This is a genomic window from Ruegeria sp. CG3 (genome assembly GCF_056537205.1).
Genome location: NZ_JBQFRC010000005.1, coordinates 1 through 54,369, shown reverse-complemented (window position 1 = coordinate 54,369; position 54,369 = coordinate 1). Strand labels below are relative to the sequence as shown.

At 61.8% G+C, this 54,369-nt stretch carries 63 protein-coding genes and 1 tRNA gene (1 of these 64 only partly in view); 42 read left to right on the top strand and 22 right to left on the bottom strand.

The window, feature by feature from the left end:
- From ACR0NB_RS17630 to trmD, 8 genes are all read left to right on the top strand, one after another.
- Nucleotides 1–421, top strand: the 3' portion of a protein-coding gene (locus tag ACR0NB_RS17630; RefSeq protein ID WP_480776401.1) for a GNAT family N-acetyltransferase. It extends 131 nt beyond the left edge of the window; the window shows 421 of its 552 coding nt (coding positions 132–552); its start codon lies off the left edge, out of view; its stop codon occupies nt 419–421.
- Entirely contained in the window at nt 418–714 is a 297-nt protein-coding gene (locus tag ACR0NB_RS17625; protein ID WP_005981236.1) for a chorismate mutase, read from the top strand. The genes ACR0NB_RS17630 and ACR0NB_RS17625 overlap by 4 nt, the downstream gene beginning before the upstream one ends.
- Nucleotides 715–784: 70 nt before the next feature.
- Nucleotides 785–1,180: a 30S ribosomal protein S16 gene (gene rpsP / locus ACR0NB_RS17620; protein WP_093965193.1), complete on the top strand. Its 396-nt coding sequence runs from the start codon at nt 785–787 to the stop codon at nt 1,178–1,180.
- 12 nt (nt 1,181–1,192) lie between these two features.
- Nucleotides 1,193–1,828: a 5,6-dimethylbenzimidazole synthase gene (gene bluB, locus ACR0NB_RS17615; RefSeq protein ID WP_480755078.1), complete on the top strand. Its 636-nt coding sequence runs from the start codon at nt 1,193–1,195 to the stop codon at nt 1,826–1,828.
- A gap of 6 nt (nt 1,829–1,834) precedes the next feature.
- On the top strand, nt 1,835–1,984 hold the full coding sequence (locus ACR0NB_RS17610) for a hypothetical protein (protein WP_170366219.1): 150 nt from the start codon (nt 1,835–1,837) through the stop codon (nt 1,982–1,984).
- A complete protein-coding gene (rimM, locus tag ACR0NB_RS17605) occupies nt 1,977–2,480 on the top strand; it encodes a ribosome maturation factor RimM (protein WP_480776400.1) in 504 nt (167 codons plus the stop codon). Before ACR0NB_RS17610 ends, rimM begins: the two co-directional genes overlap by 8 nt.
- Entirely contained in the window at nt 2,477–3,295 is an 819-nt protein-coding gene (locus ACR0NB_RS17600; protein WP_170542077.1) for a hypothetical protein, read from the top strand. The genes rimM and ACR0NB_RS17600 overlap by 4 nt, the downstream gene beginning before the upstream one ends.
- Nucleotides 3,292–4,101 carry a tRNA (guanosine(37)-N1)-methyltransferase TrmD gene (trmD, locus tag ACR0NB_RS17595; RefSeq protein ID WP_480776399.1) on the top strand — a complete coding sequence of 270 codons (810 nt, stop codon included), beginning with the start codon at nt 3,292–3,294 and terminating at the stop codon, nt 4,099–4,101. Before ACR0NB_RS17600 ends, trmD begins: the two co-directional genes overlap by 4 nt.
- Here trmD and ACR0NB_RS17590 read toward each other — a convergent pair.
- The gene (locus ACR0NB_RS17590; RefSeq protein WP_170343377.1) at nt 4,098–4,901 is read right to left on the bottom strand and encodes a glycoside hydrolase family 25 protein; all 804 of its coding nucleotides are present in this window, start codon (nt 4,899–4,901) and stop codon (nt 4,098–4,100) included. The two genes, trmD and ACR0NB_RS17590, sit on opposite strands and share 4 nt — an antisense overlap.
- A gap of 395 nt (nt 4,902–5,296) precedes the next feature.
- Here ACR0NB_RS17590 and rplS point away from each other — a divergent pair, with 395 nt between their 5' ends.
- Complete coding sequence (rplS, locus tag ACR0NB_RS17585; RefSeq protein WP_039541573.1) at nt 5,297–5,680, top strand: 50S ribosomal protein L19; 384 nt, start codon at nt 5,297–5,299, stop codon at nt 5,678–5,680.
- A gap of 11 nt (nt 5,681–5,691) precedes the next feature.
- The gene (rpmE, locus tag ACR0NB_RS17580; protein WP_093965180.1) at nt 5,692–5,913 is read left to right on the top strand and encodes a 50S ribosomal protein L31; all 222 of its coding nucleotides are present in this window, start codon (nt 5,692–5,694) and stop codon (nt 5,911–5,913) included.
- 64 nt (nt 5,914–5,977) lie between these two features.
- On the opposite strand, the gene ACR0NB_RS17575 is transcribed toward rpmE, so the two are convergent.
- Both ACR0NB_RS17575 and ACR0NB_RS17570 read right to left on the bottom strand, forming a co-directional pair.
- Nucleotides 5,978–6,298: a Dabb family protein gene (locus ACR0NB_RS17575; protein WP_170407896.1), complete on the bottom strand. Its 321-nt coding sequence runs from the start codon at nt 6,296–6,298 to the stop codon at nt 5,978–5,980.
- A 25-nt stretch (nt 6,299–6,323) separates the two neighbouring features.
- Nucleotides 6,324–7,211, bottom strand: a complete 888-nt coding sequence (locus ACR0NB_RS17570; protein ID WP_480776398.1) for an AEC family transporter — start codon at nt 7,209–7,211, stop codon at nt 6,324–6,326.
- Nucleotides 7,212–7,429: 218 nt separating this feature from the next.
- Between ACR0NB_RS17570 and ACR0NB_RS17565 the strand changes: the two genes are divergently transcribed.
- A complete protein-coding gene (locus ACR0NB_RS17565) occupies nt 7,430–8,239 on the top strand; it encodes a division plane positioning ATPase MipZ (protein ID WP_093965175.1) in 810 nt (269 codons plus the stop codon).
- Here ACR0NB_RS17565 and ACR0NB_RS17560 read toward each other — a convergent pair.
- Nucleotides 8,236–9,468 carry an adenylate/guanylate cyclase domain-containing protein gene (locus tag ACR0NB_RS17560; RefSeq protein ID WP_170366208.1) on the bottom strand — a complete coding sequence of 411 codons (1,233 nt, stop codon included), beginning with the start codon at nt 9,466–9,468 and terminating at the stop codon, nt 8,236–8,238. The two genes, ACR0NB_RS17565 and ACR0NB_RS17560, sit on opposite strands and share 4 nt — an antisense overlap.
- A 59-nt stretch (nt 9,469–9,527) precedes the next feature.
- Nucleotides 9,528–9,980: a MarR family winged helix-turn-helix transcriptional regulator gene (locus ACR0NB_RS17555; RefSeq protein WP_093965172.1), complete on the bottom strand. Its 453-nt coding sequence runs from the start codon at nt 9,978–9,980 to the stop codon at nt 9,528–9,530.
- 56 nt (nt 9,981–10,036) lie between these two features.
- On the opposite strand from ACR0NB_RS17555, the gene hmgA reads away from it, so the two are divergent.
- The 7 genes from hmgA (at nt 10,037) to ACR0NB_RS17520 (ending at nt 16,661) form a co-directional block, all read left to right on the top strand.
- Nucleotides 10,037–11,392: a homogentisate 1,2-dioxygenase gene (gene hmgA / locus ACR0NB_RS17550; RefSeq protein WP_480776397.1), complete on the top strand. Its 1,356-nt coding sequence runs from the start codon at nt 10,037–10,039 to the stop codon at nt 11,390–11,392.
- A 42-nt stretch (nt 11,393–11,434) separates the two neighbouring features.
- Nucleotides 11,435–12,691: a fumarylacetoacetase gene (gene fahA / locus ACR0NB_RS17545; protein ID WP_480776396.1), complete on the top strand. Its 1,257-nt coding sequence runs from the start codon at nt 11,435–11,437 to the stop codon at nt 12,689–12,691.
- A gap of 10 nt (nt 12,692–12,701) precedes the next feature.
- Nucleotides 12,702–13,652, top strand: a complete 951-nt coding sequence (locus ACR0NB_RS17540; protein ID WP_480632491.1) for an MBL fold metallo-hydrolase — start codon at nt 12,702–12,704, stop codon at nt 13,650–13,652.
- A gap of 134 nt (nt 13,653–13,786) precedes the next feature.
- On the top strand, nt 13,787–15,397 hold the full coding sequence (locus ACR0NB_RS17535; protein ID WP_480776395.1) for an FAD-dependent oxidoreductase: 1,611 nt from the start codon (nt 13,787–13,789) through the stop codon (nt 15,395–15,397).
- A 5-nt stretch (nt 15,398–15,402) separates the two neighbouring features.
- On the top strand, nt 15,403–15,594 hold the full coding sequence (locus ACR0NB_RS17530) for a DUF2783 domain-containing protein (protein WP_480776394.1): 192 nt from the start codon (nt 15,403–15,405) through the stop codon (nt 15,592–15,594).
- Nucleotides 15,591–16,229 (top strand): maleylacetoacetate isomerase, encoded by a 639-nt coding sequence (maiA, locus tag ACR0NB_RS17525; RefSeq protein WP_480776393.1) that lies wholly within the window; start codon nt 15,591–15,593, stop codon nt 16,227–16,229. Before ACR0NB_RS17530 ends, maiA begins: the two co-directional genes overlap by 4 nt.
- 90 nt (nt 16,230–16,319) lie before the next feature.
- On the top strand, nt 16,320–16,661 hold the full coding sequence (locus ACR0NB_RS17520) for a DOPA 4,5-dioxygenase family protein (RefSeq protein WP_170343368.1): 342 nt from the start codon (nt 16,320–16,322) through the stop codon (nt 16,659–16,661).
- Here ACR0NB_RS17520 and ACR0NB_RS17515 read toward each other — a convergent pair.
- The gene (locus ACR0NB_RS17515) at nt 16,658–18,286 is read right to left on the bottom strand and encodes an acyl-CoA synthetase (RefSeq protein WP_260064455.1); all 1,629 of its coding nucleotides are present in this window, start codon (nt 18,284–18,286) and stop codon (nt 16,658–16,660) included. The two genes, ACR0NB_RS17520 and ACR0NB_RS17515, sit on opposite strands and share 4 nt — an antisense overlap.
- 222 nt (nt 18,287–18,508) lie before the next feature.
- Here ACR0NB_RS17515 and ACR0NB_RS17510 point away from each other — a divergent pair, with 222 nt between their 5' ends.
- Entirely contained in the window at nt 18,509–19,900 is a 1,392-nt protein-coding gene (locus ACR0NB_RS17510; RefSeq protein WP_480776392.1) for an aminotransferase family protein, read from the top strand.
- A 120-nt stretch (nt 19,901–20,020) separates the two neighbouring features.
- On the opposite strand, the gene ACR0NB_RS17505 is transcribed toward ACR0NB_RS17510, so the two are convergent.
- The 6 genes from ACR0NB_RS17505 to ACR0NB_RS17480 all read right to left on the bottom strand — a co-directional run bounded on the left by ACR0NB_RS17505 (nt 20,021) and on the right by ACR0NB_RS17480 (nt 24,678).
- Nucleotides 20,021–20,824, bottom strand: a complete 804-nt coding sequence (locus ACR0NB_RS17505; RefSeq protein ID WP_480776391.1) for a methyltransferase domain-containing protein — start codon at nt 20,822–20,824, stop codon at nt 20,021–20,023.
- Nucleotides 20,825–21,024: 200 nt separating this feature from the next.
- A complete protein-coding gene (locus ACR0NB_RS17500) occupies nt 21,025–21,750 on the bottom strand; it encodes a LamG domain-containing protein (RefSeq protein ID WP_480776390.1) in 726 nt (241 codons plus the stop codon).
- A gap of 160 nt (nt 21,751–21,910) precedes the next feature.
- The gene (rplT, locus tag ACR0NB_RS17495; RefSeq protein WP_170344760.1) at nt 21,911–22,276 is read right to left on the bottom strand and encodes a 50S ribosomal protein L20; all 366 of its coding nucleotides are present in this window, start codon (nt 22,274–22,276) and stop codon (nt 21,911–21,913) included.
- Between the two features lie 14 nt (nt 22,277–22,290).
- Nucleotides 22,291–22,491, bottom strand: coding sequence for a 50S ribosomal protein L35 (rpmI, locus tag ACR0NB_RS17490; protein WP_039523697.1), 201 nt, complete (start codon nt 22,489–22,491; stop codon nt 22,291–22,293).
- 181 nt (nt 22,492–22,672) lie between these two features.
- On the bottom strand, nt 22,673–24,226 hold the full coding sequence (locus ACR0NB_RS17485) for an alanine/glycine:cation symporter family protein (RefSeq protein ID WP_480776389.1): 1,554 nt from the start codon (nt 24,224–24,226) through the stop codon (nt 22,673–22,675).
- 14 nt (nt 24,227–24,240) lie between these two features.
- Complete coding sequence (locus ACR0NB_RS17480) at nt 24,241–24,678, bottom strand: universal stress protein (RefSeq protein WP_093965150.1); 438 nt, start codon at nt 24,676–24,678, stop codon at nt 24,241–24,243.
- Between the two features lie 189 nt (nt 24,679–24,867).
- On the opposite strand from ACR0NB_RS17480, the gene ACR0NB_RS17475 reads away from it, so the two are divergent.
- Nucleotides 24,868–25,353 (top strand): Lrp/AsnC family transcriptional regulator, encoded by a 486-nt coding sequence (locus ACR0NB_RS17475; RefSeq protein ID WP_093965149.1) that lies wholly within the window; start codon nt 24,868–24,870, stop codon nt 25,351–25,353.
- Between the two features lie 2 nt (nt 25,354–25,355).
- Here ACR0NB_RS17475 and pyk read toward each other — a convergent pair whose 3' ends face one another.
- Complete coding sequence (gene pyk, locus ACR0NB_RS17470; protein WP_170361425.1) at nt 25,356–26,801, bottom strand: pyruvate kinase; 1,446 nt, start codon at nt 26,799–26,801, stop codon at nt 25,356–25,358.
- Between the two features lie 117 nt (nt 26,802–26,918).
- Between pyk and ACR0NB_RS17465 the strand changes: the two genes are divergently transcribed.
- From ACR0NB_RS17465 to ACR0NB_RS17455, 3 genes are all read left to right on the top strand, one after another.
- Nucleotides 26,919–27,656 carry an N-formylglutamate amidohydrolase gene (locus ACR0NB_RS17465; protein WP_170367851.1) on the top strand — a complete coding sequence of 246 codons (738 nt, stop codon included), beginning with the start codon at nt 26,919–26,921 and terminating at the stop codon, nt 27,654–27,656.
- 86 nt (nt 27,657–27,742) lie between these two features.
- A complete protein-coding gene (locus ACR0NB_RS17460; protein WP_005981131.1) occupies nt 27,743–27,982 on the top strand; it encodes a DUF6868 family protein in 240 nt (79 codons plus the stop codon).
- A 72-nt stretch (nt 27,983–28,054) separates the two neighbouring features.
- Complete coding sequence (locus tag ACR0NB_RS17455) at nt 28,055–28,369, top strand: DUF1244 domain-containing protein (protein WP_170452998.1); 315 nt, start codon at nt 28,055–28,057, stop codon at nt 28,367–28,369.
- A 42-nt stretch (nt 28,370–28,411) separates the two neighbouring features.
- Here the strand turns inward: ACR0NB_RS17455 and ACR0NB_RS17450 are convergent, their stop codons facing one another.
- The 3 genes from ACR0NB_RS17450 to dgcN all read right to left on the bottom strand — a co-directional run bounded on the left by ACR0NB_RS17450 (nt 28,412) and on the right by dgcN (nt 31,361).
- Nucleotides 28,412–29,272, bottom strand: coding sequence for a D-amino-acid transaminase (locus ACR0NB_RS17450; RefSeq protein WP_480776388.1), 861 nt, complete (start codon nt 29,270–29,272; stop codon nt 28,412–28,414).
- A 49-nt stretch (nt 29,273–29,321) separates the two neighbouring features.
- Nucleotides 29,322–30,287 carry an N-acetyl-D-Glu racemase DgcA gene (gene dgcA / locus ACR0NB_RS17445; RefSeq protein ID WP_480776387.1) on the bottom strand — a complete coding sequence of 322 codons (966 nt, stop codon included), beginning with the start codon at nt 30,285–30,287 and terminating at the stop codon, nt 29,322–29,324.
- A 72-nt stretch (nt 30,288–30,359) separates the two neighbouring features.
- Complete coding sequence (gene dgcN, locus ACR0NB_RS17440; RefSeq protein WP_170366173.1) at nt 30,360–31,361, bottom strand: N-acetyltransferase DgcN; 1,002 nt, start codon at nt 31,359–31,361, stop codon at nt 30,360–30,362.
- A gap of 293 nt (nt 31,362–31,654) precedes the next feature.
- On the opposite strand from dgcN, the gene ACR0NB_RS17435 reads away from it, so the two are divergent.
- Nucleotides 31,655–32,617, top strand: a complete 963-nt coding sequence (locus ACR0NB_RS17435; RefSeq protein WP_480776386.1) for an L-malyl-CoA/beta-methylmalyl-CoA lyase — start codon at nt 31,655–31,657, stop codon at nt 32,615–32,617.
- Between the two features lie 58 nt (nt 32,618–32,675).
- On the opposite strand, the gene ACR0NB_RS17430 is transcribed toward ACR0NB_RS17435, so the two are convergent.
- Both ACR0NB_RS17430 and ACR0NB_RS17425 read right to left on the bottom strand, forming a co-directional pair.
- Nucleotides 32,676–33,251: a PA14 domain-containing protein gene (locus tag ACR0NB_RS17430; protein ID WP_260064412.1), complete on the bottom strand. Its 576-nt coding sequence runs from the start codon at nt 33,249–33,251 to the stop codon at nt 32,676–32,678.
- Nucleotides 33,252–33,370: 119 nt separating this feature from the next.
- Entirely contained in the window at nt 33,371–33,823 is a 453-nt protein-coding gene (locus tag ACR0NB_RS17425) for an Lrp/AsnC family transcriptional regulator (protein ID WP_480776385.1), read from the bottom strand.
- 72 nt (nt 33,824–33,895) lie between these two features.
- Here ACR0NB_RS17425 and ACR0NB_RS17420 point away from each other — a divergent pair, with 72 nt between their 5' ends.
- Together ACR0NB_RS17420 and ACR0NB_RS17415 are read left to right on the top strand one after the other, a co-directional pair.
- Nucleotides 33,896–34,492, top strand: a complete 597-nt coding sequence (locus tag ACR0NB_RS17420) for a LysE family translocator (RefSeq protein WP_170372617.1) — start codon at nt 33,896–33,898, stop codon at nt 34,490–34,492.
- A 121-nt stretch (nt 34,493–34,613) separates the two neighbouring features.
- Nucleotides 34,614–35,576 (top strand): acetyl-CoA carboxylase carboxyltransferase subunit alpha, encoded by a 963-nt coding sequence (locus tag ACR0NB_RS17415; protein ID WP_170361406.1) that lies wholly within the window; start codon nt 34,614–34,616, stop codon nt 35,574–35,576.
- Nucleotides 35,577–35,580: 4 nt separating this feature from the next.
- Here ACR0NB_RS17415 and ACR0NB_RS17410 read toward each other — a convergent pair whose 3' ends face one another.
- From ACR0NB_RS17410 to ACR0NB_RS17400, 3 genes are all read right to left on the bottom strand, one after another.
- Complete coding sequence (locus tag ACR0NB_RS17410) at nt 35,581–36,720, bottom strand: lytic murein transglycosylase (protein ID WP_480776384.1); 1,140 nt, start codon at nt 36,718–36,720, stop codon at nt 35,581–35,583.
- A 112-nt stretch (nt 36,721–36,832) separates the two neighbouring features.
- Nucleotides 36,833–37,480: a GntR family transcriptional regulator gene (locus tag ACR0NB_RS17405; RefSeq protein WP_093965127.1), complete on the bottom strand. Its 648-nt coding sequence runs from the start codon at nt 37,478–37,480 to the stop codon at nt 36,833–36,835.
- 30 nt (nt 37,481–37,510) lie between these two features.
- Entirely contained in the window at nt 37,511–38,206 is a 696-nt protein-coding gene (locus ACR0NB_RS17400; RefSeq protein WP_254429025.1) for a M48 family metallopeptidase, read from the bottom strand.
- A 100-nt stretch (nt 38,207–38,306) separates the two neighbouring features.
- On the opposite strand from ACR0NB_RS17400, the gene ACR0NB_RS17395 reads away from it, so the two are divergent.
- Together ACR0NB_RS17395 and ACR0NB_RS17390 are read left to right on the top strand one after the other, a co-directional pair.
- Nucleotides 38,307–38,627 carry a TIGR02300 family protein gene (locus tag ACR0NB_RS17395; RefSeq protein ID WP_170342794.1) on the top strand — a complete coding sequence of 107 codons (321 nt, stop codon included), beginning with the start codon at nt 38,307–38,309 and terminating at the stop codon, nt 38,625–38,627.
- A gap of 144 nt (nt 38,628–38,771) precedes the next feature.
- A tRNA-Ala gene (locus tag ACR0NB_RS17390) sits at nt 38,772–38,847 on the top strand.
- Between the two features lie 35 nt (nt 38,848–38,882).
- Here the strand turns inward: ACR0NB_RS17390 and ACR0NB_RS17385 are convergent.
- A complete protein-coding gene (locus ACR0NB_RS17385) occupies nt 38,883–39,890 on the bottom strand; it encodes an ester cyclase (protein ID WP_480755057.1) in 1,008 nt (335 codons plus the stop codon).
- Between the two features lie 165 nt (nt 39,891–40,055).
- Between ACR0NB_RS17385 and ACR0NB_RS17380 the strand changes: the two genes are divergently transcribed.
- From ACR0NB_RS17380 to ACR0NB_RS17315, 14 genes are all read left to right on the top strand, one after another.
- Complete coding sequence (locus ACR0NB_RS17380; protein WP_170343350.1) at nt 40,056–41,105, top strand: ABC transporter ATP-binding protein; 1,050 nt, start codon at nt 40,056–40,058, stop codon at nt 41,103–41,105.
- Nucleotides 41,106–41,180: 75 nt separating this feature from the next.
- A complete protein-coding gene (locus ACR0NB_RS17375) occupies nt 41,181–42,392 on the top strand; it encodes an ABC transporter substrate-binding protein (RefSeq protein WP_170342797.1) in 1,212 nt (403 codons plus the stop codon).
- Nucleotides 42,393–42,507: 115 nt separating this feature from the next.
- The gene (locus ACR0NB_RS17370; protein WP_244952478.1) at nt 42,508–43,482 is read left to right on the top strand and encodes a carbohydrate ABC transporter permease; all 975 of its coding nucleotides are present in this window, start codon (nt 42,508–42,510) and stop codon (nt 43,480–43,482) included.
- Nucleotide 43,483: 1 nt separating this feature from the next.
- Nucleotides 43,484–44,638, top strand: coding sequence for a carbohydrate ABC transporter permease (locus tag ACR0NB_RS17365; protein WP_170361381.1), 1,155 nt, complete (start codon nt 43,484–43,486; stop codon nt 44,636–44,638).
- A gap of 130 nt (nt 44,639–44,768) precedes the next feature.
- A complete protein-coding gene (locus ACR0NB_RS17360) occupies nt 44,769–45,299 on the top strand; it encodes an ester cyclase (RefSeq protein WP_170343348.1) in 531 nt (176 codons plus the stop codon).
- 11 nt (nt 45,300–45,310) lie between these two features.
- Nucleotides 45,311–46,639 carry a histidinol dehydrogenase gene (hisD, locus tag ACR0NB_RS17355; protein WP_480776383.1) on the top strand — a complete coding sequence of 443 codons (1,329 nt, stop codon included), beginning with the start codon at nt 45,311–45,313 and terminating at the stop codon, nt 46,637–46,639.
- Nucleotides 46,636–47,688: an ester cyclase gene (locus tag ACR0NB_RS17350; RefSeq protein WP_170583192.1), complete on the top strand. Its 1,053-nt coding sequence runs from the start codon at nt 46,636–46,638 to the stop codon at nt 47,686–47,688. Before hisD ends, ACR0NB_RS17350 begins: the two co-directional genes overlap by 4 nt.
- Complete coding sequence (locus ACR0NB_RS17345; RefSeq protein ID WP_170583193.1) at nt 47,688–48,452, top strand: SDR family NAD(P)-dependent oxidoreductase; 765 nt, start codon at nt 47,688–47,690, stop codon at nt 48,450–48,452. The genes ACR0NB_RS17350 and ACR0NB_RS17345 overlap by 1 nt, the downstream gene beginning before the upstream one ends.
- The gene (locus ACR0NB_RS17340) at nt 48,452–49,495 is read left to right on the top strand and encodes a LacI family DNA-binding transcriptional regulator (protein WP_217355743.1); all 1,044 of its coding nucleotides are present in this window, start codon (nt 48,452–48,454) and stop codon (nt 49,493–49,495) included. Before ACR0NB_RS17345 ends, ACR0NB_RS17340 begins: the two co-directional genes overlap by 1 nt.
- Nucleotides 49,492–50,481, top strand: coding sequence for a nuclear transport factor 2 family protein (locus ACR0NB_RS17335; protein WP_260064372.1), 990 nt, complete (start codon nt 49,492–49,494; stop codon nt 50,479–50,481). Before ACR0NB_RS17340 ends, ACR0NB_RS17335 begins: the two co-directional genes overlap by 4 nt.
- A 179-nt stretch (nt 50,482–50,660) precedes the next feature.
- Nucleotides 50,661–51,629 carry a cupin domain-containing protein gene (locus ACR0NB_RS17330; RefSeq protein WP_480776382.1) on the top strand — a complete coding sequence of 323 codons (969 nt, stop codon included), beginning with the start codon at nt 50,661–50,663 and terminating at the stop codon, nt 51,627–51,629.
- Between the two features lie 17 nt (nt 51,630–51,646).
- A complete protein-coding gene (locus tag ACR0NB_RS17325) occupies nt 51,647–52,774 on the top strand; it encodes a cobalamin-independent methionine synthase II family protein (RefSeq protein ID WP_480776381.1) in 1,128 nt (375 codons plus the stop codon).
- On the top strand, nt 52,771–53,466 hold the full coding sequence (locus tag ACR0NB_RS17320) for an alpha/beta fold hydrolase (protein WP_480776380.1): 696 nt from the start codon (nt 52,771–52,773) through the stop codon (nt 53,464–53,466). Before ACR0NB_RS17325 ends, ACR0NB_RS17320 begins: the two co-directional genes overlap by 4 nt.
- Entirely contained in the window at nt 53,463–54,158 is a 696-nt protein-coding gene (locus ACR0NB_RS17315) for an RraA family protein (protein WP_480776379.1), read from the top strand. Before ACR0NB_RS17320 ends, ACR0NB_RS17315 begins: the two co-directional genes overlap by 4 nt.
- Nucleotides 54,159–54,369: the final 211 nt, after the last annotated feature.

Sequence of the window (54,369 nt, the reverse complement as noted above, 5' to 3'; positions counted from 1 at the left end):
TGCGGCGGGCTGCTGGAACGGACTGGCGAACCGGCTTGGCCACTGGGCGCTGCGCGGCTACGGCCTGTGGCACCTGACCGAAAAGGCCAGCGGTGCTTTCGTGGGCTGGACCGGCATGATCTATGTGCCGGGCTGGGACGAACCCGAGCTGGGCTGGGCCCTGATGGAACAGGCCGAGGGCAAGGGCCTGGGCTTCGAGGCCGCGCAGGCCGCCCGCGACCATGCGGCGCGCCATCAGGGGCTGAACGGCGTCATCAGCTACATCGCCCACGCCAATGACCGTTCGCGCGCTCTGGCCCAGCGTCTCGGTGCCACTTACGAGCGCGAGGGCGAAGTGCTGGGCAAGTCCGCACAGATCTGGCGGCACCCGAAACTCGACTCGTCAACGACCGATCTGAACACCGAAAGGACCGGCCAATGAACAATCCTGTGACGCGGGCCGCGGCCTTGCTGAAAGACCACCGCGAAAGCATCGACCGGCTGGATGCGATTCTGGTCTATACGCTGGCCGAGCGGTTCAAGCACACGCAGGCCGTTGGCAAGCTCAAGGCCGAACACGACCTTCCCCCGTCCGATCCCTCGCGCGAGGCCGCGCAGATCGCACGGCTTGAAGACCTGGCGAAAGAGGCGGATCTGGACCCCGATTTTGCCAAGGCTTTCCTGAATTTCATCATTCAGGAAGTCATCCGACACCACAAGAAACACCAGAAGTGAACCCGAGGTTCAACAAACACCAGAAATAGCCGGAGCAATCCGGCCAACGCCATCCAAAGGAGATACCACAATGGCAATGAAAATTCGTCTGGCCCGTGGCGGCTCGAAAAAGCGCCCCTTCTACCGCATCGTTGCAGCTGACAGCCGCATGCCTCGCGATGGCCGTTTCATCGAGAAGCTGGGCACCTACAACCCGCTGCTGCCGAAGGACAGCGAAGAGCGCGTAAAAATGAACATGGAGCGCATCCAGTACTGGCTGGACCAGGGCGCGCAGCCGACCGACCGGATCGCCCGCATGCTGGAAGCCGCCGGCGCCAAGGAGAAAGCCGAGCGTAACAACCCTCAGAAGGGCACCCCGGGCAAGAAAGCCCAGGAGCGCGCCGAAGAGAAAGCCGCCAAGGCTGCTGAAGCCGCAGAGGCTGCTGCCGCTCCGGCCGAAGAAGAAGCTGCTGCTGCAGAAGAGTAAACAGGCGGGCGCGTGCAGGATCAGGCTTTCACCGAAGATTTCCGCACGCAGTTCGATCTGTTGATGCGGCTCCGGCGCGATGTGCGCCGGTTCCGCACCGACGCGGTGGACGAGGCAGTGCTGACGCACTGCCTCGACGCGTTTCAGCTGGCCCCTTCGGTGGGGCTGAGCGAACCGTGGCGCGTGATCCGCGTCGAAAGCCCTGAGGCCCGGACCGCGGCGCTGGAGAACTTCAAGGCGGCCAATGACGCCGCGCTGGCGGGCTACTCCGGTGACCGGGCGCAGTTGTACAGCCAGCTGAAACTGTCGGGCATGCAAGAGGCGCCGGTTCAGCTGGCGGTTTTTTGCGATGACGCCACCGACAAGGGCCGGGGGCTGGGCGCAGGAACCATGCCCGAAATGCGCCGCTATTCGGTGGTCTCGGCCGTCACTTTGTTCTGGCTGGCGCTGCGCGCGCATGGCCTGGGGCTGGGCTGGGTCTCGATCCTCGATCCCGACCGGCTGGCCCGCGACCTGTCGGTGCCCGAGGGCTGGCGGCTGATCGGCTATTTCTGCGTGGGCTGGCCCGAGGAAAGCTCGGACACGCCCGAACTGGAAACCCATGGCTGGGAGTGCCGCCGCGGCAGCCTCCCGGTGGAAACGCGGTAGGGTGGCATGTTTGGATTGATACGCCTTCCCATCCTGCTGCTGATCGCCTTTATTGTGGGCGTGTTCTTTGAACGCAGCAATCAACGCGAAGCCTGTGACGAAATCGGTGTCTGGGAAAGTGGAATATGCGTGACTACGGAAATGCCCAATGACTGATCTGATCTGTGTCGGCAGCATCGCCGGGTCCTTCGGCGTACGCGGCGAGGTCCGCCTGAAAAGCTATTGCGCGGTCCCCGAGGATATCGAGAATTATTCCCCTCTGACTGACGAGAGTGGTGCCCAGCGCTATCCGCTGATCATCACACGCGCGATCAAGAACGGATTTGCCGCGCGTCTGGGCGGGGTCGAAACCAAGGAACAGGCGGACGCCCTGAAGGGGCTGCGCCTTTTTGCCCGGCGCGAGCAGTTGCCATCGCTGCCGGATGACGAATTCTATCACGCCGACCTTTTGGGGCTTGAGGTTTATGACACCGGCGGCACCCTGCTGGGGCGGGTCAAATCGGTGCAGAACCACGGCGCCGACGACCTGTTGGAACTGCACGGGCCGGGGCTGAAATCCACTGTATTCCTGCCATTCACCAAAGCGGCCGTACCCACGGTTGACCTTGAAGCCGGGCGTATCGTTGCCGACCCTCCCGAGGGCCTGCTGTGACGCGGCGCATCCTGCTGCATCTGGGCCTTCACAAAACCGGCACGACCGCTGCGCAATCCTTTCTGTTCGAGAACCGGGCGCTGATCTGGCCACGCCACGCATTGGTTCTGCCCTATGTCACCCGCAAATCCGGGTTATCCGAAGCCGCCACGCGCCATTCGCTGTATGGGACATTCGGTACGCTGTCCGAATTCGGCAATCGCTGGCGCGAACTTCTGGCGACGCTGGATTTCGGGGAAAAGCGCGGGCTGATCCTGAGTGAGGAGAACTTCTCGGGGCTTCGCCCCAGCCGCAATCTGGTTGTGGGATACGCCGAAGCCCCTGATCTGGCCGCCTGCGTGGTCGATACACTGCGCAACCGGCTGGTCGGGTCGGAACTGGACATCACCGTCTATCTCTCGCTGCGACAGCGCGGCAGTTGGATCCGCAGCCTCTGGGCCCATGACCTTCAGCGCACGCGGCTGGTGCAGGATTTCGACACGTTCCGCGAGAGGCTCGAAGAGCTCCCTTCGCTGCAGCAGACTGCGGACGCCGTTCGTGATCGGCTGCCCTCGGTTCGAGTGCAGACCGAATGGCTGGAAGACCTGCGTGAGCGTAGCTTTGGCCCCGGCACACCTTTTGCCGAATTCCTGGACCTGCCGCCCGAGAAGGCCACCCTGCTGGTCAAGCCCACTCGGTCAAACCCGGCATTGCCGCAAGAAGCGCTTTCGGAAATGCTCGAGTTGAACCGATCGGGGCTGGACGAGGCGGCGCTGGTCCGACAGAAAGCCCGCATCGTCGAACGCGCCCAAAACAGCCTGACCACGAACACATGACGGACAAACCTGCAAAGTCATATGGCCGCAAGGCTATTCGCCCCACGCTGAAACCGCGTGAGCTGCTGACGCCCACGCCGGACCTGCATGGCGTGTGGAAGGCCAAGGTGATCACGCTGTTCCCATCTGCCTTTCCCGGCGTCTTGGGCGAAAGCCTGACCGGCAAGGCGCTGCAAGAGGGTCTGTGGCAACTGGAAACGGTCGATCTGCGGCAGTTCGGTGTCGGCAAGCATCGCAATGTCGACGATACGCCCGCGGGCGGCGGTGCCGGCATGGTGTTGCGGCCGGATGTACTGGGGGCCGCCATTGATCACACTATGGATGGGGTACAGGGCAACTGGCCGCTGATCTACCTCAGCCCACGCGGGCGCCGGATGGATCAGCGCATGATGCAGAATTTGGCCCGTTGCGATGGCATGACCCTGTTGTGTGGCCGCTTTGAAGGCGTTGATGAACGGGTTTTGGAGCACTACGGCATCCAGGAAGTCTCGCTGGGCGATTTCGTCATGACCGGAGGCGAGATTGCCGCGCAGGCGCTGATCGACGCCACCGTGCGACTGCTGCCGGGGGTTCTGGGCAATCAGGCCTCGACCGAGGAAGAGAGCTTTTCGTCCGGCTTGCTGGAACACCCGCAATACACTCGGCCAGCCGAGTGGAACGGGCGCGAAATCCCCCCGATCCTGATGTCTGGACATCATGGGCGCATCGCCGAATGGCGTCACCAGATGGCGGAAGAGATTACCCGCACGCGCCGCCCGGACCTGTGGGATGCCTACCTGAAGGCGCGCAGGGAAGCCGACGACTAGGGTGCGCCCGCCTTCCAACGCGCCCAAATATCAGGTGAGCCGTTGAAGGCGTTGATGTCCACTCGCCCCTGCACTCCGGGCACCAAACCGGTACCCGTATACTGCCAGAACCGCCAGACTGCCTTGGGATAGACATTGCGCGGATGCCCCGCGACCGAGCGCAGCCAGAACTCGGTCTTTGGTAGCCGTCCGATACCTGTGTCCTCGTAGAAATCGACCGTGGTGTAGACGATCGGCCGGCGACCGTAGTGTCGCTCCAATATGTCGAGGAACCTTTCCGCCTCGGCCCGCACCGTCTTGCCATCGGGGCGCAGGGTGCAGGTTTTGGAATGAGGGGTCCATTCCATGTCCAGCACATGCGGCAGGTCGGCCCCTCGGGGAACGTTGCGAATGAACCAGCGGGCCTGCTCGGCCGCGGGGCGGCAGAAGTAGTAATAGTGATATGCACCCCACGGAACCCCAGCCGCCCGGGCGCCCTGACTGTGATCCTGGAACATCGGATCGGCCACGTCGCCCCCTTCGGTCGCCTTAATGAACACGAAACTGACCCCCGAGGCCTTGGCCTGACGCCAGTCGATCGGTCCCTGCCAGCGCGAGACGTCGAGCCCATGCACGGGATAGTGCTCGGGCCGCCGCCGCTCCCAGTCATGCGGGTCGGCATCCGCAAAGGCGGGGTACAGAACCGAAGGCCCGGAAAGTCCCGCAACCACCGGTTGGTCTACGATTTGGGGCGCCGGCGCACGACGCCCGCAAGACATCAGTGCCAGCGCAAGAACCACGCAGAAAATCGCTTTGCTCATCCTGTTGCTCTGCCTCTAAACCTGCTCTTGAATTATGATCCAGAATGCCCGATCCCCGGCACAAGGCAACGCCGCGGTACAGGTGACGGCGGATTCCCACCAAATCCACCGCGATTTGGCCTGAAAACCGGCGATTTGGGCTTGATATGCACGTCCGACTTCCCTAAACGGGCGCAATCCGGTGCCGCCTCTGGGGCGACTCCGGTGTTTTGGGTTGATCGCAGGAACGCACCTGCCCTTCTTCGGATCAGGGAAGCTGTGGAATAACCCGGACCAAAAGGAACATTCGACCTGACCTCTGGCGGGCTGCAGATCGCGGGACCCGGAGAAGACCAAGAGCTCTCAGATCGTGCCCAACTTCGTGGACCAACCACGAGCAGATAGGAGTAACTGCGATGGACCTGATCGCACAGCTTGAGGCGGAACAGATTGCCGCCCTGGGGAAAGACATCCCCGATTTCAAAGCCGGTGACACCATCCGTGTCGGCTTTAAAGTGACCGAAGGGTCGCGTACCCGTGTGCAGAACTACGAAGGCGTCTGCATTGCGCGCAAAGGTGGCAGCGGCATCGCCGGTTCGTTCACCGTTCGCAAGATTTCGTTTGGCGAAGGCGTTGAGCGTGTGTTCCCGCTGCATTCGACCAACATCGACAGCATCACCGTTGTCCGTCGTGGCCGCGTCCGTCGCGCCAAACTGTACTATCTGCGTACCCGTCGCGGTAAATCCGCCCGTATCGCAGAAGTCACCAACTACAAGCCCAAGGCTGGCGCCGAGGCGTAAGGAGCGGAAAGATGAAAAAAGACATCCATCCCGACTACCACATGATCGACGTCAAACTGACCGACGGCACCGTGATCCAGATGAAATCGACCTGGGGCGCCGAAGGCGATCAGCTGGCCCTGGAAATCGACCCCTCCTCGCACCCCGCGTGGACCGGTGGCTCGTCGCGCCTGATGGACGCCGGCGGTCGCGTGTCGAAGTTCAAGAAGAAATACGAAGGCCTGGGTTTCTGAACCAGCGCCTTTGCGGAATTTCCAAGGCCGTCCCCGAGGGGGCGGCCTTTTTCGTTGGCCGCTTCTATTGCGCGTCCGGCACGTCGAGGTCAAAGACGATGATCCCGTCAGCACCATTCTGACAAAGATCACACAGCTGACCGCCCAACCGGCGGTGTGTCGGGTGTTCGGCGTAAGCCTGCACGGCGGGTCGATCCACAAAGCGGATCACGAACCCATCGCGATAGTCCTGCGACTTTCCTTCGAAATCGAGATTGGGGCCGCTTTCAAAGGCCAAGGCCCCGTCCAGATCAGCGCATAGCTCGGCCAGGCCGGTCAGAACGGCGCGACGCGCGTCCTGCGGTGCATCTGATCGGAATGTGAAGAACACGCAGTGCAATATCATGATGTCGGTTCCTGGTTGGGCAAAGTTAGATCCAGTAGGCCAAGGCGAGCGGCAGCACGAGGATCGTCGTCAGGGTTGAGACCATGATGTACCCGGCCACTTCCGGACCATATTCCGGAACATGCTGGTCGATGAACAGGTATGTCGCAACCGAAGACGGCATCAGGCAGCACAGGATCAACGCTCCGCGTTCGACCCCGGTAAAGCCGAACAGCCAGATAAGCGTGGTGGCGATCCCGGCTGCCAGAACGAGATGCAGACCTGTCAGAACGACTGCCCGGCCAAGGCTGCCCGTCCGAAGCGTGGCCAGCGTGTGACCAAGTGTCAGCAACATCAGCGGGATCGACAGCCCGCCCAGGATGTCAAAGGATTTGGCGATCGGTTGCGGCAGGGCAGAACCCGTAGCCATCAGCGTCAGCGCGATGACAACCGCATAGATGATCGGAGACGTTGCAAGCTTGCGGGCCGAGAACTCTCCAGCCGGGATCCACATGCCGACCGTGAAAATGCTCACTAACACCACGACGACAAAAGCCATCGTATAGGCCATGCCCGCATCGCCCAGTGCCAGCAGAGTGACTGGCAATCCGATATTGCCCACATTGCCATGCATCAGCGGGGTCAGAAACGCCCGCACCGGCCAGCGCAACAGTCGCAACGCCAGAAACCCGAGCACGCCGAATGCCACAATGGCGAGGGCAGCAGCCGCCATCATGTCCAGAAACGTGGCAATCTGGATCTTGGTGGCGGACAGATGAGAGATGATCAGTGTCGGATATCCCACCTTCGAGACAATCCCGCCGATCACCTTGTTGTCGAACGGTGCGCGCGCGACCGCCAGCCCGTACCCCACACCGGCACAGATCAGCACCGGCAGAACGATGTTCAATACGTTCAGGAATACGTGCTCCAAGCCGGGTCCTTGCGTCCAAGTCAGTTTGCAGACTGTGGCGACGGACGCCCCGTTTGGCAACAACCAAGCGTCAAGCTGCGGGTATCGCGAAAAAATCCAATTTAGACACTGATATTGTACCGCAGACCCTACAGGACCGCTTTTCTTCGCGGATCACACAACATATAGTGGGTTCAAACAACGTGTAGGCAAACACGGCGCGACTTGGGAATACAGGTATGGCACATATCATCGTTGTGGGGAACGAAAAGGGCGGCGCAGGCAAGTCGACGGTTTCCATGCATGTTGCAACCGCGCTTGCGCGTTTGGGCAACAAGGTCAGCACCCTGGATCTGGACCTGCGGCAGCGCAGCCTGGGCCGCTATTTCGAGAACCGCCGCAATTTCCTTTCCACGGAAAAGCTGGAGCTGCCCAGCCCGCGCCACCATGACCTGCCCGAGATCGACGCAAGCAAGCTCAAACCCGGCGAGAACATCTATGACCACCGTCTGTCGGCCGCCGTGGCCGAGTTGGAAAGCGACAGCGATTTCATCCTGATCGACTGCCCCGGCTCGCACACAAGGCTGAGCCAGGTGGCTCATTCGCTGGCCGACACGCTGATCACGCCGCTGAACGACAGTTTCATCGATTTCGACCTGCTGGCCCGGATCGACTCGAAGGGCGAAAAGATCCTCGGGCCCTCGGTCTATTCCGAGATGGTCTGGAACGCGCGGCAATTGCGGGCTCAGGCCGGGCTGAAACCGATCGATTGGGTGGTGGTGCGCAACCGCGTGGGCACCCAGCGCATGGTCAACAAGGAAAAGATGCAGCGCGCCATCGAGATGCTGTCGCAGCGCATCGGCTTCCGCGTCGCCTCGGGCTTTTCCGAGCGTGTGATCTTTCGCGAACTGTTCCCGCGCGGGCTGACGCTGCTGGACCTCAAGGATATCGGGGTGAAACAGCTCAATATTTCGAACATCGCTGCCCGTCAGGAATTGCGCGACATGATGCGTGAACTGAACCTGCCCGGGGTCGAGATCGACTTCTAGGCCGTCGGCGCGTAGATCGTGAACAGCTCTTTGGGTTCGGGCACGCCGCGCAGCATATAGCGCCCGACCGAGATCAGGTCCTGTTCGCAGGGCTGAGCGGCACGGGCCACGTCATCCGAGATCAAGATACGCCGGTCCAGCGAGCGGTGCATGCCTGCGATACGCGCGGCCTGGTTCACCGCCGGTCCGATCACGGTGAAATCCAGCCGGCTTTCAGCACCGATATTGCCATAAAGGATCTCGCCCGAATGCAAGGCAAGTGTGAAATTGGCGACCGGCAGGCCGGCGGCGGCCCGTTCCGCGTTGAGCTCGGCCATACGCGTCTGCAGAACACCAACGGCGGCCAGCGCGGCGCGGGCGTCCTCGTCGATCTCGCCCACGTCGAACATGGCCATCAGCCCGTCGCCCATGAATTTCAGGATATTGCCGCCACAATCCTGAACGACCTCGACCGCCACGGCCAGATAGTCGTTCAGCATGGCGATGATGTCCGACCCGGGAAGGCGTTCGGCCAGGCCGGTAAAGCCCTCGAGGTCGAAGTTCCAGATCACGGCGTCGATCTGCTGCAACGATCCGCGCCGGATTTCCCCCGACAGCACGCGCCGACCCGCATCCCGCCCCAGATAGACGCGCAGCAGATCCTGCGCCATTTTCCGGTTCGAGGCCGATTTCAAGGCCAGCCCCAGATGCGGCAGAGCATATCGGATCAGATCCAGGTGAATGTCGTCGAACCCCTCGGCATGGTCCGTCGTCCACGACATCAGCACCCCCTCGGGCATCTGGTCCAGGGCGATCCGGTTTTCGGGCTCGACCTTCTGCAGAACCAGACCGGATGCAAAGTAGTCTGTGGCACCTTTCTGGTGCAGTTCGTTCAAAAACGGAAATCGGCTGGGTTCGTTCTGGTCTTTCAACCTTTCACGCAGTTCCTTCGCACCGGACTGCAGCATCTCGTAGAGCGGGCTGGAAACCCACTGATCAGGCAATTCCTCGCGGTGCTCGTAATTCTCGACGCTGCCCCCTTCGTCCCGGTACCAGTTGAAACCGGTGCCGCCGTAAGTGGGGTGATAGGCGCTCTGGGCGGCGTGAAACCGCATCAGGGGAACGCCCGCATCCACAAGCCGCAGGCAATAACCTTCGAGTATTTCCGACTGTTCGGCCCCCTCCAGCCCCCGGTCCAGCAACCATCCAATCAGATCATCGGCGCGGGCTTTGGGGTCGGTGGATGACATCTTGGGGCTCCGTCTGGTCTGATCCCCACTTGGGGGCTGCGGGGCCAGATTACCAGAGGTCAGTCCATCCCGGCCAGCCGCCGCAGCATCATCCGCAACAACGCCGCCTCGCCCGTGGTGAACATGCCCGCCAGCCGGGCGTCATAGTCGCGGGCGATGTCGCGCAATTCTCGGTACACCGTCAGACCGGCGGGGGTCAGGGTCAGCCGCTCCATCCGGCGGTCGTTTTCGTCGCGTGTGCGCCGCAGGTATCGGCGCTGTTCCAGCTTGTGCACCGCGCGGCTGATCTTGGTCTTGTGCATCTTGGCACGTTCCCCGATCTGCTTGGCGGTCATCTCTCCGTAATTGCCAAGGTGGAACAACACGCGCCATTCGGTGCGCAGCATCCCATAGCGGTTCTTGTAAACCTTCTGGAAATCCAACGAGCTTTCCTCGGCCGCCTGGTTGAGCAGGAAGGGCAGGAAATTTCGCAGGTCGAAGTCATCTTTTTCGGCGGAATCTGGCTGTGTCATGGTTGTTAGTTACAAAATCAACTATTATCCGACAAGCAGCAAACGGAGGAACCCCGATGAATCGTCCGACTGACCCGCACGCTCTGACCCAAGCCAGCACGCCCGTTGGCACCCATGCAGGCTATATGCCCGGCTTTGGCAATGACTTTGAAACCGAGGCGCTGCCCGGCGCGCTGCCGCAGGGCATGAATAGCCCGCAGAAATGCAACTATGGCCTTTATGGCGAACAGCTCAGCGGTACCGCCTTCACTGCCAACCCGCCCGAGCGCACCTGGTGCTATCGCATCCGGCCGTCGGTCAAGCATTCGCACCGCTATGAAAAGACCGACCTGCCCTATTGGAAAAGCGCCCCGAATGTCGATCCGGACGTGATCAGCCTGGGCCAGTACCGCTGGGACGCGGTGCCCCATTCCGACCAGCCGCTGACCTGGCTGACCGGCATGCGCACCATGACCACCGCCGGGGACGTGAACACCCAGGTCGGCATGGCCAGCCACATCTATCTGGTTACCGAATCGATGGTCGACGACTATTTCTTCTCGGCCGATTCCGAGCTGCTGGTGGTGCCGCAGGAAGGCCGGCTGCGTTTTGCGACCGAGCTGGGCATCATCGATCTGGAACCCAAGGAAATCGCCATCGTCCCGCGCGGGCTGGTCTACCGCGTCGAGGTGCTGGAAGGCCCCTGCCGCGGTTTCGTCTGCGAGAATTACGGCCAGAAATTCGAGCTGCCGGGCCGCGGCCCGATCGGCGCCAACTGCATGGCCAACCCGCGCGACTTCAAGGCGCCGGTGGCCGCGTTCGAGGATCGCGAGGTGCCCTCGACCGTGACGATCAAGTGGTGCGGCCAGTTCCACACCACCAAGATCGGTCACAGCCCGCTGGACGTGGTGGCCTGGCACGGCAACTACGCGCCCTACAAATACGACCTGCGCACCTATTGCCCGGTCGGGGCCATTCTGTTCGACCACCCCGATCCGTCGATCTTTACCGTGCTGACCGCGCCTTCGGGCGTTCCGGGCACGGCCAATATCGACTTCGTCCTGTTCCGCGAACGCTGGATGGTGATGGAGGACACGTTCCGCCCGCCGTGGTACCACAAGAACATCATGTCCGAGCTGATGGGCAATATCTACGGCCAGTATGACGCCAAGCCGCAGGGCTTCGTGCCGGGCGGCATGAGCCTGCACAATATGATGATCCCGCATGGCCCTGACAAGGAAGCCTTTGAAAAGGCGTCCAACGCCAATCTGGGGCCGGACAAGCTGGACAACACCATGTCCTTCATGTTCGAGACCCGCTTCCCGCAGCACCTGACCGCCTTTGCCGCGAACGAGGCGCCGCTGCAGGATGACTACATCGATTGCTGGACGGATCTGGAGAAGAAATTCGACGGCACGCCCGGCAAGAAATGACACCGGTGGCTCCACGGCCACCGCACCGCACAAGGAAACGCAATGCCTTTGATGAAATCCTGGGTGGCCTCGGCCAATGACGCGAACCACCCGTTTCCGCTGAACAACCTGCCCTATGGCGTCTTTTCGACCGAAGGCACCGAGCCGCGCTGCGGCGTGGCCATCGGGGACATGATCCTCGACGTGTCCACTGCCGAGGCCGAAGGGCTGATCACGCTGGGCGACGAGTCGCTGTTCGACCTGCCCTTCTGGAACCCGTTGATGGAACAGGGACCGGCCGTCTGGGCCGCCCTGCGCGAGCGGCTGACCGCCCTGCTGGCGAAAGGGTCGAAAGAACAGGACAAGGTCGAACCGCTGCTGGTTCCGCAGGCCGAGGCCCAGCTGCACATGCCCTTTGCCGTCAGCGAATACACCGATTTCTACGCGGGCAAGCACCATGCCACCAATGTGGGCACCATGTTCCGCGGCCCGGAAAATGCGCTGCCGCCCAACTGGCTGCACATCCCCATCGGCTACAACGGACGGGCCTCGTCGGTGGTGGTTTCGGGCACCGATATCCGCCGCCCGTGGGGGCAGTTGAAATCGCCCGACCATGACCGACCCGCCTTCCTGCCCAGCCGCCGCTTCGACATCGAGCTGGAGATGGGGGCCATCGTCGGCACCCCGTCCGACGGCCCGATCACCGTGCAGGAGGCCGACGACCACATCTTTGGCTATGTCCTGTTGAACGACTGGTCGGCGCGCGACATCCAAGCGTGGGAATACCAGCCGCTGGGCCCGTTCCAAGCCAAGGCCACCGCCACCTCGATTTCGCCCTGGATCGTGACCAAGGCCGCGCTGGACCCGTTCCGCTGCGACACGCCCCCGCGTGAGGTCGAGTTGCTGGACCACCTCAAGGACTGCGGCCCGATGCTCTATGACATCGAGCTCGAGGTGACGATGGCACCCGAGGGCAAACCGGCGTCCACCATCGCCCGCACCAACTACAAGGAAATGTATTATTCCTCGGCGCAGCAACTGGCGCATCACACCACCTCGGGCTGCCCGATGAACGTGGGCGACCTGCTGGGTTCGGGCACGATCTCGGGTCCGACGAAAGCCAGCCGCGGCTCGCTGCTGGAACTCAGCTGGGGCGGCAAGGAACCGATCACGCTGGACACCGGCGAAACCCGCAGCTTCATCGAAGACGGCGACACGCTGACCCTGAAGGGCGCGGCCCGGGGCGACGGCTACACGATCGGTTTCGGCGACTGCATCGGCACGGTGCTGCCCGCCCTTGAAGACCCACACGCACGATAAGGAGCGCCAAATGGCCAAGGCATTCGCGTCCCAGGGGGACATGACCGAAAAGAAGATCTCGTTCACCGAGGTGGGCGAAGGGCTCTATGCCTTCACCGCCGAGGGCGACCCGAACTCGGGCGTGATCATCGGCGATGACAGCGTGATGGTGGTCGAGGCACAGGCCACGCCGCGCCTGGCGCAAAAGGTGATCGACTGCATCCGGTCGGTGACCGACAAGCCGATCACCCATGTGGCGCTGACCCATTACCACGCGGTCCGCGTGCTGGGCGCCAGCGCCTTCGGTGCGCAGCAGATCATCATGTCGGACATGGCCCGCGCCATGGTCGTCGAACGCGGGAAAGAGGACTGGGACAGCGAGTTCCAGCGCTTTCCGCGCCTGTTCGAAGGGCACGAGAGCATCCCCGGCTTGACCTGGCCCACCACTACTTTCAGCGACACGATGACGGTCTATCTGGGCAACCGCCGGGTCGATCTGATGCATCTGGGGCGGGCGCATACGGCCGGCGACATCGTCATCCACGTGCCCGACCAGAACGTGATGTTCACCGGCGACATCGTCGAATATCACTCGGCCTGCTATTGCGGCGACGGGCATTTCAGCGACTGGGGCGACACGCTGGATCAGATCCAATGGTTTGACGTGGACGCCATCGCGCCGGGGCGCGGCGATGCGCTTGTCGGCAAGGAAATGGTGAACGCCGCCATCGAGAACACCCGCGATTTCGTCGAAAGCACCTATCGCCCGGCGGCCAAGGTGGCGGCGCGCGGCGGCAGCTTGAAAGAGGCCTGGGACGCAGTGCGTGCGGAATGCGATCCGAAATTCTCGGACTACGCCATCTACGAACACTGCCTGCCCTTCAACGTGGCCCGCGCCTATGACGAGGCGCGCGGCATCGACACCCCGCGCATCTGGACCGCCCAGCGCGATCTGGAGATGTGGGAAGCCCTGCAGGGCTGAGAAATGGCCCGGCGACTTGATCCAGATCGTGTTGCCGGCCTGAAAACGATGCGACCATGGAGGAGAGCCATCGGCGCCCCGCGCCGGTGGGCAGGGAATGTGCGCCCGGCGCACAGAACTTGGGGAGAGAGCCCATGAACAAGATTTTTGAACAGCCGCTCTATGCCTATGCCCGCAGCCCCGATCAGGATGCCCCCGCCCCGGTGCGGCATCAGGTGATCGTGATCGGCGCGGGGCCGGTCGGTTTGGCCGCCGCCATCGACCTGGCCCAGCAGGGCGCCGAGGTGGTGGTGCTGGACGACAACGACAAGGTCAGTTTCGGCAGCCGCGCCATCTGTTTCGCCCAGCGCACGCTGGAAATCGCCGACCGGCTGGGATGTGCCCGGCCGATGGTGGACAAGGGTGTGCTGTGGAACACCGGCAAGGTGTTTTTTGACGACCGCAAGGTCTATGAATTCAACCTTCAGCCCGATGAGGGCTATGCCCATCCGGCCTTCATCAACCTTCAGCAATACTACTTTGAGCAGTTCATGGTCGAACGGATCCGCGCGTTGCAGGCCCAGGGCGCACCGATCGAAATCCGTGGCAGCAACAAGGTCGAGGCGATCGGCACCCATGACGACCACGTCAAGCTCGAGGTGGAAACGCCCGAGGGGTCGTACACCGTCGAGGCCGACTGGCTGATCGCCTGTGACGGGGCCAATTCGCCCACCCGTCGGATGCTGGGGCTGGATTTCGTGGGCCGCGTGTTCGAGGACAACTTCCTGATCGCCGACGTGATCATGGAGGCCGATTTCCCGTCCGAGCGCTGGTTCTGGTTCGACCCGCCCTTCAACCGCGGCCAGTCCGCCCTGCTGCACAAACAGCCCGACAACGTCTGGCGCATCGACCTGCAACTGGGCTGGGACATCGACAAGGAACGGGAAAAGCGCCCCGAAAACGTGATCCCGCGCCTCAAGGCGATGCTGGGCGAGGATGTCCAGTTCGAGCTGGAATGGGTCAGCATCTATACCTTCCAGTGCCGCCGGATGGAGAAATTCCGCCACGGCCGCGTCCTGTTTGCCGGCGACAGCGCCCATCAGGTCAGCCCCTTCGGCGCGCGCGGGGCCAATTCGGGCCTGCAGGACACCGACAACCTGTGTTGGAAGCTGAAGATGGTCCTGGACGGTACCGCGCCCGACAGCCTGCTGGACAGCTATGACGTCGAGCGCATCCATGGTGCGGACGAGAACATCCTGAACTCGACCCGCTCGACCGATTTCATCACGCCGAAATCGGAAATGTCACGCATCCTGCGTGACGCAGTTCTGGACCTGAGTGAGCACTACGAGTTCGCCCGCCCGCTGGTGAACTCGGGTCGGCTGAGCGTGCCCTGCACCTATGGCGGATCGCCGCTGAATTCGGCGGATGCGCTGGGCGGCCCGGCCGAAACGCGCCCCGGTTCGCCCTGCCCCGATGCGCCGCTGGGGGATGAATTCCTGTTGCCCAAGCTGGCAGGCAAGTTCACCCTGCTGACCATCGACGCCGAAGCCCCGGAAACGATCGAGGAAGAGGGCGTGACGGTCGAGCGACTGGCGCTGTCGGTCAAGGATGACCGCACGCTGGCGCTGAAGCGGCGGTATCTGGGCGACGCGGAAGGTGCGGTCTATCTGATCCGGCCCGACCAGCATGTGGCGGCGCGGCGCGACAGCTATGAAGACAACGCGTTCCGGCATGCGATCCGCCGGGCCATCGGCAAGGAGTAGGCACAATGGATGAACTGATCCTCACCCCGAATATCGACGGCGCGGATGATTTCTATGCCGATCTGCTGGCCGCGCACGACGGTCTGGACAAGGCCGAAAGCGACGCGCTGAATGCTCGGCTGGTGCTGGTGCTGGCCAACCACATCGGCGACCGGACCATCCTTAATCAGGCGATCGACGCGGCCAAAGCCCGATGAGCGACGTCGTCCTGTATGACTATTGGCGATCCTCGGCCAGCTACCGGGTGCGCATCGCGCTGAACCTGGCCGGGATAAGCTATCGCGCGCAAACCGTCGATCTGGTCAAGGGCGAGCAGACCGCGCCCGCGCATCTGGCGCGCAACCCGCAGGGCTTTGTGCCCGTGCTCGAGATCGACGGCGTGCAATTGACCCAGTCGCTGGCCATTCTGGACTATCTCGACCGGACGCGGGGTCTGAACCTGCTGCCGGAAGAGCCGGTTGCGCGGGCCAGGGCGCAGGCGCTGGCCCATGCCATCGCGGTGGATCTGCACCCGGTCTGCAACCTGAAGGTCGCCCGCCACGCCACGCAGTTGAGCGGCGGAAAGGGCGACATGCCCGGCGACTGGATGCGCCATTTCATCCGCCCCGGTCTGCTGGCCTTCGAGGCAATGCTGGAAGGGTTCGAGCAAGCCCCGTATTGCACGGGATCGGCGCCCGGTTTGGCCGATCTGTGCCTGATCCCGCAGATGTACAACGCCCGGCGCTGGCAGGTCGATCTGTCGGACATGCCGCGCATTCTGGCGGTCGAGGCGGCCTGCGCCGACCACCCTGCCTTTGCAGCGGCCCACCCGGACGCCCACGCGCCGGGCTGAGCCGCGCACAGGGTCTGTGTGCCGATGCGGCTGTGCACCGGCGCCGATCGGGCCTAGCCTTGTGCCGGAAATCACCGCACGAGGCCCCCGATGCCACAGATCACCGGCTATCACGCCCATGTCTATTTCGACGCCGAAACGCAGGAGACCGCCCGCCGTGTCTGCGAAGAGGCTGCACGCCTGTTCCCCGTCGAGATGGGCCACATGCACAGCCGCAATGTCGGCCCCCACCCGCGCTGGAGTTGCCAGTTGAGTTTTGCCGCAGATGCCTTCGACAAGGTGATTCCATGGCTGATGCTCAACCGGCAGGGGCTGACCGTGTTCACCCATCCTGAAACCGGCCAGCACCTGCCCGACCACCGCGACCGGGCGATCTGGATGGGCGAGATGCTGGACTTGGACCTGTCGATCTTTGACCGGCTGGGCGCCTAGCCCAATGCCCGCGCCTGTTCCCTGAGCTTGAATTTCTGGATCTTGCCCGTCGATGTCTTGGGCAGCGGCCCGAACACCACCGTCTTGGGCGCCTTGAAGTGAGCCATGTGGTCGCGGCAGAACGCGATCAGATCGGACTTGGTCGCTTCGGCGCCCGGCTTCAGCTCGACAAAGGCGCAGGGCGTCTCGCCCCATTTCTCGTCCGGTTTGGCGACCACGGCGGCCTCCATCACGGCGGGGTGCTTGTAGAGGATATCCTCGACCTCGACCGACGAGATGTTCTCGCCCCCCGAGATGATGATGTCCTTTGACCGATCCTTCAGCGCGACATAGCCGTCGGGATGCATCACCCCCAGATCGCCCGAGGCGAACCAGCCGCCGCGGAACGCTTTCTGCGTGGCCTCGGGGTTCTTGAGATACCCTTTCATCACGATGTTGCCCTGCATGAAGATCTCGCCCATGGTCTCGCCATCGGCCGGCACCGGCTCGAGCGTTTCGGGATCAGCCACCATCAGCCCCGACAGGGCAACGTATTTCACCCCCTGCCGCACTTTGAGCGCGGCGCGCTCCTCGGCGGGCTTGTCGTTCCAATCCTCCTTCCAGGCGCACACGACCGACGGCCCGTAGGTCTCGGTCAGGCCATAGACATGGGTGACCTCGATCCCCATCCCCTCCATCGCGGCGATCACCGCGGCAGGCGGCGGGGCGCCTGCGGTCATCACCTTGATTTCATGGCCGAAATCCTTGAGGTGATCGGGTGCGTTGGCCAGCATGTTCAGAACGATGGGCGCGCCGCAGAAATGGGTCACGCGCTCGTCGCGGAAGGCGCGGTAGATTGGCTCGTCCCGCACCGCACGCAGGCATACGGACGTGCCCGCGTTCGCGGCCATGGTCCACGGAAAACACCAGCCATTGCAGTGGAACATCGGCAGCGTCCACAGATAGACCGAATGTTGCGGCATGCCCCAGGTCAGGATGTTCGAGGTGGCGTTCAGCGCCGCGCCACGGTGGTGATAGACGACACCCTTGGGGTTGCCCGTGGTGCCCGAGGTATAGTTCAGCGTGATCGCGTCCCATTCATCGGCAGGCAGAGACCAAGAAAATTCCGGGTCGCCCTCGGCCAGCAGGTCGTCATAGGTCAGCGCGCCCAGCTTCTCGCCACCGTCGAAACTCGGGTCCTCGATGTCGATCACCAGAATGTCGTGATCCACCTGCTCCAGCGCCTGATTCACCACGCCCGAGAATTCGGGATCGACCAGCAGCACCTTGGATTCGGCGTGGTTCAGGATGAAGGCGATGATCGGGGCATCGAGCCTTGTGTTGATGGTGTTCAACACCGCGCCGGCCATGGGTACGCCGAAATGCGCCTCGTACATTTCGGGGATGTTGGCGGCAATGATCGACACCGTATCGCCCTTGCCCACCCCACGCGCAGCCAACGCGCTGGCCAACCGGCGGCAGCGCGCATAGGTCTGCGCCCAGCTATAGCGTCGGTCGCCATAGACCACGGCCGGATAGTCCGGGTAAACGGCCGCCGTCCGCTCGATATAACTAAGCGGGGACAGGGCCGTGAAATTGGCCGGGCCTTTGTCCAGATCGCGCTGATAAATGCTGTGGGTCGCCATCCGCCTCTCCTCCCCAATTCGTCGGATTTTTCGTATTGAGCACAAAGGTTGCCGCAAAACAAACCCGTAAAAATACGCGAGGCGAATATACTGGAGCTACGCGATCGGGTAATCTGGCCCTACTGCGTACCGGGCTTTCGGGCTGATCTGCGGTATCTGGTTCATCCGCGCCCGCCGGGCATTGTGATTCCCGCGCGTCGCGTCTTACTGAAAGGACATGTCATGGACGGCACGTTCAACGAAAACGATCTTTCCCGCGTGGTCGAGGCCGACCGCGCCCATATCTGGCACCATCTGATCCAGCACAAGCCGTTCGAGACGAACGATCCGCGCATCATCGTCGAAGGCAAGGGAATGCGCGTCTGGGATCAGAAAGGCAAGGAACACCTGGATGCCGTCTCGGGCGGCGTCTGGACGGTGAACGTGGGCTATGGCCGCGAATCCATCTGCAAGGCGGTCTACGACCAGCTGATGAAGCTGTGCTATTTTGCGAACTCGGCGGGCTCGATCCCCGGGGCGCTTTTCGCCGAAAAGCTGATCGAGAAGATGCCAGGCATGAGCCGGGTCTACTACACCAACTCGGGGAGCGAGGCGAACGAGAAGGCGTTCAAGATGGTCCGCCAGATCGCCCACAAGAAGTACGGCGGCAAGAAGACCAAGATCCTGTATCGCGACCGCGATTATCACGGCTCGACCCTGGCGGCGATGTCGGCGGGCGGTCAGGATGAGCGCAACGCGCAATACGGCCCCTTTGCGCCGGATTTCGTGCGCGTTCCGCACTCCATGGAATACCGCAAGCACGAACTGGACGGCGCACCCGAAGAGAACTTTGGCGAATGGGCCGCCGATCAGATCGAAGCGGTGATCCTGCGCGAAGGTCCCGACACCGTAGGCGCGCTGTGCCTTGAGCCGGTGACCGCCGGCGGCGGCGTGATCGAAGCGCCTGAAGGCTACTGGCAGCGCGTGCAGGAGATCTGCAAAAAGTACGACATCCTGCTACATATCGACGAGGTCGTCTGCGGCGTTGGCCGCACGGGTACCTGGTTCGGGTACCAGCAATACGGCGTGAAACCCGATTTCGTGACCATGGCCAAAGGCGTGGCCTCGGGGTATGCCGCGATTGCCTGCATGGTGACCACCGAGGAAGTCTTTGACATGTTCAAAGACGATGCCGCGGACCCGATGAACTATTTCCGCGACATCTCGACCTTTGGCGGCTGCACCGCCGGGCCGGCGGCGGCGATCGAGAACATGCGCATCATCGAAGACGAGAACCTGCTGGGCAATTGCGCAGCGATGGGGGATCGCATGATGGGCAACCTGCAGGCACTGATGGACAAGCACAAGGTCATCGGCGACGTGCGCGGCAAGGGCCTGTTCCTGGGTGCCGAACTGGTCGCGGATCGGGCGTCCAAAGAACCGGTGGATGAAAAGCTGGCCCAAGCGGTCGTGGCCGATTGCATGGCGCAAGGGGTAATCATCGGTGTCACCAACCGCTCGGTCCCCGGCCGCAACAACACGCTATGCTTCTCTCCGGCTTTGATCGCCACGGCGGACGACATCGACCAAATCACCGATGCGGTTGATGGCGCACTGGGGCGTGTGTTCGGGTAAACCCAGCGCGGGATAAAAGACCAAGTGAAGCCGGCGTTCTTCGCGCCGGTTTCTTTTTTTAGCTCCATTTGCTCAGGCAATAGCCTTTGTTTGAGTCAATCAGCGCATCCAGACCAAAGTCTAGGATTTGCGCCCGCTGATGACAAAATGAGTTAGCGAAAAGAAAAACCGGCCCCTCGCGGCCAAGGATCTCTGCTCATCCGCCCATTCCTTGGCTTCCTGATCCGGAACGAGCTTGTTGGACTCGGCAAACCTTTTCATCAGGGTGATCATCATATTGGCCAGCCCATCTGGCCGGAGTTCGTTATCGCAAATCGTGATCGGCGTGATGCTTTCCACAGTGAAACCCGCGTCTCTCAATATCGGTGGCAGTCGTGCGGGCACGTCTCTCCCGACAAAGTGCTCGTCCCAGGCTTTTATCATCTGATCCATTCTTGCCGGATCATCACTGTACCAAACCAGACTGTCGAAATGGATGTCGCCCACGACAAGCAGACCAGCCGTCCTGAGACAGCGATGGGCCTCCGCCACCGCGGCGGCAATGTCGTCTAAATACTCGTAAACCTGAACCGATACCGCCTTGTCGAGTGACGCATCCTCGACCGGAAGTTGGCCTGCCTCACCCTCCATGATCTGGACCCAGTCATATTCATGGCAGCGGTTTTTGGCGGAACTCCGCATCGCCTCACTTGGATCGATCCCCAAAACACGCCCGGTCGGACCAACCGCCCGCGCGAGCTCTGCTGTCAAAAGACCGTTGCCGCATCCAACGTCCGCAATGGTATCACCCGGGGCTGGTCGCAACGCGTCAAAAGACCCTCGCCGCCGCCGGGTGACATCGGCACCTTGATACACGCTATCGAGTAGACGCGTTGTTGCTGCATCAAATTCAAGCATGGCACTCGCAAAACCAATGTTGGTCAATTCAGCACGTGCAAGCCTAGCGGTTTTTGGTCTAATTGTCTGCCTGCGCAAAAAAGCAGGCACTCAGGCATCAAAAAAAGCCGCCCCTTGTAGCGCGGCCTTTCTTTCACTGTTTACTGAATGAGGAGGCCAGAGGGGCAAGTACCCTAGAAACCACCCCACCAAGCAGCTCCAGTTCGTGCAACCTGCGTTTTTGTGCGTCAGTTCGCCCTTTTGATTTCGACTTCATCAAATTCGAAACGGCCAGTTCCAAAGGCTGCCAGGCCTATCCCCGCACGAGCGCCCTGGCCGGGGTTCGTGGACGTTCGCTTTGAGAACAGCGTTTGAACGACCTTGGTCCCGTTGGCAAAGAAAACCACATGCGCCCCACGGACCTGGAAGGTCAGCTTGTTCGGGGCGCCGACACGTATCGCGTCATGTCTGTCCGCGTGTACCAGCCGCAATTGGCGACCGTCCTTTTGCAGTACGTGATAGCGCCCTTTGTCGTCCACAGTGAACGCCACATACTTCCCGGACTTTCCGCTGCCAACCAGAATGCCCACACCGCTTTTGCCGCTGAACTCTCCGTCCACCACGGCAGAGATTACCATGTCCTGCGTGCTCTCCAACGAATCCGAGCCGGGAAACTTCACCCACGCCACATCGTTGAACTGAAGGCTACGCGCATCCTGTCTGTTCTCCATGACGAATTTTTTATCGGCCACATAAACAGCCCAGGGCGGCTTGGCCGATTGAAAGTCGATCTGCCCACCCAGCATGAGCGTCGTGTCGTCGCCATCAAAGGTTTCAACCAAAACGTCAGGAAGGTCAGGTTCGGTGATCGTGTCCTGTGATCTTGCCACTGTCGGGTGGCAAATCGCCACTGCCGTCAAGACAAGAAGGGCTTGTGTAAGTCTTTGGCAAATAGGCATTTCAGTATTCCGCATTCAATTCATAAGTGAAACTCAGTAGATGATTACATCAAATGCGTGTAGTGACCATGACGGAATCCCATACTTGGTTTATGCGAAATCCAATCTGGTCGATCCAAAGAAAAAAGCCGCCCCGAACGGGACGGCCTTTCTTTCACTGTCTCTCGAAAGAGGATCAGGCGGTCAGAGCGGCCTGTGCCTTGGCGACGATCGCGCCGAACGCTTCCGGTTCGTGCACGGCCAGATCGGCCAGGACTTTGCGGTCCACTTCGATACCGGCCAGGTTCAGGCCGTTGATGAAGCGGGAATAGGTCAGAGCTTCGTCATGCGAACGAACAGCGGCGTTGATGCGCTGGATCCACAGGGCGCGGAAGTTGCGCTTGCGGTTCTTGCGGTCGCGGGTTGCGTACTGGTTGGCCTTGTCGACGGCCTGACGGGCAACCTTGAAGGTGTTCTTGCGGCGGCCATAGTAACCTTTGGCGGCCTTGATGACCTTCTTGTGACGGGCGTGAGTTACGGTTCCACCTTTAACGCGGGACATATCGGTATCTCCTCTTAGCGGTCGTAGGGCATGTAGCCCTTGACGATCTTGGCGTCGGGGGCGGACAGGGTGGTGGTGCCACGGGCGTCGCGGATGAACTTCTTGGTCCGCTTGATCATGCCGTGCCGCTTGCCGGCCTGAGCCGACATGACCTTACCGGTCGCGGTCACCTTGAAGCGCTTCTTGGCGCTCGATTTGGTCTTCATCTTGGGCATTTCCGTCTCCTTTCAGGGTTCGGTCCGAAACGCGACTCGGCATGCCACATCGGCCGGTCGCGCGATCAGATGCGCCGTTTACGCAAGTTCGGTCATGCTGGCAAGGGGTTTTTGACCCGTTCGGGTGCTTTTTGCACCGGGGTCGGGAACCGGGGCAGCAGGGCCGCCCCGGTTGGTGTCATCAGTCGGCGAACTTGCGGATTTCGCCGCTTTTCAGTCGCGCGCTGTACGAGGCCAGCTCCTGACGCACCACTTTCATCAGGAAGTAGAGCGCAAAGACGTTGACCACGGCCATGGCAAAGATCGCCGCGTCCGAGAAGTCGATGACCGGGCCCAGGTTGGCCGCAGCCCCGATCACCACGAAGATGCAGAAGATCAGCTTGAACGCCAGCTCCTTGGTGTGGCCCTCGCCGAACAGATAGGTCCAGGCCTTCAGGCCATAGTAGGACCAGCTGATCATGGTCGAGAAGGCGAACAGGATCACCGCGATGGCCAGGATGTAGGGGAACCAGCTGAAGGCGCTGCCGAAGGCGGCCGAAGTCAGGCTGACGCCCGAGTTGCCATCCACGGTTGCGATCGCCGTGCCGGCTTCGTTCAGCACGTACAGGCCGGTTGCCGGGTCGATCACCAGCTGCTGGGTGATGATGATCACCAGCGCGGTCATGGTGCAGATCACCACGGTGTCGATGAACGGCTCGAGCAGTGAAACAAAGCCTTCGGTGATCGGCTCTTTGGTACGGACAGCCGAATGTGCAATGGCCGCCGAGCCAACGCCTGCCTCGTTCGAGAATGCGGCGCGCTTGAAGCCCTGGATCAGAGCACCGACCATGCCGCCGGCGACACCCAGACCGGTGAAGGCACCAGCGAAGATCTGACCGAAGGCCCAGCCGATCATGTCGGCGTTCATGATGATGATGACCAGCGCAGCGGCGACATACAGGATGCCCATGAACGGCACGACCTTCTCGGTCACGCGGGCGATCGACTTCAGGCCGCCCACGATGACCATGAACACCACGGCCGCGAAGACCAGGCCGGTGATCCAACCGGGATAGTCACCGACGATACCCGCGATCTGCTGGTGCGCCTGGTTGGCCTGGAACATGTTGCCCCCGCCCAGCGCGCCAAGGATACAGAAGATCGAGAACAGGACCGCCAGGATCTTGCCGCCGGGCAGACCCAGCTCGGCAAAGCCCTTGGACATGTAGTACATCGGGCCGCCCGAAACGGTGCCGTCTTCGTACTCGTTGCGGTACTTCACACCCAGCGTACATTCGGTGAATTTCGACGCCATGCCCAGAAGGCCGGCGAGGATCATCCAGAAGGTCGCACCGGGTCCGCCGATGCCAACTGCCACCGCGACGCCCGCGATGTTGCCCAGGCCGACCGTACCGGACAGGGCCGTTGCCAGCGCTTGGAAGTGACTGACCTCGCCCGCATCGTTGGGGTCGGAATAGTCACCTTTGACCAGGCTGATCGCATGGCTGAAGAACCGCATCTGCACAAAGGCGAAGTACAGCGTGAACACCGTTGCGGCCACGACCAGCCACATCACGATCCAGGGAAAGCTCGTCCCCGGAAAAGGTGCGAAGATGAAGCTGACGAAGGGGCCCGTCAGATTCGCGAAAGTCTGGTTGATCTTTTCATCCAGACCGGGGGCCTCCTGCGCAAATGCGGGGTTGGCCAGCAGGGCCGCGGCCGCACCGGACAGGCCCAGGGTTTTGATCGATTTCATGTCTGCTCCTCCCGTCAGTTCACGACTGTGACCGGAACGTCGGCGTGCATGACCAAATTCTGGGTCGAACTGCCGAAGATTCGCTTTTTGATGCCGTCAGCCGAGGATCGCCCCACGACGATCTGCGATCCGCCGTTTTCGACCGTGATCGCGTTCAGCGTTTCGGCCACATCGCCATGGCGGACAATACCGCGGGCGCTGAAGCCTGCGGCCTTCAGGGCCTCGACGGCGGGTTCCACCACGCGACTGGTGGCAAGCGCGATCTCCTCCTCGCGCCGCTTGTGCCGCAAGGCGTTTTCCTCGGGAGTTTGGAAAGTATAGGGCGACCATTCGATGACATAGGCAACCAGCAGTTCACACGATCCAATCCGACTTGCCAGATCCTTGGCAAAGCCGACCGCGCGATCCCCGGTCTCTGTCCCGTCCAGTCCTATGACAATTTTCGTTGTCATCTCGTTCCTCCGTTTTTGTTGATTTGGCCGGGGCCCGTGCCCCCGGCAGGGCAGCCGGAACCTGGAACTCGTTTTACAAGACTGCCCTTCGGTCAAGTATCAGGAAAAATCACTAGGAATAGGAGATTTTTTCGGTCTATTTTCAGGAAAATATGCCGCCAGACCTCAAAAACGCAGGGAAATTGCCTGATGGACAGGGATTTGGATAAGATCGATCAACGGATATTGGCCGAGCTTGAGGCCAATGGACGCCTGCCAATAGTCGAACTGGCGGCCCGAGTAAACCTGACCAACACGCCGTGTTCCGAGCGGGTGAAACGGCTGGAAAAGAGCGGGTACATCACCGGCTACAGCGCGGTGATCGACAAAGAGAGGCTGGGGCTGGGGCACTTGACGGTGGTGCAGGTTTCGCTGACGGCCACAGCCGAACACTCGCTGGACCGTTTCAACGAGGCCGTGCGACGGGTACCTGAAATCGAAACCTGCCTGATGGTCGCCGGATCATTCGACTACATGCTGACCGTTCGGACACGCGACATCGCGCATTTCCGAACGGTTTTGGGCGACAAGATCAACAAGCTTCCGGGGATACACCAGACAAGCTCTTTCACGGTGATGGAGACCGTCAAAGAACCTGTCGGCGCCAAAGCAAGACCCGGCGGACCGGGTGGCTGATCCTATTCGGGATCCGTCGAGTAGATCAGACGCTCGTCGCAGGGGGCGACGCGCAGGATGTTGGTCGAGCCTGGCACGTTGAACGGAACACCGGCGGTCACCACGATCTGATCCGAGGCGCCGGCAAACCCGCTGGCACGCGCTGCGCGCGCCGCATTGACCACGGCGCTTTTGAACCGCTCGAGCTCGGGCGTCATCACGCAGTGACAGCCCCAGCTGAGGCACAGACGCCGCGCGGTGCCCCGCAGCGACGTCATGGCGATGATCGGGACACCGGGACGCTCGCGGGCGGTGAGCAGTGCGGTGGTGCCGCTTTGGGTAAAGCAGCAGATCGCCTTGATGTCGGTCTTTTCGGCAATTTCACGGGCTGCGGCCACGATACCGTCGGCAACGGTCGTTCCCTTGGTCTGGCGCGAGGCGTCGATGATCTGTTTGTAGGTTGGGTCGGCTTCGACCTCGATCGCGACCTTGTTCATGGTCTGAACGGCCTCGATCGGATACGAGCCCGCGGCCGACTCGGCGCTCAGCATGATGGCGTCGGTTCCCTCATAGATGGCGGTGGCGACGTCCGACACTTCGGCGCGAGTGGGCATCGGGCTTTCGATCATGCTTTCCAGCATCTGGGTGGCAACGATCACCGGCTTGGCGGCGGCGCGGCACTTGCGGACCAGTCGCTTTTGAATCGGAGGCACGGCCGAGACCGGGAGTTCGACCCCCAGATCGCCACGGGCGACCATGATGCCGTCCGATGCGTCGAGAATTTCGTCGAACGCCTCGACCGCGGCGGGTTTTTCGATCTTGGACAGGATGGCGGCGCGGCCGTCGGCCAGGGCGCGCGCTTCGTACACGTCCTTGGCCCGCTGCACGAAGCTCAGCGCAAGCCAGTCGACACCCAGCTGGCAAACGAACTCCAGATCGTCCCGGTCCTTTTCGGACAGGGCTGCCAGCGGCAGCACCACGTCCGGCACGTTCACACCCTTGCGGTTCGAGATGGTTCCGCCGATTTCAACTTTGCAATCCGCGAAATCGGGGCCGCATTTCTCAACCACAAGCCGGATCTTGCCGTCGTTGACCAGCAGATGCGCCCCCGCTTCCAACGCCTGAAAAATCTCGGGATGCGGCAGGCAGACCCGGCTGACATCGCCCGGAGTTTCATCCAGATCCAGACGGAACGCGGCACCTTCGACCAACTCTTCTGCATCATTCGCAAACACACCGACCCGCAGTTTCGGGCCCTGAAGGTCAGCCAGAATGGCGATCGGGCTGTCGAGGTCCTTTTCGATCTGACGAATGATCCGGTGGCGTTCACGGATTTCGTCGTGGCTGCCATGGCTCATGTTCAGGCGGAAAACATCGGCGCCGGCCTCGTGCAGAGCACGGATCATATCATAGTCGTTGGACGCCGGGCCCAGCGTCGCCACGATTTTCACATTTCTCAGGCGTCGCATCGATCTTGCTCTCCTTGATGGTCGAATGTTACCGCAAACAATGGTCGGTTTGCTTATTGCGCAATTCCCTTTCCGAGGCAACTGTCCTACACCTGCGGCAAACTAGATGACAGGCTCATGACATACACTCCGTTTTACGTGCACGGGGCGGATCGCCCGTCCCGCTGGCTGATCACGTGCGACCATGCCACCAACACCGTCCCGCCGCAGATCAACGGCGGCGATCTGGGCCTCCCGCGTGAGGACATGGAGCGCCACATCGCCTATGACGTAGGCGCCTACGAGGTGTCGAAACATCTGGGCGAGATCCTGAACGCGCCGGTGATCGCGGCCAATTTCTCGCGGCTGGTGATCGACCCTAACCGGGGCGAGGACGACCCGACGCTGTTGATGAAACTGTATGACGGGTCGATCATTCCAGCCAACCGTCACGCCGACGCCGCCGAACGCGAACGGCGCCTGAACCTGTGCTATCGCCCCTATCACGAGGCGCTGGCCAAGACGGCCGCGCTGCCCCACGCTGTTATCGTTTCGATGCATTCCTTCACGCGCCAGTTGCGGGGCCGCCCGCCGCGCCCCTGGCATGTCGGTATCTTGCACACCGCAGACGAGCGGTTCTCGGCCCCGCTGATCGACCGGCTGCGGGCCGAGGAGGATCTGTGCGTCGGCGTCAACGAACCTTATACCGGCGTACTGCCCGGGGATGCGATCGACCGGCACGCCACCGCTTTTGGCCGTCCCAACGCACTGATCGAGCTGCGCAACGACCTGATCGCCGATCATTCCGGGCAACGCGCCTGGGCCGAGCGGCTGGCGCCGATCCTGCAGGACGCGCTGGCCGCAAGCGGGCTGTAACGCTGGAAAATCCGCGACCAAACGACGCCTGTCCTCTTGCGCGGCGCGCGGGCGGCCCCCATTTTTCGGGGTGAAAGGAGGCCGTCATGACACCTGAAACCCTGACAGCCTTTTTCGGCTGGATGACCGTTTTGAACTTTGCGGTCCTGCTGCTGTCGACCCTGATGGTGGTGGCCCTGCAGGACCGCATCGCTGCCATTCACGGCCGCATGTTCCAGATGGAAAAGGCCGAGGTCAGAAAGGCCTATTTCAAGTATCTTGCGAACTACAAGATACTGACCCTGATCTTCTGCCTGATGCCCTGGATTGCCCTCAAGCTGGTCTGAACCGGCGCGCGTTGTGCAATGGCCTCGGGCTTGCTAGGTCTGGATCAAATCCCTTCAAACCGGAGCCCGACCATGGACCCCCAGACCGAGATCGAACTTCAGGCCGCCGCTTTCCGCCGTCTGCAGAAACACCTGATGCAGGACCGCACCGACGTTCAGAACATTGACATGATGAACTTGGCCGGGTTCTGCCGAAACTGCCTGGCACGGTGGTATCAAGAGGCGGCCAATGAAAAAGGCATCGAAATGGGCAAGGGCGAAGCCCGCGAAATTTTCTATGGCATGACCATGGATGAGTGGAAATCCACATACCAGACCGCGGCCAGCCCCGAAAAACAGGCCGCCTTCAAGGTCGCGTTCGAAGAGAACGTGGGCAAAAAAGACTGACACCATAACGAAAGGGCCCGCCAGATCGGCGGGCCTTTGAATTCAGATCGCTGCCTTCAGGCTTTCGTCCAGATAGATCTCGCGCAGGCGCGTGGCGATCGGGCCCGGCGTGCCGTCGCCCAGCGCTACGCCGTCGATCTCGACCACCGGCATCACGAAAGCGCTGGCCGAGGTGGTGAAGGCCTCGTCGGCCTCTTTTGCTTCGTCGATCGTGAACAGGCGCTCCTCGACTTCCATCTGCGCCTCGGTCGCCATGCGCAGCACCGCCTTGCGGGTGATCCCGTGCAGAATGTCGTTTGACAGCGGGCGGGTAACGATCTTGCCGTTCTTGACGATATAGGCGTTGTTGCTGGTGCCCTCGGTCACGTACCCGTCTTCGATCATCCAGGCATCATCGCACCCTGCGGCCTTGGCCATCATCTTGCCCATGGACGGGTACAACAGTTGCACCGTCTTGATGTCGCGGCGGCCCCAGCGGATATCCTCGATCGAGATGATCTTGGCCCCTTTCTTCGCCGCCGGGTTGTCAGCCAGCCCGGGCTTGTTCTGGGTAAACAGAACCAGCGTCGGCTTGGTGTCGACCGAGGGGAAGACGAAATCGCGGTCGCCGTCGCTGCCGCGGGTGACCTGCAGATAAACCAGCCCCTCGTTGATGCCGTTCAGCTCGACCAGCTTGCGGTGGATCTCGAGCAGCTCGTCCTTGCTGCAGGGTTCGGCCATCTGCAATTCGTCCAGCGACCGCTTCAGGCGCACCGCGTGCCCTTCGAAGTCGATCAGCTTGCCGTCCAGCACGCTGGTCACCTCATAGACGGCATCCGCCATCAGAAAGCCTCGGTCGAAGATCGAGACCTTGGCTTCGGTCTCGGGCAGGTATTCGCCGTTCACGTAAACGGTGCGGGTCATGTCATATCCTTCTCGTCCTTGGGCTGCGCCCATTCCTCGCCTCAGCGCGTCACCCCCAGAGCGCCGCCTGCGGCGGGTGTACTCCGGCCGCGTCGAAAACCAGCGGGGTGTCGCGGTCTTCGGCCAACAGAAGCGGGCCGTCAAGGTCCGTCACCAGCGCGCCCTGCGCCACCAGTGTCGCAGGCGCCATCGCCAAAGAGCTGCCGACCATGCAACCCACCATGATGCCATAGCCCTCGGCCTGCGCCCCGCGGCGCAGTTCCAGCGCCTCGGTCAGACCGCCGGTCTTGTCCAGCTTGATGTTGATCACGTCATATTTGCCCTTCAATCCGGGCAGGCTGGCGCGATCGTGGCAGCTTTCGTCGGCGCAGACCGGCACCGGGCGCTCCAGCCCGATCAGCGCCTCGTCATCGCCGGCGGGCAGCGGCTGTTCGACCAGCGCGACGCCCAACCGCACCAGATGCGGCGCCAGATCGGCATAGACCTCGGCCGACCAGCCCTCGTTGGCATCCACGATGATCTTCGCATCCGGCGCCCCGGCCCGCACGGCCTCGAGCCGCGGCATGTCGTCGGGCGTGCCCAGCTTGATCTTCAACAGCGGACGATGCGCGTTCTTCGCCGCCTGCGCCCGCATGGCGTCGGGCGTGTCCAACGACAGGGTATAAGCGGTGATCTCGGGCTTGGGCGCGGGCAGGCCGGCCAGTTCCCAGGCGCGCTTGCCCGCCCGCTTGGCCTCAAGGTCCCACAGGGCGCAATCCACCGCATTGCGCGCGGCACCCGCGGGCAGCAGGTCCATCAGCGACTGGCGCGTGAACGCGTCGGGCAAACCGCGGATTTCGGCCTCGACCGACTCCAGCGTTTCGTCATACCGGGCATAAGGCACACATTCGCCCCAGCCTTGATGCGCCCCATCCGTCAGGCGCACCGTCAATACCTTTGCCTCGGTCCGCGACCCGCGCGAGATGGTGAACACCTGCGCCAGCCGGAACACATCACGAGAGACGTCGATCTGCACGCGCCCACTCCTTTGTCTTTGCAGTTTCCAGCGCCGGAGGCAGATATCCCCGCCATCGGTGCCCCGGTTGGATCACATCGCGGCCAGCGCGTCCACCAGCTTGCCCGCGCCGAACCGGTACGGATCCGTGGTCGGCAGACCCATCTCGGCCTCGACCTTGGCGATGTAGGCTTTCGCGTCCTCCTCGCTGAGGTGCTGGGTGTTGATCGACACACCCGCGACCTGACAGGCGGGGTTCGCCACGCGCGCCAAAGGCAGGGCCGTGTCGCGCAGTTGTTCCAGCGTCGGCAAGGAGTATTCCGGCAGACCGCGCATATGGGTGCGTGTCGGTTCGTGGCACAGGACCAGGGCATCCGGCTGACCGCCATGAATCAGCGCCATGGTCACGCCGGAATACGAGACGTGGAACAGCGACCCCTGCCCCTCGATGTGATCCCAGTGATCGGGATCGTTCTCGGGCGTCAGGTATTCGACGGAACCGGCCATGAAATCGGCCACCACGGCGTCAAGCGGAACGCCCTGCCCGGTGATCAGAATGCCGGTTTGGCCGGTGGCGCGGAAGGTCGATTTCATGCCGCGCTTGCGCATCTCGGCATCCATCGACATGGCGGTGTACATCTTGCCCGCCGAACAATCGGTGCCCACCGCAAGACAGCGCTTGCCGCTGCGCTTGCGCCCGTTGGCGATCGGATAGCCCACCGTAGGCACGCGAACGTCGTGCAGGGTGCATCCATGGGTCTGGGCGGCGGCCACCAGATCGCCTTCGTCGCGCAGCAGGTTGTGCAGGCCCGAGGCCAGGTCATAGCCCATTTCCAGCGCGGCGATCAGGACCTCTTTCCAGGCCTGGCTGATGACGCCACCGCGGTTCGCGACACCGATCACCAGCGTCTTGGCGCCGGCGGCCTTGCCTTCGGCCAGGGTCATGTCGGTCAGGCCCAGATCGGCCTTGCAGCCCTCCATCCGCAGCTGACCCACGGCGTTTTCCGGGCGCCAGTCCCGAATGCCGATCGCGACCTTGGCGGCCAGTTGGTCGGGGGCATCGCCCAAAAACAGCAGATACGGTGTCTCGATCATCGCGCGCTCTCCTTTTCTTCCGCCCCAACCTATTGAAGGCCGTCAACGAGCGTTTCTCGTTTTCCTCCGACCTCCCGCACCTCGGCCGGAGAATTTTGCAAGATTCCCCCGCGCGGCGCAAAAAGCTTCGAAATTTTCAAAACGATGAAACTTTGACCGCCGCGTTCCGGGGGTTGCGCACAGCTTTCTGCAACAGCATTGCCGCAGTTGCACAATCAGGCTTGCGCAAGGTCGCGCAATTTAATACCCAATTGCCAACTGAAATCGCAATTTCATTACCCAACGAGGTGCCGATGAGCTTTCGTATCCAACCCGCCGCCCCGGCGCGACCAAACCGCTGTCAGCTGTTCGGCCCTGGTTCCAACACCAAGCTGTTCCCCAAGATGGCCGCCTCGGCCGCGGACGTGATCAACCTCGACCTCGAAGATTCGGTGGCCCCGTCTGACAAGGACACCGCCCGCGCCAATGTGATCGAGGCGCTGAACACCGTGGACTGGGGAAACAAGTACATGTCGGTGCGCATCAACGGGCTGGATACGCCCTATTGGTACCGCGATGTCGTTGACCTGCTGGAACAGGCCGGCGACCAGCTGGATCAGATCATGATCCCCAAGGTGGGCTGCGCCGAGGATGTCTATGCGGTTGACGCTCTGGTCACTGCGATCGAACGCGCGAAGGGCCGCACCAAGCCCATCAGCTTTGAAGTCATCATCGAATCCGCCGCCGGCATCGCCCATGTCGAGGACATCGCGGCCTCCTCTCCACGCCTGCAGGCCATGAGCCTGGGCGCGGCCGATTTCGCCGCCTCGATGGGGATGCAGACCACGGGGATCGGCGGCACGCAGGAAAACTATTATATGCTGCGCGAGGGTCAGAAATACTGGTCGGACCCGTGGCACTGGGCCCAGGCTGCCATCGTGGCTGCCTGCCGCACCCATGGGGTGCTGCCGGTCGACGGGCCGTTCGGCGACTTCTCGGACGACGAAGGCTATATCGCGCAGGCGCGCCGTTCGGCGACGCTGGGCATGGTCGGCAAATGGGCGATCCACCCCAAGCAGATCGCGCTGGCCAATCAAGTCTTCACCCCGTCGGACGAGGCGGTGGCCGAAGCGCGCGAGATTCTGGCCGCGATGGAGCAAGCCAAGGCCAAGGGCGAAGGCGCTACCGTCTACAAGGGGCGGTTGGTCGACATCGCCTCGATCAAGCAGGCCGAGGTGATCGTAGCACAGGCCGAGCTGATCGCCGCAAACGGCTGACAGGGACTTACGAAAAAAGGCGCTCGTTCCGAGCGCCTTTTCCTGACTTCGGTTGGCCTCAGCGGCCGAACACGTTGTTTGGGGTCCAGGTAAACTTCTCACCCTGCTTGCCGGATTTCATCATCAGGCAGGACGTTCCCAGCTTCTGGAAATAGATGATCTTCAGAGGGTACCAGCCCGCCTTTGGAACTTCGACCTCGGTGCGCTGGTTGGCTTCACACCCCTGGATCCCAGTGACACGGCCGATCTGCTGGCCACCGACATAGGCCTCGAGCCCGTCATTGGACCAGGTTTCGAGTTCGTAAATGCCTGGAGAATCAAAGCGCATGTACCCGGTGATTTCAGCGGCAACGTTGTATGGGTCCGTGAACGTCAGAACCGGCTCGCCCTTGTTGGTGTCGGCATAGTCCAGCCCGCGCAGTGGTTTGCCCGGCTTGGCCTTGGACAACACGCTTTTGGCCTGGCTCAGATCGCGGATCTTTCTCTGAGTACCCTGCCCAACATATTTCACGTTCAACCCCGCCTTGGGATTGGGCTGCGGGTTGGCGGGCTGCAATTTCAAAGGCGCGGCAAATGCGGCACCGGCGACCATCGCCACCACGGCCGCCAATACGCCTGTCCGAACAAAACTCATGATCGTGTCTCCCTGACATCGCGCCCTGTTCGATCTGATGCCGAATTTCTGGCGCTTTCAGGCCGACGATATTCCGGGACACACATGCCTGCAAGGTCCTAGCGACAGTGGGCTCAAGCTCAGGACCTCAGGTCTTTCGGGGATCCCATGACCACGTAGGACGTGATCGAGGTGACATGGGGCAACGTGCCCAATACGTCGGTATGGAAGGTCTTGTAGGTCGACAGGTCAGCGCACTCCACCCGCAGCAAGTATTCGATCGTACCGGTGATATTGTGGCATTCGACCACTTCGGGCGCCAATTGCACCGCTTTTTCAAAACCTTCCTGAGCGGCCTTTGTATGCTCACCCAGTCCGACGCCGATATAGGCGACAAAACCGACGCCCATCGCCGCAGGGTTCAAAACGGCGCGATACCCGATGATAACGCCCGACCGCTCAAGCTCTTGAACCCGGCGCAGACAGGCAGACGGCGAAAGCCCTACGCGGTCCGCCAGTTCAAGGTTGCTGATCCGGCCATTCCGGGCCAGCTCTTGCAATATTTGCTGATTCTTGAGATCAATATTCGCCATTTGTTGCAAGCTTTATGTAATCGAGCGCGAAATCGCAATTTCATTTGACCAAACTTGGGCGATCTTTGCGCCATGACTTACGACATTCTACTTGCGCTGGTCGCCTTTGCCTTTGTCTCGTCCATCACCCCGGGGCCGAACAATCTGATGCTCATGGCCTCAGGGGCGAATTTCGGGTTCCGGCGGACGATCCCCCATATGCTGGGTATCGGCCTGGGTTTCATGCTGATGGTTTTGTTGGTCGGCGCAGGGTTGGTGCAGGTGTTCGAAGCCTACCCCGTCAGCCACGTGATCCTCAAAATCGCGTCGGTGGCCTATCTGCTATTCCTCGCGTGGCGAATTGCCAATGCGGCTCCTGCCAAGGGCCCGGGACACGCCGGACGACCCATGACGTTTCTGCAGGCGGCGGCGTTTCAATGGGTGAACCCCAAAGCCTGGGCCATGGCGTTGACGGCGACGACCGCCTATGCCCCGGGCCAGACCCTGCAAGCCATTGCGCTGGTTGCCATTGTATTCGGCTGCGTGAACCTGCCATCAGTTAGCACCTGGACGGTTCTGGGCCAGCAGATGGCGCGCGTGCTGACCAACCGGCGACGTCTGACCGTTTTCAACTGGTCGATGGCGGTTCTTCTGGTGATTTCGTTGTACCCGGTGCTGTGGCCGGGCTGAGGTCGCCGGCCCGCATACCTTTTCGCCACGCGCAGGGAAACGTACCCTGACATGCGGAGCCGAGTTGCATCCGCGGCGACCTCGGGTCATATAGCGGAGAACTTTCGCGTTGAGAGGCGTCATGACCCAGTATCTGGATTTCGAAAAACCGCTGGCCGAGATTGAAGGCAAAGCCGAAGAGCTGCGCGCCCTGGCCCGCGCCAACGAAGAGATGGACGTAGCGGACGAAGCCGCCGCGCTGGACGCCAAGGCGGCCAAGTTGCTGGACGAGTTGTACAAGGACCTTACGCCCTGGCGAAAATGCCAGGTAGCCCGCCATCCCCAACGTCCGCACTGCAAGGATTATGTCGAGGCCCTGTTCACCGAATTCACCCCGCTGGCTGGCGACCGAAATTTTGCCGACGATCTGGCGGTCATCGGCGGCCTGGCACGGTTCAATGATCAGCCGGTGATGGTGATCGGCCATGAAAAAGGCTCGGACACCAAATCGCGGATCGAGCGCAACTTCGGCATGGCCCGCCCCGAAGGCTATCGCAAAGCCGTGCGCCTTATGGAAATGGCTGGTCGGTTTGGTCTGCCGGTGATCACCTTGGTGGATACTGCCGGCGCGTATCCGGGCAAGGGCGCCGAAGAACGCGGGCAATCCGAAGCGATCGCCCGTTCAACCGAGATGTGTCTGAAAATCGGTGTGCCGCTGGTGTCTGTCATCATCGGCGAAGGCGGCTCGGGCGGCGCGGTGGCTTTTGCCACGGCCAACCGGGTAGCGATGCTGGAGCACTCGATCTACTCGGTTATTTCGCCCGAGGGCTGCGCGTCGATCCTGTGGAAAGATGCCGAAAAAATGCGTGAGGCCGCCGAGGCGCTGCGCCTGACCGCGCAGGACCTTCAAAAGCTGGGCGTCTGCGACCTGATCATCCCCGAACCCAAAGGTGGCGCGCATCGCGACCGCCCGGCCACGATCGAATCCGTAGGCAAGGCGATCGCCAAGATGCTGAAGGATCTGAACGGCAAGGATGCCGCCGCGCTGATCAAGGACCGGCGTCAGAAGTTCCTGGAGCTCGGATCCAAGGGACTGGCGGCCTGATCCGTCAACCACCCAAAGAGCGCAACAAGCTGACCGAGGGTACGCCCGTAACGGGCAGGCCCTTGGCTTGCTGATACGCGGTGATGGCCGCGGTGGTGTTCTTGCCGATCACCCCATCAGCCCCTTGCGTGTCATACCCGGCAGCAGTCAGACGCCGCTGCAACTCTTTGCGATCTTCCAGCGTCAGGCCGGTTTCATCGGGCCCGAATGACGCCTGAAAAGGTGCGCCACCGGCGATCCGATCGGACAGGTGCCCGACCCCGATCGCGTAGCTGTCCGAGTTGTTGTAGCGTTTGATCACCTGAAAATTGCGGAACACCGCTATGCGCGGCCCGGGTTTCTGCGGCTGCAGAATTGCAACCGGTGTGCCCGAATTTGCCGCTGCAGATCCGACCTCACCCCCCCAGGGTTGGCCCCGCACCCAACCCGCTCGCGACAGGTAGGCGGCTGTTGAAGCCAGCGAGTCCGTCGGATCGTCGGACCAGATGTCGCGTCGACCGTCTCCGGTGAAATCCACGGCGTAGGCCAGATACGAGGTCGGGATGAATTGCGTATGCCCCATGGCACCGGCCCAACTGCCGGTCATGTTCGCCGGGGAGGTGTCACCGTTCTGAAGGATCTTCAACGCCGCAATCAGCTGGCTTTCAAAGAACGCCCCGCGACGCCCGTCATAGGCCAGCGTGGAAAGGGCCGAAATCACGGGCACATCTCCCCGCCGCTGCCCATAGCGGCTTTCCAGCCCCCAGACCGCCACCACGACCTCTTTGTCCACGCCATAGCGCGACTCGACCTGCGTGAGGGTCGCGTTGTGGCGTTGCAGCATCTGCTTGCCGGTACTGATCCGCTCGTCTGACGCGGCGATGGCCAGATAGTCTTCGAGCGAGCGCTTGAACTCGACCTGGTTGCGGTCGCGTTCGATCACATCTGGCAGGTAACCGGCCCCCTGAAACGCCCGGTCGATCGTCGCTTGCGAAATACCCTGCCCCGCCGCGCGCGCCTTGAAACTTGCAACCCAAGAATCCCAGCCGGCATTGGGCACTGCCCGCATTCGCGATGCGGTTGTTCCGGTTGGCGCGGACCCGCCCGCGCAGGCGCTCAGGAAACCTGCACCGAGGCCCAGTGAGAATGTCCGTCGATTGATCATGGCTGAAATCTGCTCTTGTTTGTTGTTGGCAGCAGCGTAGCGCAGCAAATGCCTTGAGGCTAGCTTCGCAACCGCCGCCCGTTTGGATTTCGCACTTTGAGCAAAGGCCCGCTCAGCTGACCAGCAGGCGCAGACCCTGGGTTACATCCGATCGCACCGCCAACCGCAAACCCGGTTCGTCCCCCGCCTTCAGAGCGGCGATGATCAGCTTGTGGTAATGCGGCGGCTCGGTCCGTCGCAGGCGGCCATAAAGAGCCCGCATGGTCGGACCAAGCTGCAGCCAGACGGTTTCGGCCATCGCAAGCATGGCCGGAGCCTGCGCCCGCAGATAAAGCGTGCGGTGAAACTCGAGGTTCGTGCGGATGTAGCCGACCGCATCGCGCTTGGTCACCATTTCGGCCACGGTCATGTTGATGCTCTGCAACCGGTCGATCAGAGCCATATGCGCCCGAGGCAGCGCACGGCTGGCCAGCTCGACCTCCAGCAGGGCCCGCAGCGCGGCCAATTCTTCGATCCGGTCGTTGCTGAGTTCGGGCGTGGAGACCCGACCCGAGTTGGACAGAAACAGCGCCCCTTCGGCGGCCAGACGGCGCACGGCTTCGCGCGCCGGCGTCATGGACACACCGAACTCCTTGCCTATTCCGCGCAGCGTCAGCGCCTGACCGGGTGGAATTTCCCCATGCATGATTCGAGACCGCAGGGCGCGGTATACCTGATCATGGGTCGCGATCTGGGAGTCGGAGCTGCGGGTGGTCAACATGCCCTTATGTGATCACAAATCCCCGTGAGGTCAACCGGCGGGCGCATCGAACCTGTAACGGTGCAGTTCGGCCCCATTGTCGCGCAGCCAGTGCCGGGCCGCTTTGTACGGGCCGAACAGCCGCTCGACCTGCGCCCAGAACGCCGCCGAATGGTTCATTTCGGCCAGATGCGCGACCTCATGAGCCGCGACATAGTGCAGGATTTCAGGGGGCGCCAGGATCAGCCGCCACGAAAACATCAACCCTCCCGCTGCACTGCACGACCCCCACCGCGACCGTGTATCGCGCATCGTCAGGCTAGAGTAGCCCCGCCCCAGCATGGCCGCATAGTCGTCGCAGGCTTCGGTCAGTCGATCACGTGCCAACTCTTTCAAAAAGCGGGCGAGGCGCCGCGCCTCGGCCCCTTCGGGCACCGCAACCTGATCGGCGTGCAAACTGACCCGGCGCCCCTCCGCCGGTACGATTCGCCTTGGCACACCTTCGACCGGCAGGGTTTCCCCGAAGCCGACTGACGCCGGAACGGGCCGCGCGCCCAGATGCTGGCGGATCCAGTCCTCCTTTGAGCGCGCAAAGCCGATTGCCTCGGATTCGGACACACCCTGCGGATAAGTCAACGTAACCCGGCCATCCAACTGGGAAATCCGCAAGCTTATGCGGCGTGCCCGAGCCGATTTGCGCAAGGTCAGCGCAACGGGAGGCTGTCCGGGCAATGAATGTCGCCCCATGGTGCGATCTCCTTGGCGCAAAGGCTTTGACAGTACCCGCCGCATGTGGCAGGTGACCTGAATCGTTGATACGACTCACCTGATATCAAGGGGAATTGACATGCCCAAGGAAGAATGGGGCGTAAAGCGCGTTTGTCCGACCACTGGCAAGCGGTTTTATGACCTGAACAAGGACCCGATCATCAGCCCCTACACCGGCGAGATCGTGGAATTGGAAACCGGCAAAAGCCGGATGATCGCAGCCGACGCCGAAGATGCAGCGTCGGTCAAGGCGCGCGAAGCCTCGTCCGATGACGAACTGCTGGACGATGATGACGCAGTCGATGTCGATCTAGACGACGATCTGCTTGAGGACGACGACGAGGACAACGTCTCGTTGGACGACATCACCGACGTCGCGTCGGAAGACGAAGACTCGTGATCCGGCCGGGGCGGCGCAGGCTGCCCCGCGCCCCGATGCGCCCCGTGCGCCGCGCATCTTTTTTCACCGAATCCGATTTTTTGGTCTTGCACTCGCGCACGTCGTTTCATAAACGTCCGTCCACCGCACAGGCGGTACCGGAAAGGGGCCTTAGCTCAGTTGGGAGAGCGCTTGCATGGCATGCAAGAGGTCAGGGGTTCGACTCCCCTAGGCTCCACCAAATCCCCTCCCATTGCATCCATTCCGCCACTCGGGCTACACCTGCGCCGATCCGATGCCCGTGGTTCTTTCCAGTATGTCCACGCCCTGCTGTTTCCAGAAGTGCAGAAGGTCGATGAAGATCCAGTTCTCGGCCAGCTTGTCGCCTGCGCGGCGATAGATGTCGATCACCCGAAACTCACCGGGCGTTTGGGTCGCCGGCATACCCATGAACCCTCCGGTCGGAACAGCCGTGAAGTTCGGCCAGCCGAAAAAACCGCCGTAGTGACCTTCGGCCAGCCGGCAGACATGTTTGGTCTTTGACCGCTCGGCGAATGCCGCGCGGAAGGGACCGGCGTGTTGCTTGCCATACCGTTCAATCGTGTAGGTGGCGCCAATTCCCTCGGGCCCCCACCAGATCATGTCGTCATGCCAGGTGCGGCTCAGCTCTTCGCTCAGGGTCAGGCCACTATTCCACTGACCCAGGTCAGAAATCATGGCGTTGATCAGCGCCAGAGTCTGCTCCCCTTCTTCGGCGGGTTGATCCGTGCCAAGGATACCGTCGTGTGTCAGGGGCCCGGGCTGTACAAGATGGGCTGCGGTCTGGGGCGGAAACGGGTTCTGACCAGCCTGCACCATCAGATGCGGGATATCGAAATACATCGCGGTCTCGACGATCTTGCCGTCTTGCACCTTGTTGAACTCGCAATAGCGCAGGAACGCCATTTTGCCTGTCGGTCGAATGCCCAACCAGGAATGGTCGAACAGACCCATCAGATGGCCCATGGAAACCACCCAGACCTCGCGCTCGTCGGTCAGCGAGTTGCACCCCGCAAAGAATATGTCCTGACGCCGCTGCATGCGTTTGAGGCTGTTTCGCAGCGGGCCCCAGAAGTTTTCTGCTACGTCGTGGACCCCCGAAATCTGACCGAACGGGTGAAAGCCGCGCCACAGCAGATTCGGCGCACAGAATCGCCCCATGACATCTGACAGTTTGTCGTTGGTGGCCAACTGCAGGTCCTCATAGAACTCCTTCACCAGACCTTTCTCTTTTTGAAAGCTCATCTGTTTTTCATTGTTTTGCAGCATCTTGCGCCTGTTATTGCCTGGGGGTGAATCACTGATTTCCGGCATATTTGCATACGTATGCAAAAATGTCTTGCCAGAATTGGTAAACCAAGAATACCCTTTTGCAAACGTATGCAAAACGATTCCTTCCCGGGGGGCTTCATGGCGGAAATTCAACTGCGCAATGTCGGCAAGCGATGGGGATCGTTTGTTGGGGTTCACAACTTCGATCTGACGATTGCCGATCGCGAGTTTCTGGTTCTGCTTGGCCCGTCCGGCTGCGGCAAGACCACGACAATGCGCATGATCGCGGGGCTTGAGGACGTAACCGAGGGCGACATCCTGATCGATGGCAAGGTGGTCAACGATCTTGAGCCCAAGGACCGCGACGTGGCGATGGTGTTCCAGAGCTATGCCCTCTACCCCAACATGAATGTCTATGAAAATATCCGCTTCCCGCTGAAGGTCCGCGGGATCGACCCCGCGACCCATGACGAGAAGGTGCGCCGCGCCAGCGCCATGGTCGAGCTGGACGATTTTCTCCATCGCAAGCCCGCTGAACTGTCGGGCGGTCAGCGCCAGCGGGTCGCCCTGGCCCGCGCGATCGTGCGCGAACCGAACGTGTTCCTGATGGATGAGCCGCTGTCCAACCTCGACGCCAAGCTGCGTGTATCCACCCGCGCGCAGATCAAGAATCTCAGCCACGAACTGGCCGTCACCACGATCTATGTCACCCATGACCAGATCGAGGCCATGACGCTTGCCGACCGTGTCGTGGTGATGAAAAAGGGCATCGTGCAACAGGTCGGCAGCCCGACCGAGATCTACGACCGCCCGGCCAACACTTTCGTCGCCAGCTTCATCGGCTCGCCCGCCATGAACCTGATGGATGGTCAGGTTGAGGGCGGCGTATTCCGGACCAAGGGTGTCGAAATCCCGGGACTGGATGTTGCTGATGGCCCGCTGACCTTGGGGTTCCGCGCCGAGGATGCGACACTGGCCGAAGGTCAGGGCCAGATCACTGCACCGATCTACACGCTCGAGCTGCTGGGCGACGCGACCATGATATCGGTCCGGGTCGGCGGTGCACTGGTCTCGGTCAAAGCCGACAAAGCATTCCGCGCCGAAATAGGCGAGATGGTCTCGTTCTCGGTGCCGAAAGAAATCTGTCACCTGTTCGAAGCAGAGAGCGGTGCGCGGATCGGGGGCTGACCCCAACCAAAGCCCGAAAGGGCCAACCAACGGTCCGGACGTCGACGACGGACCGATCCTGACAGGGAGAAACGCATGAAACTCAAGACAATTCTGATGGCAGGCGCCATGACCATGGTGACCAGCACAGCATGGGCGGCGTGTTCGTTCGAGAACACCGTTCCGCTCAAATCACTGTCCGCCGGGTTCGAAGCCTGGAAGGCCGTCACCGACGCGATGGCCGAGTGCGGCAATTTCGGCGCATCGCTGGACCAGGAGTTCCGCGAGAAGCAGCCCGAAGCCTTCGCGGCGGATCCGGCTCTGTACCAGATCGGCGGCGTGTCGAACGCAACGTTGGTGCCGCTGCTGAACGCGGGCACCATTCGTCCACTGGATGATCTGGTCGCAAAATATGGCCAGGACCTGCTGCCGAACCAGTTGATCAAGGTGGACGGCCAAACCATGGCCATCGCCATGATGGTGAACGCCCAGCACCTGATGTACCGCAGCGACGTTCTGGCCGACCTGGGGATCGAAGAACCCAAGACCTATGACGATGTTCTGGCCGCTGCAGCCAAGATCAAAGAGGCCGGCGTCATGGATTACCCCATCGGCGGCACCTTCAAGACCGGCTGGAACCTGGGTCAGGAATTCGTGAACATGTACCTGGGCGAAGGCGGTGAGTTCTTTGCTGACGGCAACATGCCTGCGATCAACAACGATCAGGGCGTGAAGGCTCTGGAGACGCTGAAGGCCATGACCGAATACATGGACCCCGAGTATCTGGTGTCGGATTCGACATACGTCCAGCAGCAGTTCCAACAGGGCAAGATCGCCATGGCCAACCTGTGGGCCAGCCGCGCTGCTGCAATGAACGATGAGGCCGAAAGCCAGGTCGTCGGCAAGGTCGTCATGGCGGCCGCTCCGATGGGCTCGGCCGCTCCGGCAACCACGATCTGGTGGGACGGCATCGTTCTTGCCTCGAACATGAGCGACGAAGAAGCCGATGCCGCGTTCCGCGTGGCGCTGGAAGGCATGGATGCGGAAATGGTCGAGGCCAACAACAACGCCGCCGTCTGGCTGAACCCGGCCTACAAGCCCGGTGATCTGGCCGCAGGTGCAGCCGCTTCGGCAGAAGCCGGCGCCAAAGCCTATCCCGCATCTGGCCCGATGGGGATCATGCACACAGCGCTTGGCAATGGCCTGGCCGATTATCTGACCGGCGCCAAGGACGCACAGACCACGCTGGCAGACATCGAGGCGGACTATCTGACCGCCGCGAAAGAGGCCGGTCTGGTCAACAACTGATCCTGCCGCGGGAGGGCCTCGACCCTCCCGCACCCAATCCAACGAGAACCATGAGAAAGGCAGAGCCATGAATTTCCGGACATTTGCCGCCTTTGTCGGCCCCTCTGTCTTTATGATGCTTCTCTTTATCGCTTTCCCGCTGGTCAGCGTGTTCAAGCAGAGTTTCTACGTCACCCAGCCCATCTATGAGACGGTCGAGGTCGAGACCTGCACGCCGGGCTTCCTGACCCAGACCTGCGTGACCGAGGAAAAGTCCATTCCGAGGCTGGACGAAGAGGGCGAGATCATCACGCAGACCCAGTTTGTCGGGCTGGAAAGCTATCGCAACGTGCTGGAGCCCGAACGCGCCTGGCGCGCGATCAGCGAAGGCAGCTGGAGCGTGCTGTCCACGATCAATTTCTGGAAGGCGCTGCGCTTTACGTTGACCTTTACCTTGATCACTCTGCCCTTGGTGATCGGTACCGGGCTGCTGATCGCCATCGTGATCAACAATGCTGCATCGGCAATACGTGGTCCGGTGATCTTCGTGTCGCTCCTGCCCTTCATCATCACGCCGGTCATCGGGGCCCTTTCGATCAACTGGCTGTTTCGCGGCGACGGTATCCTCACGGCCCTGCTGGAATGGTGGCTGAACCGCGACATCGCGCTGTTCGCGCAGGCCTGGACGATCGAGTTGCTGATGATGCTGTACCGCGTCTGGCACGTGGCACCCTTTGCCGCGATCGTGTTTTACGCCGGTCTTCAGACCGTGAACCAGGACAGCCTTGAAAGCGCGGTGATCGACGGCGCGAGCCGCTGGCAGCGCCTGAAATACATCGTCATCCCGCACCTGATGCCGCTGATCATCTTCGTGTCGATGATCCACCTGATGGACTCCTACCGGGTGTTCGAAGAAATCGTCGGCTTCTCGAGCCAGGGCTACGTCATCTCGCTGCAATGGCTGACCTATGACTTCCTCGTGCCGGATCAGGCGGGCAACCGTTCGATCAGCCGGGCCTCGGCCAGCGCCATGCTGACCATGGTCGGCATCGTCATCCTTCTCATCGCACCGCTGCGCCGGACATGGCGCGACCACAAAGGAGGTCACTGATATGTCCTCGCGCGCCCTTCGCCAACCGCTCGGCCTGCGCCTGTCGTCGAACCTGTTTCTGGCGTTCTGGTGCCTCGTGGCGGCCTTCCCGATCTTCTGGATCGCGGTGATGAGCTTCAAATCACCCGTGGACGCATTCGACAGCAACGCGCTGAACGTGATCTTCGGTCCAGCGACTCTTGCGACCGGGGAAGGCCTTTCCATCCTCGACATCATCCTCGGCATTGTCACCATCTGGGTCGCGGTGATTGCGACGACCAAGACACTGCCCTCGATGGTCAGAACCTACACCAAGCCGGGTCAGGCCTGGTTCGGCTGGATCATCGGCGGTTTGGCCTTGGTGATGGGTTTTCTGTTGGTGTTTTTCGTGATCTTGCCGGCCGTTCTGAACGTGTTGAACCCACTGTTCGGCCCGCTGGGGCGGGACGTGGTTGGTCTGACGACCGAGCACTACAAGACCGTCTGGATCGACCGCGGCTTTTCCAACAACTTCAAGAACTCGCTGATCGTTACCGCGGGCGTCGTGACCGTGTCGCTGACCGTGGGCACGCTGGCGGGTTATGGGCTGGCGCGGTCGGGCTCGACGCTGGCGTTCTGGATCCTGATTGTCGCGTTGGTGTTTCGCGCGCTGCCGCACTCGGTTCTGGTGGCGGGCTATCTGCCCGTCTTCATCAACTCGGCCGAATGGCTGCGCCCGATCCTGGGGGAAAACGCGCCCACGCTGTACGGCAAGCCCTTTGCCGTGATCGCGGTTCTGGTGGCGATCAACCAGCCCTTTACCATCTGGATGCTGCGGTCGTTCTTCCAGAACATCCCGGCCGAGCTGGACGAAGCCGCGCGCGTGGATGGCTGCAACCACTTCCAGGCCTTCCGTCGGGTGATCATGCCCGTGATGTGGCCGGGCGTCATCACCACCGGTCTGTTCAGCTTTCTGCTTGCCTACAACGACTTTCTGGTGACCTCGCTGCTGCTGGACGCGCAGAACCAGACCATGGTTCCGGCCATCGCCGGCATGTTCAACCGCGAAACCACCACCACCGACCAGGTCGTCGCCGTGGCCGCCGCCGTGTCGATCACCGCGCCGCTGTTCTTCCTGGTCATGATCTTCCAACGCCAGATCGTCAGCGGCCTGACCGCCGGCGCGGTCAAAGGCTGATGAGCCGCCGGTTCTGCCATAACGCCCTGACGCGCCATCCGGCGCTGAACAGGTTGCCCAGGGATTTTCCCGGATTTGGGGGCATGTCCCCCCGATCCCCAATCCCTGACAACCCGACAAGGACAAGACGATGAAAGGTTCCCGACCTGAACAAGCGGTTCTGACCCGCGACACTGACCTGACCAAGACCGAAGATACGCGCCGCGTGATCGAATCCATGGTCGACGGCCTGAATGACCACCGCATCAACGACATCGGCGAGTTCTTCGCCGAAGGATTCCGCTGGATGGGCAACCAGGGCTGCGGCACGAAGAACGGTCTGCAAGAGTTTCAGGACAACTGGCAGCGCCCCTTCCAGGCCGCGTTTTCCGACAAGGTCTGCATCGACGAGGCGCGGCTTTACATGGGTGAATGGGCCGCGGCCTTCGGCCGGCAGGAGGCGACCCATTCGGGCGAATTCCTGGGCATCCCGCCCACCGGCAAGCGGGTCGAGATCCGCTACATGGATTTCTGGAAAGTGGTCGACGGCAAGATCGTCGACAACTGGGTGAACGTTGATTTCGCCCATGTCGCCGCGCAGCTGGGCGTCGACCTGTTCCAGGGCCACGGCTGGGAAGCATATGACCGGGGAGAGAAAACTCCGCCCCGCCCCGACAACTGAGGATCAAGACAATGGCAATCGAGTATCTCAAACGCGGCAAGTCCGACGCAGACCGGGCCGAGGATGACGCCAAGACCCGTGCCGTGGTCGAGGCGACCCTGAAGGATATCGAAACCCGTGGCGACGCCGCGGTGCGCGAGCTGAGCGAGAAGTTCGACAACTATTCGCCCGCCTCGTTCCGCCTGTCGCAACAGGAGATCGACGACCTGATCGCTCAGCTGTCAGACCGCGAACTGGCCGACATCAAGTTCGCGCAGGAGCAGGTGATGAACTTTGCCCGCGCGCAACGTGCCTCGATGACCGATATCGAGGTCGAGACCCTGCCGGGCGTGATCCTGGGCCACAAGAATATCCCCGTGCAGTCGGTGGGCTGCTATGTGCCCGGCGGCAAGTTCCCGATGGTGGCCTCGGCCCATATGTCCGTGGCCACGGCCAGCGTTGCGGGTGTGCCGCGCATCATCGCCTGCACCCCTCCGTTCCAGGGCAAGCCGAATCCGGCGGTGATCGCCGCCATGCATCTGGGCGGCGCGCACGAGATCTATGTCATGGGTGGCATCCAGGCGATCGGCGCCATGGCTCTGGGAACTGAAACGATCGACCCGGTGCACATGCTGGTCGGCCCCGGCAATGCCTTCGTGGCCGAGGCCAAGCGCCAGCTGTTCGGCCGCGTCGGCATCGACCTGTTCGCCGGCCCGACCGAGACCATGGTGATCGCCGACGAAACCGTCGACGCCGAGATCTGCGCCACCGACCTGCTGGGGCAGGCCGAACACGGCTACAACTCGCCCGCGGTTCTGGTCACCAATTCGCGCAAGCTGGCCGAAGAGACCCTGTCCGAGATCGACCGCCTTCTGGGCATCCTGCCGACGGCCGACACCGCGCGGGTCAGCTGGCAGGATTATGGCGAGGTGATCCTGTGCGACAGCTATGACGAGATGCTGCAGGTCGCCGACGAGATCGCCTCGGAGCATGTTCAGGTCATGACCGACCGCGATGACTGGTTTCTGGAGAACATGACCTGCTATGGCGCGCTGTTCCTGGGGCCGCGCACCAACGTATCGAACGGTGACAAGGTGATCGGGACCAACCACACGCTGCCCACCAAGAAGGCCGGGCGTTATACCGGCGGTTTGTGGGTCGGCAAATTCCTGAAGACCCACAGCTATCAGAAAATCCTGACCGACGAGGCGGCAACCCTGATCGGCGAGTACGGCTCGCGCCTGTGTCTGCTGGAAGGCTTCGTGGGCCATGCCGAACAATGCAACGTGCGGGTGCGCCGCTATGGCGGCATCAACGTGCCCTATGGCGCACCGGCCCCATACCGGGATGCCGCCGAATGAGTGACAGGCATACGCAGCACAAGGCGCTGATCGCGCCGCTTCGGGCGGCGATGTATGATTTCGACGAATCCGGCGTGCGGGAAGCACTCGCGCAGGTGACCGCGCCCGACGCCCTGTTCCGCCTTTGCCACCCCTTCGGTGACAGCACCGGCAGCGAGGCGTTCTACGATCTGGCCTACAAGGGCCTGCTGGATGCTTGGCCGGACCTCGAACGGCGCGACTATATCGTGATGGCCGGACCGGACGAGTTCGGCGCCGACTGGGTCGGCTGCGGTGGCTACTACACCGGCACTTTCACCGGTCCGTGGCTGGACATCCCGCCCACCGGCCATCAGGTCACCATGCGGTTTCACGAGTTCTACCGGTTCGAGAACGGCCGGATCGTTGAAATGCAGGCCCTGTGGGACATCCCCGAGGTGATGATGCAGGCCCGTGCCTGGCCGATGGCGCCCAGCCTGGGCCGCGAATGGCATGTGCCGGGCCCGGCCACGCAGGACGGTCTGGTGCCGGGGCCCCATGACGCCGACAAGGGCCGCGCCACCTGCCAGCACATCATCGACATGCTGGAACATCTGAAAAAGCACCCCTCGCAGGGCGGGCCCGAGGTGATGGAGATGGAGCGGTTCTGGCATCCGCGCATGAACTGGTACGGGCCGTCGGGCATCGGCACCGGGCGCGGCTATGCCGGGTTCCGCAACTGGCACCAGATCCCGTTCCTGAACGGGATGCCGGATCGCGGGCAATATGTCGACGACATCACCTATCATTTCTTCGGAGATGGCGACTATGCGGCAGTGACCGGCTGGCCCAACATGATCCAGACCGTCACCCATGACGGGTGGATGGGCATCGCGCCCTCGGGCAAGCGGATCACCATGCGCAGCCTCGATTTTTGGCGGCTGGAGAACGGACGGATCCGCGAAAACTGGGTTCTGGTCGATCTTTTGGACGCCTATGCGCAGCTTGGCGTTGACGTCTTTGCCCGCCTGCGGGAATTCAACAAGGCCCGGAACCTGGGCCGCATTGAAACCCCGGATGGAATGAGCTGATGACCCAACTGCCCCGCACCCCTTCGTTCTCGCTGAGCGGCAAGACCGCGTTGGTCACCGGCGCATCTTCCGGCATCGGATTGGGTTGCGCTGTCGCTCTGGCCGAAGCCGGGGCGCATGTGGTCTGCGCTGCGCGCGGGGCCGAGCGGCTGAACGAAGCGGTGTCCGCCCTGCAGGCGCAGGGCTGGTCGGCCGAGGGGCGCGTGCTGGATCAGGGCGACCTGACCGCGTTGCAGGGGTTGTTCGACGCGCGGGCTTTTGACGTGGTGGTGAACTCGGCCGGGACCGCGCGGCACGGGCCGGCGGTCGAAACCACGCCCGAGGATTTCGACGCGGTCACGAGTGTCAACCTGCGCTCGGCCTATTTCCTGTCGGCCTATGCGGCCAAGGCGCTGATGGCAGCCGGGCGGCCCGGTTCGATCATCCATATCTCCAGCCAGATGGGCCATGTCGGCGGCATCGACCGGGCGCTGTACTGTGCGACCAAGCACGGGCTGGAAGGCATGGTCAAGGCGATGGCGATCGAATGGGGCAAGCAGGGCGTGCGCATCAACACGGTCTGCCCGACCTTCATCCGAACCCCGCTGACGCAATCGACCTTCGACAACCCCGAACGTGCGGCCTGGATCATGGACAAGATCAAGCTGAACCGCGTGGGCGAGGTCGAGGACATCATGGGCGCGGTTCTCTATCTTGCCTCCGAAGCCTCGGGGCTGGTCACCGGCACGTCGATGCTGATCGACGGCGGATGGACGGCGGACTGATGGCGGACAAGGTCACATCGCTTCAGGTTGCGCAACTGGCCGGCGTCAGCCAGTCGGCGGTCAGCCGGGTGTTCACGCCCGGCGCTTCGGTCAGCAAGAAGACCGAGGAAAAGGTGCGCAAGGCGGCGGCCGAACTGGGCTATCGTCCCAACGTGCTGGCGCGGGCGATGGTGTCGGGCAAAAGCCGGATCATCGGCCTGGTTGTCGGCTACCTGGACAACTACTTCTATCCCGAGGCGTTGGAGAAACTGTCGAACCGCCTGCAGGAGCATGGCTATCACGTGCTGATCTTCATGGCCTCGCGCTCGGCCGGGAACATCGACGACGTAATGGAAGAGATCCTCGACTATCAAGTGGACGGGGTCATTCTGGCCTCGGTGCCGATGTCGTCGGACATCGCCACCCGCTGCCAGCAGGCCGGCGTTCCGGTGGTGCTGTTCAACCGCAGCCAGGATCTTGAGGGTATCACCACCGTGACCTCGGACAACTATGCCGGCGGTCGTAAGGTGGCCGAGTTCTTGCTGGCGGGCGGGCACCAACGTATCGCCTATATCGCGGGCTGGCAGGGTGCCTCGACCCAACGCGACCGCGAGGCTGGTTTCCTTGCCGCACTGCGCGACGCCGGCAGCGATCTTTTTGCACATGGAATCGGCGAGTTTCACACCGAAAATGCCCGTGCGGCGGCCCGAACCATGTTCGACGTGGCACCGGAGCGCCGACCTGACGCGGTTTTCGTCGCCAACGATCATATGGCTTTGGCGGTCATGGATGTTCTACGCTTTGAGCTGGGCCTGCGCATCCCCGAAGACGTCTCGGTCGTGGGGTACGACGATGTGCCCCCCGCCGGATGGCCCGCATACAATCTGACGACGATCCGGCAGCGGGCGAACCTGATGGTCGCGGAAACGGTTGCCGCGCTGCTGGATCACATCGAAGAACCCAAGACTTCTGAACCCCGCAAGGTGGCAATTGACGGACCGCTGATCGTACGAACCTCGGCCCGGTTGCCCAAGGGATGGAACCCAAAAAGGACGAACACATGAAGGGATTTGACCCCAAATTCCGGGATTTTCCCGACTATATCATCGGCATCACCAAGGAAATCTGGGAAGATCGCGGGATCGCCACGCTGCATGAATATTACAGCGACGACATCGTTGTCCGTTCACCGGGTTCGGTCGTGCTGGGCAATCAAAACGTCATCGGCGCGACGATGGCGACCCTGGCCGAGTTTCCCGACCGGCAGCTTCTGGGCGAAGACGTGATCTGGTCGGGCACGCCCGAAGAGGGGATGCTGAGTTCCCACCGCATCATCTCGACCGCCACGCACCTTGCCGAAGGTGTCTATGGCAAACCAACCGGAACCAAGCTGCGGTACCGGATTCTGGCCGATTGCCATGCGATCGACAATCAGATCAACGATGAATGGCTGATCCGCGATCAGGGGGCCATCGTGCGCCAGATGGGCTGGGACCCCAAGGAATACGCGGCCGACCTGATCGCTCGCGAGGGCGGGCCGGAAAACTGCGTGAAACCTCTGACGCCCGAGATCGACCAGCCCGGCCCTTACAAGGGTCGAGGCAACGATAATGAATGGGGCCAGCGCTATGCCGATATTCTGACCCGGATCATGAACGCCGACATGGGCGCGATCGGGGCTGAATACGACCGCGCGGTTCAGTCGGAATATGTCGGCGGGGTCACCGGACACGGTTGGGACTCGGTCGACCGGTTCTGGATGGGATTGCGAGCCAGCTTCCCCAATGCCGAGTTCCGCATCGAACACCAGATAGGCCGCGACGATCCCAACATGCCACCCCGTGCCGCACTGCGCTGGAGCCTGTGGGGCAAGCATGACGGATGGGGGGTGTTCGGAGCCCCCACCGGAGCGCAGGTCTATGTTCTGGGCATCAGCCATGCCGAATTCGGCGAACTGATCAGCGGCGAACCCAAGCTGCGCCGCGAATACACCCTGTTTGACGAAACCTCGGTCTGGAAGCAGATCCTTCTGCAGGGCGCAGAGGTCTGAATGCACGCTCCGGTCGAATATCGTGTTCTGGCGTGCGGCCTGCGCGAAACCGATGCAAGCCGACGCTTGCACCGGTTCCGGCAAAGCCTTCGAGCGCGCCGCCTGAATTTGCGGCCTCCGGGAACGTGATCGAACATCTGCCGACCATTCCCTCAAACGCAAAATCCGGAACCAGAATCATGACACAATCAACCATCGCATCACGCATCGTCCGTTATGGAGAGCTCAAGCCGTGCAAGACGGCCTTCATTGATGCCCACACGCCGGGCAGCGATCAGAAAGAGAACTTTACCATCATCGGCGGCGGTGTTTCGGAGTCGCCGGATCAGCATGTGCACATAACCGACAAGATCGGCTTCAATATCGGGGCCGCCGGCCAGCCGCCCAAATGCCGCAACTCGCTGCACAGCCATACGACGGCCGAGGTCTTTTTTGTCGCCAAGGGCCGCTGGCGGTTTTTCTGGGGTCGCTATGGCACGGCGGGCGAGTTCATTGCCGAGGAAGGTGACATCTTCGACATTCCCACCGGCATTTTCCGCGGGTTCGAGAACGTGGGCGACGACTACGGGATGATCATGTCCATTCTGGGCGGCGACGATGCAGGCGGCGGCGTAACCTGGGCACCTCAGGTTATTGAAGACGCACGGGCGCATGGGTTGATGCTGGGTGACAACGGCGTGCTCTACGACAGCAAGAAGGGCCAGGACCTCCCGCATAACGTCCGGCCCATGCCCCTGCTGACCGAGGAGCAGCTGAAATCCTATCCCGAAGTGCCGGTCGAGGCCGTGATAGGCAAATACGTGGCCCGCTACTGGGACCTGATGGCGCTGGCGGCCGACAAACCCGCCAAGGTGATCGGTGAAAACGGTCTGATCAAGGACAAGCCCGGCTTTGAGGTCGACTTCCTGACCCGTGGCTCAGGTGTTCAAAACCCCACCAAATCGGCCAAGCCCGTCGTGCTGATGCCGGCAAGCGGCCATTGGCGGGTCACTGTCGAGGATGTCGAAACCACGATTTCGGGCGGGGATACGGTACTGGTGCTGCCCGGCGAAGCCTATACCATCACTCCATCCATGACCGGTACGGCCGGGTTGTACCGCATCACCGCGACCGACGATCCTGCTGGCGCAACCTGGACCGGCGACTGATCAAGAAAGGACCCCGCATGACAAAGATACTCACCACCCATGTGGGGTCTCTGCCCCGATCCCAGGAAGTTGTCGACTTCATCTTTGCGCGCGAGCGGCATGAGCCCTATGACGCCGATGCGTTCGACAGCTGCATGACCAAGGCCGTGTCTGAAACGGTTCGGCGTCAGGTCGAGGCCGGTGTGGACATCGTCAGCGACGGAGAGACCTCAAAAATCTCGTATGCGACATACGTGAAGGACCGCTACACAGGTTTCTCGGGGGACAGTCCTCGGAATGCCCCCGCGGACCTGAAGATGTTTCCCAGTTTTTTGCAACGTCTTGCCAACGAAGGGGGCACACCCCAATACGCCCGGCCGCAATGCACGGGCGACGTTCGCTCGAAAGGCCAGGACGAACTGAACAAGGATATCCGCAACCTCAAGCAGGCAATGGCTGAGCACGGAGTCGAACATGGCTTCATGAACGCCGCCTCGCCCGGGGTGATTTCTTTGTTTCTGCAGAACGCCCACTACCCCAGCCGCGAGGCCTATCTGGCCGCACTCGCCGATGCGATGAAGCAGGAATATGAAACGATCGTCGCAGAGGGACTGGATCTTCAGCTGGACTGCCCCGATCTGGCCCTGTCCCGGCACATGCTGTTCGCTGATCTGTCCGATGCCGAATTCATCGCGATCGCCGAGATGCATGTCGAAGCCCTGAACCACGCGCTGCAGAATGTCCCGCAAGATCGGGTCCGGGTGCATATCTGCTGGGGCAACTACGAAGGCCCGCATTGCTGCGACATTGCGATGGATCAGGTGTTCACAACCCTGATGGCAACCAAATCCCGCTATGTTCTGTTCGAAACATCGAACCCGCGCCACGCCCATGAGTGGACCGTTTTCCGAGATCGCAAGAGCGAAATCCCGGACGACAAGATCCTTGTGCCCGGCGTCGTAGACACGACAACGAATTTCATCGAACACCCCGAGCTGGTGCGGCAACGCATCGAGCGGTTCACCAACATCGTTGGGGCGGAACGGGTCATCGCCGGGAGTGACTGTGGGTTTGGCACTTTTGCCGGCTTCGGCGCGGTCGACCCCGACATCGCCTATGCCAAGCTGGCCTCCCTGGCCGAAGGTGCAAGATTGGCATCGGCATGACGCCCCTGGTTCTTCTTCCCGGAATGATGTGCGATGCCCGACTGTTCGGGCCGCAAATCGAGGCCCTGTCCGGACGGGTGCCGTTGATGACCCACCCGCTGAGCGTCCAAGACAGCGTCGAGGCAATGGCCGCCGATGTACTGAGCCATGCACCGCCGGTATTTGCCCTTGCGGGACTTTCCATGGGCGGGATCGTTGCCATGGAAGTTCTGCGCCAGGCGCCAGAACGTGTGGAACGGCTGGCCCTTCTGGACACGAACCCTCTGGCCGAAGCAGACGAGGTCAAAACCCGGCGCGGTCCGCAGATGGAGGCCGTGCGCCAAGGTGGATTGCGGCAGGTCATGCGTGACGAGTTGAAGCCGAACTATCTGGCCGATGGCCCTCGGCAGGGCGCAATTCTTGACCTTTGCATGGCCATGGCAGCCGATCTGGGCCCCGAGGTCTTCCTTCGCCAGTCCATCGCCCTCATGGGCCGTCCGGATCAAACAGACACCTTATCCGCTTATCAAGGTCCAAGCCTCGTTCTATGCGGCGAGGATGACAGGCTATGTCCGTTGGAGCGGCACGAACTGATGCACAAGCTTATCGGAAACAGCACGCTGGAGGTCGTAATCGGTGCGGGACACCTGCCCACCCTCGAGCGACCCCAGGAAACCACAGCGGCGTTGCGCCGTTGGTTGGAGGCTCCATGACACCGTCCCTACTTGCCTTGCTGCGCAAGGTCGACACACCCACAGTCTGCAATGCCATCGAGATGGCCCAAGGCAAGCGCGGGTTTGATCAATTCACGCGTGGCACGATGTTCTGCTCGGCCCCGTCCGAGGGCGCAATCGTCGGATTTGCCCGCACCGCCAAGATCGCTGCGGTGCAACCGCCCTCCGAAGCGCCGGAAGTCATCAGGCAGCGGCGAATGGACTATTACAGATACATGGCCGAGGCCCCGGCGCCCTCAGTTGCAGTGGTTGAGGATGTCGATTTCCCCTCCTGCATCGGCGCCTATTGGGGCGAAATCAATACGTCTGTGCACAAAGGGTTCGGAATGGCCGGCGCGCTCACCAACGGGGTCATGCGGGACCTTGGTGACATGCCGCAAGGATTCCCGGTCATCGCCGGCTCTATCGGACCCAGCCATGGTTTCGTTCACGTCCGAGAAATCGACACGCCTGTTTGGATCTTCGGCCTGACGGTCAATCCATCGGATCTCATCCATGCGGATCGGCATGGTGCTGTTGTCGTGCCCGCCGATCTGATCGATCAGCTCGAACACGCCATTCTGAAACTCTTTAAAACTGAAAGAATAATTCTGAGCGCGGCTTCTGAACCCGGCTTCAGCTTCGAGAAATTTGAAGTCGCTTGGGCCGCATTCGAAAGAGCGCGCGTTTAAGGGTGCACTTAGTCTGACCGATCGCTGACCTGGGTCAGCGGTTGGTTGGTTGATCGTAGCCTACGTCTTGGGAACTTCGATTGCGCATTAATGCCGCCTCCACCTATCTTACCATTTATTTGTCGGCGATTGTTGGGTTGGTGCTGAACGAGCGGTTGAGAACGAGCAAAGCCGCCCTTGGGCGGCTCGTTCGGTGTTTTGTTCGACTGTT

Coding starts and splice junctions, on each gene's coding strand:
- ACR0NB_RS17625 (WP_005981236.1), top strand. CDS start 418: ATGAACAATCCTGTGACGCGGGCCGCGGCCTTGCTGAAAGACCACCGC.
- rpsP (WP_093965193.1), top strand. CDS start 785: ATGGCAATGAAAATTCGTCTGGCCCGTGGCGGCTCGAAAAAGCGCCCC.
- ACR0NB_RS17610 (WP_170366219.1), top strand. CDS start 1,835: ATGTTTGGATTGATACGCCTTCCCATCCTGCTGCTGATCGCCTTTATT.
- rimM (WP_480776400.1), top strand. CDS start 1,977: ATGACTGATCTGATCTGTGTCGGCAGCATCGCCGGGTCCTTCGGCGTA.
- trmD (WP_480776399.1), top strand. CDS start 3,292: ATGACGGACAAACCTGCAAAGTCATATGGCCGCAAGGCTATTCGCCCC.
- ACR0NB_RS17590 (WP_170343377.1), bottom strand. CDS start 4,901: ATGAGCAAAGCGATTTTCTGCGTGGTTCTTGCGCTGGCACTGATGTCT.
- rplS (WP_039541573.1), top strand. CDS start 5,297: ATGGACCTGATCGCACAGCTTGAGGCGGAACAGATTGCCGCCCTGGGG.
- rpmE (WP_093965180.1), top strand. CDS start 5,692: ATGAAAAAAGACATCCATCCCGACTACCACATGATCGACGTCAAACTG.
- ACR0NB_RS17575 (WP_170407896.1), bottom strand. CDS start 6,298: ATGATATTGCACTGCGTGTTCTTCACATTCCGATCAGATGCACCGCAG.
- ACR0NB_RS17565 (WP_093965175.1), top strand. CDS start 7,430: ATGGCACATATCATCGTTGTGGGGAACGAAAAGGGCGGCGCAGGCAAG.
- ACR0NB_RS17560 (WP_170366208.1), bottom strand. CDS start 9,468: ATGTCATCCACCGACCCCAAAGCCCGCGCCGATGATCTGATTGGATGG.
- ACR0NB_RS17555 (WP_093965172.1), bottom strand. CDS start 9,980: ATGACACAGCCAGATTCCGCCGAAAAAGATGACTTCGACCTGCGAAAT.
- hmgA (WP_480776397.1), top strand. CDS start 10,037: ATGAATCGTCCGACTGACCCGCACGCTCTGACCCAAGCCAGCACGCCC.
- fahA (WP_480776396.1), top strand. CDS start 11,435: ATGCCTTTGATGAAATCCTGGGTGGCCTCGGCCAATGACGCGAACCAC.
- ACR0NB_RS17540 (WP_480632491.1), top strand. CDS start 12,702: ATGGCCAAGGCATTCGCGTCCCAGGGGGACATGACCGAAAAGAAGATC.
- ACR0NB_RS17535 (WP_480776395.1), top strand. CDS start 13,787: ATGAACAAGATTTTTGAACAGCCGCTCTATGCCTATGCCCGCAGCCCC.
- ACR0NB_RS17530 (WP_480776394.1), top strand. CDS start 15,403: ATGGATGAACTGATCCTCACCCCGAATATCGACGGCGCGGATGATTTC.
- maiA (WP_480776393.1), top strand. CDS start 15,591: ATGAGCGACGTCGTCCTGTATGACTATTGGCGATCCTCGGCCAGCTAC.
- ACR0NB_RS17520 (WP_170343368.1), top strand. CDS start 16,320: ATGCCACAGATCACCGGCTATCACGCCCATGTCTATTTCGACGCCGAA.
- ACR0NB_RS17515 (WP_260064455.1), bottom strand. CDS start 18,286: ATGGCGACCCACAGCATTTATCAGCGCGATCTGGACAAAGGCCCGGCC.
- ACR0NB_RS17510 (WP_480776392.1), top strand. CDS start 18,509: ATGGACGGCACGTTCAACGAAAACGATCTTTCCCGCGTGGTCGAGGCC.
- ACR0NB_RS17500 (WP_480776390.1), bottom strand. CDS start 21,750: ATGCGGAATACTGAAATGCCTATTTGCCAAAGACTTACACAAGCCCTT.
- rplT (WP_170344760.1), bottom strand. CDS start 22,276: ATGTCCCGCGTTAAAGGTGGAACCGTAACTCACGCCCGTCACAAGAAG.
- rpmI (WP_039523697.1), bottom strand. CDS start 22,491: ATGCCCAAGATGAAGACCAAATCGAGCGCCAAGAAGCGCTTCAAGGTG.
- ACR0NB_RS17485 (WP_480776389.1), bottom strand. CDS start 24,226: ATGAAATCGATCAAAACCCTGGGCCTGTCCGGTGCGGCCGCGGCCCTG.
- ACR0NB_RS17480 (WP_093965150.1), bottom strand. CDS start 24,678: ATGACAACGAAAATTGTCATAGGACTGGACGGGACAGAGACCGGGGAT.
- ACR0NB_RS17475 (WP_093965149.1), top strand. CDS start 24,868: ATGGACAGGGATTTGGATAAGATCGATCAACGGATATTGGCCGAGCTT.
- pyk (WP_170361425.1), bottom strand. CDS start 26,801: ATGCGACGCCTGAGAAATGTGAAAATCGTGGCGACGCTGGGCCCGGCG.
- ACR0NB_RS17465 (WP_170367851.1), top strand. CDS start 26,919: ATGACATACACTCCGTTTTACGTGCACGGGGCGGATCGCCCGTCCCGC.
- ACR0NB_RS17460 (WP_005981131.1), top strand. CDS start 27,743: ATGACACCTGAAACCCTGACAGCCTTTTTCGGCTGGATGACCGTTTTG.
- ACR0NB_RS17455 (WP_170452998.1), top strand. CDS start 28,055: ATGGACCCCCAGACCGAGATCGAACTTCAGGCCGCCGCTTTCCGCCGT.
- ACR0NB_RS17450 (WP_480776388.1), bottom strand. CDS start 29,272: ATGACCCGCACCGTTTACGTGAACGGCGAATACCTGCCCGAGACCGAA.
- dgcN (WP_170366173.1), bottom strand. CDS start 31,361: ATGATCGAGACACCGTATCTGCTGTTTTTGGGCGATGCCCCCGACCAA.
- ACR0NB_RS17435 (WP_480776386.1), top strand. CDS start 31,655: ATGAGCTTTCGTATCCAACCCGCCGCCCCGGCGCGACCAAACCGCTGT.
- ACR0NB_RS17430 (WP_260064412.1), bottom strand. CDS start 33,251: ATGAGTTTTGTTCGGACAGGCGTATTGGCGGCCGTGGTGGCGATGGTC.
- ACR0NB_RS17425 (WP_480776385.1), bottom strand. CDS start 33,823: ATGGCGAATATTGATCTCAAGAATCAGCAAATATTGCAAGAGCTGGCC.
- ACR0NB_RS17420 (WP_170372617.1), top strand. CDS start 33,896: ATGACTTACGACATTCTACTTGCGCTGGTCGCCTTTGCCTTTGTCTCG.
- ACR0NB_RS17415 (WP_170361406.1), top strand. CDS start 34,614: ATGACCCAGTATCTGGATTTCGAAAAACCGCTGGCCGAGATTGAAGGC.
- ACR0NB_RS17410 (WP_480776384.1), bottom strand. CDS start 36,720: ATGATCAATCGACGGACATTCTCACTGGGCCTCGGTGCAGGTTTCCTG.
- ACR0NB_RS17405 (WP_093965127.1), bottom strand. CDS start 37,480: ATGTTGACCACCCGCAGCTCCGACTCCCAGATCGCGACCCATGATCAG.
- ACR0NB_RS17400 (WP_254429025.1), bottom strand. CDS start 38,206: ATGGGGCGACATTCATTGCCCGGACAGCCTCCCGTTGCGCTGACCTTG.
- ACR0NB_RS17395 (WP_170342794.1), top strand. CDS start 38,307: ATGCCCAAGGAAGAATGGGGCGTAAAGCGCGTTTGTCCGACCACTGGC.
- ACR0NB_RS17385 (WP_480755057.1), bottom strand. CDS start 39,890: ATGAGCTTTCAAAAAGAGAAAGGTCTGGTGAAGGAGTTCTATGAGGAC.
- ACR0NB_RS17380 (WP_170343350.1), top strand. CDS start 40,056: ATGGCGGAAATTCAACTGCGCAATGTCGGCAAGCGATGGGGATCGTTT.
- ACR0NB_RS17375 (WP_170342797.1), top strand. CDS start 41,181: ATGAAACTCAAGACAATTCTGATGGCAGGCGCCATGACCATGGTGACC.
- ACR0NB_RS17370 (WP_244952478.1), top strand. CDS start 42,508: ATGCTTCTCTTTATCGCTTTCCCGCTGGTCAGCGTGTTCAAGCAGAGT.
- ACR0NB_RS17365 (WP_170361381.1), top strand. CDS start 43,484: ATGTCCTCGCGCGCCCTTCGCCAACCGCTCGGCCTGCGCCTGTCGTCG.
- ACR0NB_RS17360 (WP_170343348.1), top strand. CDS start 44,769: ATGAAAGGTTCCCGACCTGAACAAGCGGTTCTGACCCGCGACACTGAC.
- hisD (WP_480776383.1), top strand. CDS start 45,311: ATGGCAATCGAGTATCTCAAACGCGGCAAGTCCGACGCAGACCGGGCC.
- ACR0NB_RS17350 (WP_170583192.1), top strand. CDS start 46,636: ATGAGTGACAGGCATACGCAGCACAAGGCGCTGATCGCGCCGCTTCGG.
- ACR0NB_RS17345 (WP_170583193.1), top strand. CDS start 47,688: ATGACCCAACTGCCCCGCACCCCTTCGTTCTCGCTGAGCGGCAAGACC.
- ACR0NB_RS17340 (WP_217355743.1), top strand. CDS start 48,452: ATGGCGGACAAGGTCACATCGCTTCAGGTTGCGCAACTGGCCGGCGTC.
- ACR0NB_RS17335 (WP_260064372.1), top strand. CDS start 49,492: ATGAAGGGATTTGACCCCAAATTCCGGGATTTTCCCGACTATATCATC.
- ACR0NB_RS17330 (WP_480776382.1), top strand. CDS start 50,661: ATGACACAATCAACCATCGCATCACGCATCGTCCGTTATGGAGAGCTC.
- ACR0NB_RS17325 (WP_480776381.1), top strand. CDS start 51,647: ATGACAAAGATACTCACCACCCATGTGGGGTCTCTGCCCCGATCCCAG.
- ACR0NB_RS17320 (WP_480776380.1), top strand. CDS start 52,771: ATGACGCCCCTGGTTCTTCTTCCCGGAATGATGTGCGATGCCCGACTG.
- ACR0NB_RS17315 (WP_480776379.1), top strand. CDS start 53,463: ATGACACCGTCCCTACTTGCCTTGCTGCGCAAGGTCGACACACCCACA.